Genomic DNA, 57671 nt, shown 5'->3' with positions numbered 1-57671 from the left:
GAAATCGCTATCGATCTGCACTCAACCGAGGCCACGATCATCTGGGTAACCAATGCCTATCAGATTGCGATGATTGCAGCACTGTTGCCATGTGCTGCACTTGGAGAATCCATAGGTTATCGAAGGGTGTTTATCGGCGGACTGGCGCTTTTCGGTGTCGCGTCGGCGATCTGCGGCGCTTCTTCGACCCTCGCATTACTTGTCGTCGGGCGCGCGATGCAGGGTGTGGGCGCGGCCGCAATCATGAGTGTCATCGCCGCATTTATTCGACACATCCATCCTCCAACGATGCTGGGGCGAGGCCTGAGTACGAATGCTCTGGTCGTCGCCATTGGATTTACGCTTGGCCCAGTCGCCGCATCGACCGTCCTCACGTTCGCGAGCTGGCATTGGCTGTTTCGCGTCAACGTGCCAGTGGCTGCGACGGCAATAGTTCTTGCTGTCCTTTATCTTCCGGATGTCGCGGGCGGAAGGCATCGATTTGAATCTGCATCTGCAGCATTGTGCACGGCATTCTTTGGGCTTTTGATGTTCGGCATCTGCACGATGGAGAATGGAGGCGGAAGCGTCCTTGCGATTGTCTGCATGCTGGCGTCCATAGCCTGTGCCATTGTCCTGATGCGAAAGCAACGCGGACATCCCGCGCCAATGCTTGCGGTCGATCTCATGGCGATTCGGACAGTGAGACTGTCGTCGCTAACTTCTATTTGCGCTTTCGCAACCCAATCGCTGGCGCTTGTTTCGCTACCGTTTCTCCTTCAGGGCGCCTTCGGCATGCCGGTCGCCCGAACCGGTTTCGTGATTGCAGCGTGGCCTCTGCTGGTGGCCGTCATGGCGGTGGTCGTCGCTCCGCTTAGCGATAGATATCCATCCGGTGTGCTCTGCAGTGTGGGACTCGTCCTTCTGGCGCTTGGGATGGCCTTGCTGGCGACGATGAGCGGTAGTGTTTCGAGCTTGGGTATAGCCGCTCGTCTTGGCGTTTGCGGGATCGGTTTCGGACTGTTTCAGTCGCCGAACATGCGCGAAATCATGAGTGGTGCGACTGCCGCGCGCAGCGGTGGCGCAAGTGCCATTGTGGCAATCTCACGGCTGATGGGACAGACCCTTGGGGCTGGACTGGTTGCCCAATGTTTTCATTGGTGGCCCGCTTCGGGCTCCCGGATGGCGGTGTGCCTCGGCGGCGCCTGCGCACTGTTGGGGTGCCTCTTTAGCGCGATGCGGTTGAAGAGGCTAGCCAGTATCTAGCGTATCCAGGTCGGGAACGTCTCCTGCCGTTCGCGAACGACCGGTGAGCACCAACAGGAACCGACGTTGCGAACGCTTCAATAAAATGCAGAGGCTTCGGGCGGGCCTTTCGTGATCGATACCCCCGGTCTAGTTCGCATTGTTATGTGCTTTTCCTATGCCATGCGCGACAGAGCGATCATTACCGCGATCGCTGCGAAGACTGCGACCTCGGTCCCCGCGCCCTTTAGACCGAGGCCCAAGTAGACCGCTACGACCGACACCACCTACTTCTGCGTGGCGAAGTTCACGAATGGGATAGCCGCTCCCGACCACTGAGTCGGAAGATGTCCGTCCCATTTCTTCACGGCTTCAAGGGCGACGTACTCCGTTCCGCCTTGCTGTTGGATCGCTTGGGCCTGGATGGCAATCGCCTTGGCTTGGCCTTCAGCCTCGACGATCTTCTGCTGCGCCGTGACTCGTGCCGTCTCAAGGTTTTGCTCGGCGGTGAGACGCAACTGCCCGGCCACCACCTTTTGGCGCACTGCCTCTGCGAATTGCGAATCGAAGTGGAAGTTCTGAACGTTGATATCGCTAACGATAATCTGGTATTTGGCTAGTTTTGCCTGAAGCTTCTGGACGATCGCCTGCGAAACCTGCGCGCGTTGCGTCACAAGTTGCTCTGCCGTGTATTGTGACGTGACTGCCTTGAAGGACTCATAGAGCGCTGGAACGATGAACTTGGCTTCGATGTCTGCGTCGTCGCCAAAGTTGTTGTACACGTAGGGCGCATGCGCAGGGTCGTATTCATAGTTCACGGTGATGTCTTCGAACACCTCCTGCAGATCCGAGGTGCCGCCTTCCGCCTTCGCCGCCGTCGCGCTCTGGAAGCGCACGTTGAAGTCGACCACGCGCGCAACCGGGTTCAGGAAGTGAATACCCTCGGCCAGTGGGATGTCCTGGACGTCGCCAAAGACCTTGATGACGCCGCGGTGGCCCGCTGGCACAACGTGGACGCTTGAGATCCCGACAATGAGTGCTGCGAAAGCCGCGCACGCGGGGACCAAAAACTTCGCCCGCGCGTCTTTGCGCAACCGGTTCTCTACCATGTTTTCTGCCATATTTTTCTACCTCAGGTTTTTGGTCTGACTGCTTTTTCGACTTGTCTAATTGAGCTTGCTTTCACGTTCACTAAGGTTGAACGTTTTGGGAACACTTCCCCGTGTTGCCCGCACCCTGCTGTGAAGGAACAATAGAGTTTGACACATGATGCCCTATGAAATCAGAGACCTAGCGACAAACATGCACTCACTCGACAGAAATAGAGTTCGACACAAATGCACCTCAGCGTCATTCGGGCAGAAATCTTGCAACAAGAGAGTTTGAGACAACCTGCTAACGGCAGGTCGACATCGAATGCGCTGGCTTGCATCGAACGTACAGTCGCCTGACGCGATCTGCCGTGCCCGATCCAAAGCGGAAATTGCCAGCCTGGAAGAGCGGACGGTCAGGGGCGTCGGGTGGACCGGTTACTGCTTCTTTTGTGCCTCTGTGGCCTTCTTTCGAAGCTTCACCAACAGGGATGTCAAATCATTTGCACCAAGCTCTTGGACGGTTTTCTGCAGGTCGTTGCTGGCTTGCACCTTGATCTTTGCCTCCTCTGATTGGTTTTTGCAGTTTGTGAGCCACACCTCCTTTGCCTTAGCCAGGTCGGAGGCTGCTCCTGCTTCTTCCAGCACTTCGCGTGTCTTCTTATACGGAGGTGTTGGATTAGATACGTAATAAGCTTGTGTTACAAACAACGGCACAAACTTGAAAGGATTGTCGAATACGGCAGGATTGCATGCCCACAAACTCTGTCTCATAGAAAAATTCGCGGCAATCCAAGGTGTCAGCCCCATCTCATCGGCGTCATTGATGTGGGCTCTTACAAGATTGGATGTGAGCAGCGCCGCAACAACGTTCGGGTAGCCCATGTAGGCAGCAGTCTGCAGAGGAGACTGCTTGCCCTTTTCCTGCGCAAGAAGTCCGTCGGTCGCACCACTCGCCACATATTGGCGGACTTCATCGGCAGCCTTTGCTTCGGCGGTGATCATATCGTCGACGTTGCCGCTCGTTTCTCCCAAAACGTATATACGATCGACCAGGGAGTTGAGCACGGCGATAGGATCGCGTTGCGAATCGGCTGCGGACGTGCCGCATGTAAATAATATTGGAACCAGAAAAGCGGTAGCGCGCACGACTGTATTTTTGGCAAGGGTATTCATGATTTTTATTGACCCGACCTTTAACAGCTTGTTGATAAACGACAGCTGATCGTTTAGTTGCCTGTAATTTTCACCCTCAGTATAACAATGCCTTGAAGGGCAGGGTCATCGCGAATGGCTGTTTTGGAGATGCACTATTGCCCAATGCAATCGGCATGATTGCCTCCGAACGTATCAATCTGCGATCGGCCCCGCTACCCCGAACAGATCTTTGAGGCTTCTAACAAGAGACGCTCAGGTCTCACGTGACGTCATCGGCTTATTTTCGTCAGAATGCGTGAGGAGTTAGTCATTGAAGATGAAAAGTCGCGGCTATTTGATGCCGCCGGGAATAGACGAACTCGCCGAAAGCACCAGTTCCATGCACGTTCCACAGAGCCGACGTTGGAGTCTTCAACGGCGGCTTTCCGGCAAGGTGGGTGAACTCGTACTGCCGGCCAAAAGCGGTCCTTCAACATTGCCGCTCAGATCGTCAACACCCCATGGCAAGCGTAATGTTGGCGCGCCCCTTTTATGACCGATTCACGTTTGGGGGGAAGTCAGCGAAGCAGAATTATGACGATGGCCAAGGCGGAGAGTACAGCCAGAAGCCCTATTACGACGTTGTGCCAGAACGAGTCGCCGCCTGTTTCATCCGTATCGGACGCGTTGTTGACGTGGCCCGCGTGGTAGAAGTGTGATGGACGACCTGGCGGCTGTGGTTCTTCTTCATGCCAGCCGGGCGACCCATGCCCCCCTTCACTGCCGTGGCTGCTGCCATGGCCTCCGCCGTGACCTCCGCCGCCGCCCCCCCGGGCGAATGCGAAAGTCGACAATAGTACGAGCAGGAAAACCAGCAACTTCCTTTTCATTATTCTTGAGCTCTGTTGGAATTTTGTCGTTTAACGGCTGCTTTTGATTAAGCTGAAGGGCGGCTTAGGATCGACTTATGCCTTCCGCATATTCGCTGCAATCAGCGATTGATCGAGGCCTGCGTCGGACCGGGGTCGGCCATGAAGAGCCGTTCAATGGAAATTCGCGACTGGCCGCTCGCGGACTCACATGAGACGCTCCCCCGATGATGATTCGACTTTCCAGTCCGATGGCCCTTAGCGCACCTGGCACCTCGCCGATAGCGCTCATTCGCTAATGTCCGCTCGCTCTTGACGAGATAACGCATATTGCACGACAGAGGAAAGTCACCAGGCGGCAAACACACCCAGCCTCACTTATCCTTGTACGCCTTCGTCATGGCAATGATCTTGGCCTGACTGAAGTCGTTGATCTCATCGATAAGGTCATTCGTGATGAGCTCGTTCGCCGGAACCTTCACCTTGGTGATACCCCACTTCTGCATGAAGTCGGTGTACGCCGAGTAGTTCTTCTCGGAACTCTCCCCCCATTTAGACACACCGGACTTCTCGAGCTTCAAATTCGTGATGCGTGCTTCAAGCGTCTTCATCCCATCGCGAAGCGCCGTCGCCTCGTCAATACCAGTCGGCTTGGTCTCAGGATAGATTTCCCAGAGAATACGAATCGCCGCCTCGGGGTTGGCAATGGTGAACACGGTACCCTTGGCGTAGCCTTGAGCGAGTGCAACCGCCTGTTGGCGGTTGGTTCGTAAAGTCTCTTCGAGAGCAAGGAAGCCGTTTGATGGAAACCGCTCGATCTCGCTGGTGGAAAGACGCCGAAGCTTGACCCCGGCATTTTCGACCAGCGCATACTGCGTATCGAACTGGCTCAAGGCATCGATCTGGCCTGCGCGAAGCAGCGCTGCCGTTTGCGCCCCCTCGCCAGCTACGACAATGTGGATGTCGAGATCTGGATTGAGCCCTGCGCTGGTAGCCAGAGCCCGCGCGATGAGAGTTCCGACCGAACTCATTGCGGTGACGCCGATGGTCTTCCCCTTCAAGTCAGCGATTTTCTTGATGGAGCTACTCTGAGGAACAGCAATACCGAAAATGTTTCCCTGGTAGGCGGTGTAGAAAATCTTTGCCTTCACGCCTTGCGAACGGAGAATGGCGAGCGGTTCGACAGAAGCGAGTGCGTAAGGAATTATCTTTGTCGCGACGAGCTTGACGCAGTCGGTCCCGGCCACCGGAACCAGTTCGACCGAGATTCCGTCGTGCGCATACCAGCCCATCTTCATGGCAACGGCGAACGGGGCTGCGGCAGTGGTGATAGTGCGCGCGCACCAGCCAACCCGTACGGTGGTCTGAGCCGCAGCGTCAAATCCGGCAATGCCCAGTAAAAATGCGGTTGCAGCAAGCAAGTAGAAGCGCTTCATCAGATTTCTCCCTCGACCGGCACATCGGGAATCCTGTCCTGCGACCTGTCCCAGAAAAGCAGCCGTTTGCGGATGATGACGATGATGGTGTGCAGTACCAGCCCCAGCAGGGAAAGAACGAAGAGAACCGAAAACTGTCCGGCGGCGTCCATCGTGAACGTCATGCTCATGAGTAGGACGCCAAGTCCTTTTTGCGCGCCGACGAACTCCGCGACAATTGCACCGATGAGCGATAGCATCATGGCAATCTCGAAGCCCGCAAAAATGTACGGCAGTGCACCCGGCATGCGCAGCATCCTGAATATCTGCATTTCCGAAGCGTCGAGCGAGCGCATTAGTGCAACACGATCCTCGTCGGCAGACCGGAGGCCAGCAATGGTGTTGACCATGAGCGGAAAGAAGGCAGTCAGGGAGGCTTGGGTGACCTTCGAACTGAGTCCCAGACCGAACCAGATAATGATGAGAGGAGCTAACGCCACCTTTGGCATTGCCTGGAACATGAGAATGAAGGGATAGAGAAAGTACTCGCAGCGCCGGCTCAACGCAATGAGCGTCCCGAGGACGAGCGCCACGACGGAACCGGCAACGAAGCCGAGAAGCGTCTCGATGAGGGTTATCCAAAGGTGGCGAACGTAGAGCATTGATGCAATGCCGTGGTATAGGGCGACGAAGACTTTCGACGGCGCCGGCACGATATAGGCAGAAATTTCGAAGAGGCGAACCGTACCCTCCCAAGCGGCGAGCACAGCGAGCACGAGGAGCAGCCGCAGCAGCGATTTGGGCGGGCGACTCATACTGCGAGGTCGCCTGTGGTTTTGAAATGGTCTCGGATCCGTTTCACATGCCGACCAAAATCAGGCGTCGTCATCACATCGAGGCAGCGTGGCCGCGCGAGGTCGACGACGACGTCATCTACGATATGTCCGGGGCGCGGCGTCATCACCAGCACGCGGTCTGCAAGGAAGACCGCCTCGGGGATCGAGTGCGTGATAAAAAGTACGGTCTCCTTCCGCTCGAGCCAGATATGCTGCAACTGCAGGTTCATCTGCTCCCGAGTCATCGCATCCAGTGCACCAAACGGCTCATCCATAAACAGGATGGTGGGTTCATGAATAAGCGCTCGCACCATGGCCGCACGCTGCTGCATGCCGCCAGACAGCTCCTGCGGATAGCGTTTCTCGAAACCCTGGAGACCGACGAGGGAGAGCAGGTTCATCGCGCGCGCCCTGAGCTTGTCGCGGCCAAGGCGCTGCACGTCGACGGGAAGCAGGACATTGTCGAGCACCGTACGCCAGGGAAACAGCACCGGTGATTGAAAGACGACGCCAATGTCCCGGCGTGGTCCAGCGATCGCAGTACCGCTGAGTCGCGCCTCGCCCTGTGAAGCTGGAATTAGGCCGATCAGGATCTTGAGGAGTGTGGACTTCCCGCAACCCGACGGGCCGACGATGGCAACGAATTGCCCCTTTTCGATCGCGAAGCGAATGTCCTGCAATGCGATCACCGGACCGTCTCGCGTCCCGTAGACCTTCTTGAGGCTATTCACCGCGATGAGTTCCATGACGGTACAAGGTGTGATCAGGCACGCTTCGCCCCATTTTCATGGGCGTGGTTACCTGCACTTCGCTTCGGGTCACGAGTTTGCGATACCAACGCATCGGTCCGCCGCTTGTCATCTAGCGGAGGGGCCGACCCTTACGAACCGGAACCTAATAGATTCTAGGCGATATAAGCGGCCCCGATAGCAGCCGGTCCGCCTTTGGGAGGCAAAGCACCGAGCACTCAGGGGTTCCCATCCATACATGCTCTGTTAAGTAAGCGGCTGCCCAATTCAAGGATCTATGGTTTGCACAGGCACGGGTGTCCTGAGTGCCCGGCGGTAGGACGAAGCACCACCAGCGATCGTCCCTTGTCGAGATGAGACCAGCCGGTCGGGAGCGTTCTCTGACTGACTTAAATGGGTCGACCACGGCCGACCGCGTCAGGCAGTAGCCGTTAAGGTTTATTCGATGCCTGCCATCGGCCGCAGGAATGTGAATGCTTCCGCGCGTGCCGGCAGGCGTCGAATAAACCCGATGGAGGAAACCGCGGAGTGCTCCGATGTGGTCGGAACTCGCCGCTATGGCGATTGATAGGTCAGGATGCTCAGCGATGTCGGATGCGGTGCGGCCAGGCGGGATGCTGGACAGGCGCGGAAGCCGTAGCGAAGCGGCGCTGTCGGGCAATCACGATGGTGAAGCAGACGAGGGAGGCGCTTTGCGAAGCGCCAGGCGCAAACGTCCGCTCGTGGGCCGCGTTGCCGCAAAGCCGACGGTCGGTTCAGATATCGGGGAACCGTTGCGCTCATGTCTGACCCCGGCACATCGGTGGTGCGCGGATCGGGGCGCTGCGCGCGAGGATATCGACGACGATCATCGGTGCGCCGCAGCGCCGGCAGATGAACACGGTCCGGACTGCGATGACGGTGTCGTGCGGTGACGGGCTGACCCCGGGTGCGACGTGCAGCAGATCGCGCACCTTCGCGAGACTGGCGCGGCGCACCGGGTTGGCGAGCAGCCCGTAGTGACGGATCCGATGGAAACCACCGGGCAGCACATGGAGCAGGAAGCGGCGCATGAATTCGCCGGCCTCCAGCGTCATGGTCTTGTAGCGGGTGCGTCCCTTCGTACGGTAATCCTTCCAGCGGAACGTCACGCCACGCTCATCGAAGGCGATCAGGCGCTGGTTGGAGATGGCGACGCGGTGCGTGTAGCGGGAGAGGTACTCGAGCACCGCCTTCGGTCCGGCGAACGGGCGCTTGGCGTAGACCACCCATTCGCAGCTACGCAGCGGCGCAAGCCACCGGGCAAAGGAAGCGGGATCAGCGAGCCTGGTGTACTCGCCGAAGAACTGCAGCTGGCCATGCCGGTGGGCCACTTCGAGCGCTTCGAGGAAGCGCCGGCGGAACAGGCGTGAGAGCACGCGCACGGGCAGGAAGAAGCCGGGCCGGCACGCAATCCAGCGCTCACCGTCAGGCGACAGCCCGCCACCGGGGACGATGCCGTGCACATGCGGGTGATGCGTGAGCGCCGAGCCCCAGGTGTGCAGTACGAGGGTGGCGCCAATCTGGGCGCCGAGATGCCTGGGATCGGCGGCGATCGTGCGCAGCGTGTCGGCGGCGATGTCGAGCAGCAGGCCGTAGATGATCCGTTTGTTGTACCAGGCGATCGCACTGACGGGCGCGGGCAGCGTGAAGACGACGTGGAAGTATTCGACGGGTAGCAGGTCGGCCTGGCGTGCCTCCAGCCAGCGGTGTGCGGCGCTGGCCTGGCACTTCGGGCAATGCCGGTTGCGACAGGAGTTGAAGGACACCTCTGACCTTGCGCAGCCTGAACAGCGCAGCACATGTCCGCCCAGTGCCGCCGTGCGGCACCGTTCGATGGCCGACATGACCTTCAGCTGCCCCAGGCTCAGGTGTGCCGTGGCTCGCCACGCTGGCCCGTGGCTGCGGAAGATGTCCGCAACCTCCAGCATGAGGCGTGACAGCGCGCGGGCCTACTCGGAGGGCAGACGGTCCAGCGGACTGGTGACCTCGTGCAGCAGGTCGGTGGCCACCTGGACGTAGAGCGCGGTGTTCTCGAGCTTCGCATGGCCGAGCAGCACCTGGATCACGCGGATGTCCACCTTCTGTTCGAGCAGGTGTGTCGCGAAGCTATGGCGCAGCGTGTGCATGGACACGCGCTTGTCGATGTTCGCAGCCTCGGCGGCGGCATGAATGGCACGGTTCAGCTGTCGCGTGCTTAATGGATCGAGCGGGTCGAGCCCGGGAAACAGCCACCCACCATCGAGCATCCTGCCCTGCGTACGGGCCACGCGCCACCACACACGCAGACGCTCAAGCAGCACCGGCGAGAGCATGGCGTAGCGGTCACGGCGGCCCTTGCCCTGCTCGATACGCAGTGTCATGCGTTCGCTGTCAACGTCGGTGACCTTCAGCGCGACCACTTCGCTGGCACGTAGCCCCGCGCCGTACGCGACCGACAGCGCGGTCTGGTGCTTCAGGTTGCCGGCGGCCTCGATGAGCCGCCGCACTTCATCGGGGCTGAGCACGACGGGTAATACGCGGGGCACGCGCACGGGTTGCATCCTGACCATCAGCTCGGGCCGGTCGAGCGTGACTGTGAAGAAGAACTTCAGGCCGGTGATCGCATGGTTCAGGGACACGGCCGAGGTGCCGTGGTCGACCAGATAGAGCTGGTAGCGCCGCAGGTCCTCGACGGTGGCCGTGTCAGGTGAGCGCCCGAGAAACCGGGCGAACTCACGCACAATGTGCAGATAGATGTCCTGCGTCTTGGGGGCAAGCTGGCGCATGCGCATGTCGTCGATCATGCGCTGGCGCAGCGGACTGACGTTTGACTGTGAGGAGGTCATGATTCGGCTCCTGCTGGAGAACGAGGCGGATTGCCTCATTCGCCAACATACGGAACCGCGATGCCGGCCTCTCCCTGACCACCGGCGTCTGACCGTAGCCCCTACCGCGCGAGCGGTTTAGTCCTTCGGCCATGAACGGACGGTCGACACAGCGGCCAGGATTGGCGACAATTTTCACAATGGTTCCACCTCATGGCCGGTCGCGGATACCGGCCTAACGACATATAGAGCTCCCATCTAACAAGCATGAGCAATACCTTGCCAGTCGTCTTCATTCATGGCTTCATCGGCACACTGGATGTCGCCAGCTACGAGTCTCCGCACGTGGCCCCCGATCTGCTCGGCTACGGCGAGCACCAATCCGCGTCCCTGGATGCCATATCGCTACCCGGCCAGGTCGAACACCTGCGAGCCTTTGTTGACACCCGCTTCGGGAGCAAGCCCGTCGACGTAGTTGGTCATTCCGTTGGCGGTGCGATCGCCATGCTGTTCGCCCATACGTACCCCGAGTACGTCCGCAGGATTGTCAATGTCGAAGGGAACTTCACATTGGACGATGCGTTCTGGTCGGCGTCGGTCGGACGGATGAGTTCGAATGAGGCCGACGCCATGATGAACGAGTTCCGCTCTGACCCGTTAGCCTGGATCAGTGGTTCGGTTACCGCACCTGCGCCGCATCTGATTGAGGTCGCGCTCCGCTGGCTTGCTCACCAGCCAGCGTCCACGCTTCGCGCGATGGGGCGGTCGGTTATCACCACAACGGGCGACGATAACTACCTTGCCGTACTCGAACAGGTCTTCGATCGGCACCCGGTGTATTTGCTTTCCGGTGAGCATTCTCGCAAAGGGTGGAACGTCCCAGACTGGGCACTGGAAAAATGCGCTGGCGATCACACACTAGCCGACAGCGGCCATCTAATGATGCTCGACAACGACGTCGCTTTTTCAGCAGCGATCAAGCGATTTTTGACCGAATAGGTCGGCTGCAGCGAATCACGTGGGGCGACGGTCGGCCAGTCCCGAAAGTTCGTCCCACTGACTCAGATTGTTGACCATCCGGCAAGCTTCGCGGATCACCAGAATGGAGAGTCGCCAGTGTCTATCAATGCAAGCGGTACGGAGGGCTACGCAGAGGCCGCTCAATCACTGATCAGTCAATGGCAGAACATCTCGTCTGATGAACTCCACGCGGCCGTTTTGCATCTGATCCCCACCCGCCCGTCCAGTGTGCTCGACGTTGGAGCAGGTATAGGAACTGACGCGGCAGCGCTTGCGGCGATGGGGCATAAAGTAGTTGCCGTCGAGCCGGTCGACGAGTTCCGGGCGGCTGGCGTCAAGCTGCATCCGTCATCGCGGATCGAATGGCTCGACGATAGCCTTCCGGAACTGGCCGCCTTGCGCGCGACGACGGGACATTTCGACATCGTGATGCTGACGGCCGTTTGGATGCATCTCGACGAGGAAGAGCGTCGTCGCGCGATGCCGAACGTAGCTCGTCTGCTGTCTAACGGCGCATTGCTGATCATGTCTTTGCGACATGGCCGGATCCCAGAGGGACGGCGAATGTTTGACGTCTCGCCCGACGAGACCATCCAACTGGCGAACGTTCAAGGTTTGCAACCGAAGCTCGTCGTTCGATCGGAATCCGTCCAACGAGTGAACCGGCGCATGAACGTGACTTGGACTCGACTCGTATTTGCCAAAGGCTGTGGAGCGAGTTGACTTTCACCAATTGCCGAAGAGAGAACTTGTCGAACTCGCGACTTCGATTGCCCGATGAGTGTCCGACCGCGGTGGAATCGGATGACCGCAACGGATCGACTTCTGCCGAATGCAGTCGTGTCGGCGATGGCACCAACGTCGGTTCAGCATCGGACCGGGTTCGGTCAAGTGACCATTTGAAAACTATACTGGGACACTTGGAGATTTCAATGGCAAATCACGACAGGCTGCATCCACTACGTCCGCTCCTGAAGAATTGGGTTTGGGAGCATGGCCGAGTCGGTACTCGCTATTTGGACTGCATCAATGGCGAAATCAAGTTTGACGAAGGCAAGAAGTCGCACTTCGCGAACGAAGAATACGTTTACGTTCCGCTCGATAAGGATGGTGAGGACGATGTGTCCGCCGGTGGTCCTGCGATCCAGGAGGCGGGACTTGGTCGGTTTTTGAGGGCCGCGCAGTTGGGCAAGCCGGAAGAAGCCGGCTCTGTGGTGGAGGTCCAGCGCGCAGTGGCGGACTGCGTGGAACTCGGCCTGTTCAGCGCATATCAGAGGGACGCCCAGGAGGCCTTCACACGCTATGCGCAGGAGCCCATGTTCGAAGAGGAAATCCGTGCGGCGGTTTTCGATGATATCCGGCGCGTCTACGCGCGTGTACGGGAGCAACTGGCGCTGTACGATTTCAGTGTGCTTTACGGGTTGCCCATACCGCTGCTCATCAGCGAGGCGCCCTTCATCGACTGGCGCGTGCGCGCCAGTCCGGCCCTTCCGTTCGTATCGCTTCCTCTTGGACCTTACTGCCTGCTGGTGGGCGCGCCCTCGGGCAGGAAAAGCCGAATCGGCCCGGTGGTCTGGAAGGCTGCCGCCACTATGGGCCCGCTGAAGGACCACAACCGCCACATGGTGGAGCAAGCACGTTTGTGGCTGGTAGCGACCACTGATGACCAACTCGTCGCTGTGCAAAACCGCTTCGCTGCGGCCAGGAGCACCACGCCGGACAATGCGAAGCCCTGACCGAAGTCGGCCGGGAAACGCGTAGTCGGCCGCGCGGGCGAAGATCGCGGTACGTTTCGCCCCAGGCGCAATCAGCGCCGAGTGCGTTAAGGTTTATTCGATGCCTGCCATCGGCCGCAGGAATGTGAATGCTTCCGCGCGTGCCGGCAGGCGTCGAATAAACCCGATGGAGGAAACCGCGGAGTGCTCCGATGTGGTCGGAACTCGCCGCTATGGCGATTGATAGGTCAGGATGCTCAGCGATGTCGGATGCGGTGCGGCCAGGCGGGATGCTGGACAGGCGCGGAAGCCGTAGCGAAGCGGCGCTGTCGGGCAATCACGATGGTGAAGCAGACGAGGGAGGCGCTTTGCGAAGCGCCAGGCGCAAACGTCCGCTCGTGGGCCGCGTTGCCGCAAAGCCGACGGTCGGTTCAGATATCGGGGAACCGTTGCGCTCATGTCTGACCCCGGCACATCGGTGGTGCGCGGATCGGGGCGCTGCGCGCGAGGATATCGACGACGATCATCGGTGCGCCGCAGCGCCGGCAGATGAACACGGTCCGGACTGCGATGACGGTGTCGTGCGGTGACGGGCTGACCCCGGGTGCGACGTGCAGCAGATCGCGCACCTTCGCGAGACTGGCGCGGCGCACCGGGTTGGCGAGCAGCCCGTAGTGACGGATCCGATGGAAACCACCGGGCAGCACATGGAGCAGGAAGCGGCGCATGAATTCGCCGGCCTCCAGCGTCATGGTCTTGTAGCGGGTGCGTCCCTTCGTACGGTAATCCTTCCAGCGGAACGTCACGCCACGCTCATCGAAGGCGATCAGGCGCTGGTTGGAGATGGCGACGCGGTGCGTGTAGCGGGAGAGGTACTCGAGCACCGCCTTCGGTCCGGCGAACGGGCGCTTGGCGTAGACCACCCATTCGCAGCTACGCAGCGGCGCAAGCCACCGGGCAAAGGAAGCGGGATCAGCGAGCCTGGTGTACTCGCCGAAGAACTGCAGCTGGCCATGCCGGTGGGCCACTTCGAGCGCTTCGAGGAAGCGCCGGCGGAACAGGCGTGAGAGCACGCGCACGGGCAGGAAGAAGCCGGGCCGGCACGCAATCCAGCGCTCACCGTCAGGCGACAGCCCGCCACCGGGGACGATGCCGTGCACATGCGGGTGATGCGTGAGCGCCGAGCCCCAGGTGTGCAGTACGAGGGTGGCGCCAATCTGGGCGCCGAGATGCCTGGGATCGGCGGCGATCGTGCGCAGCGTGTCGGCGGCGATGTCGAGCAGCAGGCCGTAGATGATCCGTTTGTTGTACCAGGCGATCGCACTGACGGGCGCGGGCAGCGTGAAGACGACGTGGAAGTATTCGACGGGTAGCAGGTCGGCCTGGCGTGCCTCCAGCCAGCGGTGTGCGGCGCTGGCCTGGCACTTCGGGCAATGCCGGTTGCGACAGGAGTTGAAGGACACCTCTGACCTTGCGCAGCCTGAACAGCGCAGCACATGTCCGCCCAGTGCCGCCGTGCGGCACCGTTCGATGGCCGACATGACCTTCAGCTGCCCCAGGCTCAGGTGTGCCGTGGCTCGCCACGCTGGCCCGTGGCTGCGGAAGATGTCCGCAACCTCCAGCATGAGGCGTGACAGCGCGCGGGCCTACTCGGAGGGCAGACGGTCCAGCGGACTGGTGACCTCGTGCAGCAGGTCGGTGGCCACCTGGACGTAGAGCGCGGTGTTCTCGAGCTTCGCATGGCCGAGCAGCACCTGGATCACGCGGATGTCCACCTTCTGTTCGAGCAGGTGTGTCGCGAAGCTATGGCGCAGCGTGTGCATGGACACGCGCTTGTCGATGTTCGCAGCCTCGGCGGCGGCATGAATGGCACGGTTCAGCTGTCGCGTGCTTAATGGATCGAGCGGGTCGAGCCCGGGAAACAGCCACCCACCATCGAGCATCCTGCCCTGCGTACGGGCCACGCGCCACCACACACGCAGACGCTCAAGCAGCACCGGCGAGAGCATGGCGTAGCGGTCACGGCGGCCCTTGCCCTGCTCGATACGCAGTGTCATGCGTTCGCTGTCAACGTCGGTGACCTTCAGCGCGACCACTTCGCTGGCACGTAGCCCCGCGCCGTACGCGACCGACAGCGCGGTCTGGTGCTTCAGGTTGCCGGCGGCCTCGATGAGCCGCCGCACTTCATCGGGGCTGAGCACGACGGGTAATACGCGGGGCACGCGCACGGGTTGCATCCTGACCATCAGCTCGGGCCGGTCGAGCGTGACTGTGAAGAAGAACTTCAGGCCGGTGATCGCATGGTTCAGGGACACGGCCGAGGTGCCGTGGTCGACCAGATAGAGCTGGTAGCGCCGCAGGTCCTCGACGGTGGCCGTGTCAGGTGAGCGCCCGAGAAACCGGGCGAACTCACGCACAATGTGCAGATAGATGTCCTGCGTCTTGGGGGCAAGCTGGCGCATGCGCATGTCGTCGATCATGCGCTGGCGCAGCGGACTGACGTTTGACTGTGAGGAGGTCATGATTCGGCTCCTGCTGGAGAACGAGGCGGATTGCCTCATTCGCCAACATACGGAACCGCGATGCCGGCCTCTCCCTGACCACCGGCGTCTGACCGTAGCCCCTACCGCGCGAGCGGTTTAGTCCTGCGGCCAGGAACGGTCATTCGAGCACGCGATCGCTGGGACATTCAGGCGTCCCTTCCACTCAAATAACAGACCTTCGTGCTCGGATCGAGCGATGAACCAACCGAGCATACGGAACCGAGTGCTGCCCGCTTGAAGTGTGCTCTGGCGTCGGCGCGCAGCGGCGCAGAGCCTGCGTTTGCGTCACAGCGAAGATCCCCCGTTTTTTGCACGGCAACGGCTCGCTGTCAATGGCGGCTTGGCCGATCCGGTTGTAGCCGGCCAAATCGCATCAGAACCTGAAGATCACATTCAGGCTCGGACCGTTGAAACGCAGCGTGCTCACGAGTTGATCACCCGAGCCGTAGAAGGCGAGATACCGGTAGGTCAGGCTCACGTCGCCCCACTTCATCGCGTAGCCGATGCCTGTCATCGCCTGCCACGTGAACTTCGACGTGCCTGTGCCGGCGTCGAGATAGAACGGCACGTACCAGCGGCCGTCGCCCGTGATCAACAGGCGTCCGCGCATGCCCGCGATGCCGTCGAAAATGTTCTCGATCGTCGAAACATTCAACTGGGGGCTCACGCCCGCACCCGACCCAAGCGACGCAACGAGCGATGCGTCGAGAGTCGCCTTCACGCCGAGATAACGTATCCCCGCGATCAAATCGATGTTTCCCCACGACTGTCGCGTGACCGTGCGCCCGCCGCCTATCTGGATCAGCGTGCCGCGAAAACTCGTCTCGACACTCTGCGCCGTTTCGCCCGGGCCGAACTGGCCGTTTGTCGCATTGACCGAACTCTCATGTCGCCCGAAGTTCAGGTAGATCGTGTCCGCGAAGACGCTCCAGTCGCCCTTGCGCGCCTCGCCTTGCAGCATGACGGCAAATTTGAGGTTCTGAAGATAGTTGTACGGTCCGGTGGATGCATCGGCGCCCCCGCCCGGCAGCGAGAAACGCAGCGTCCCGGATACAGACGGTAGCCACAGATACGGAGCGACGGCAAATTGCCACTGCGCATTGGCGTCGGCATGAGCCGGCTCGGTGTCCGATGCCTGCGCGCTGGTCGCGGCGATCATCATTGCGGCGACGCATCCAGGGTACCAGCGCATCAAGCGGCCGTGATTTCGTTCTACTGGCATATCGCACCCGGAACGCGTGTTCAACGCTTTTGCAGCGCCCAGTCGGTCTTCCCCGTGCCGCAAAAGACAGGATGCGGGTTCATCGACTGTCCTTTCGCCGAAAGCGCGACGGCAACGTGACAGCATGTCTTCTTGCCGTCATGGCTTGTGTCGGACGGCGTCAACATTGCGTCGATCTTCACGCTATTGCCCGTGTCCGAGTTGGTCCATTGACTGGACTCGCCATCGCTCTTCGTGTTGAGGACGTCGGTCAGCGCGCGCTTGATCGAACCCATATCGCGCGGCTTCGCGTATGACAAGGGCGCATCGTTTAGGAGGTTGGGATTGCTGGCGTGTGCGGCAACGACGTTGAACCGGAGTGCCGCGGCAGACGTGGCACGCGCGCAACGCGTCCGAAGCAGACGTTCCGTGCCGAGAAATTGCATGCCAGCCTCCAATAGCTATTTCGCAAAGCCATACTTGCAATTTGGTGACACGGGGCGTGATGGTGATGGCGACGGCTTGATGCGGGAGACATGATGCGCGTGCCGACGGCTTTCCTCCTCCGGGCGCGTAATTCCGATGCCTCACGCTCCGTGCCGACCAGTTTAGTTGCTGCGTCTTGCCGCCGGTATTGGACTTTGGTCCGATGCAACGTGCCCCCTATGTGATTCGTCAAGCGTTAAGGGCTGGTTTTGGTCGGTCGAGTTCGCGCGCAAATCGGGCTGGCAGGGCTCGAAGCAGCAGCGCTGAAAGCTGCGCAGCCACCAATATCACGCCGCCTGCTCTGCCGGCACCGCCGCCGTACGGCCCACGCTCCATGTGACTGCTGCTGATCCTGCGTCGGCAATCGTATGCGTCATTCAGCAAACAGATCCGGGCCGAACACCTCGTAGTGGATCTTCGATTCGTGAATGTCCATGTTTTTCAGTGCATCGTGCTGCAGCCGCATGAAAGGAATCGGGCCGCAAATGTAATAGTCGGCATCGGAGAGCAAAATATCGGCGCGCAGCTTGCCGAGGTCGATGAAGCCTGCGTAGTCGTAGTCGCGGCCCTGCACGTCGGTGTCGAGCGGCGCGTCGTAGAACACGATCGCGCGGAAATTCGGTTGGGTGGCGGCGGTCTGGTGCAGGCGGTCGCGCATCGCGTGCACCGCACCGTTGCGCGCACCATGAATGAACACCACGCGCCGCTGTGGGTCCTGAATCGCGCGCTTCAGCATGCTGACCATCGGCGTCAGACCGACGCCGCCGCTGATCAGCACGATCGGCGTCTTCGCATGGACATCGATGCAGAACGTGCCGTAGGGCGCCGCCAGTTTCACTTCGTCGCCGACGTTCACGTGATCGTGCAGCAGCGACGACACGTAGCCCGGCGGCCGCCCGGCCTCGCCGCTCTCACGCTTGACGGAGATCCGGTAGCTGCGGCCATTCGGAGCGTCGGACAAACTGTATTGCCGGATCTGCTGCAAGCCGAGCGCGGGCACATCGACCGCAATGCCGATGTACTGGCCCGGCTCGAAGTTGGCGACCGGCTGTCCGTCCTTCGGTTCGAGAATGAACGACGTGATGACGCTGCTCTCGGGCCGCTTCTCCTTGACGACGAACGTGCGCCATCCGGTCCAGCCGCCGAGTTGCGCCGCGCGCGTTTCGCGCAATTCGCTTTCCATGCCCATCAGCACGTCCGCGAGATTGCCGTATGCCTGCGCCCACGCCGAGATGATGTCGTCGGTCGCAGCCTCGCCGAGCACGTCCTTGATCGCGCCAAGCAGATGTTCGCCGACGATCGGATAGTGCTCCGCCCTTACGTCGAGGCTCGCATGCTTGTTGGCGATATTGCGCAGCACCGCGTCGAGACTACCCGGATCCTCGATGTTCTCCGCGTACGCATACACAGCGCGGGCGAGCGCTTCCTGCTGCTGCCCCTGCTGCTGGTGCGCCATATTGAACACGTTCTTCAGCTCGGGATGCGCCTCGAAGAGTCGCCTGTAGAAACGTTGAATGATCGTATTGCCGTGCAAGGCCAGAACCGGGGCCGTGGCTTTTACGATGTCCTTCGTCTTCTGCGTCAGCATTTCGTTTCTCCTGCACTAGAACGACTTGTTGCCCTCGCCCACCTTTTCAGGCCTATCCGGCAGATCATGCTCCTCCAACCGATGCCCGCTGTCCAGAAGCCGAAGGGGCCATGGACAACTGCGTACCGGCGCGTCTGATTGCTCGATCTTCAACGACCTGCCCGTGGCGTACCAGGGCAACGTGGATGAAGAGGCGCCGATGGGGACCGGCATCGGCGGCTCGAATACGCTGGGCAGCGGCACGCAGCCGCGTGCGGTCCATTCAGCCACGGCGATGACCGAGCAGGATATTCAGGATCTGGCCTGCTTCCTGAACGTGCTGACCGACGGCTACCAGCCGCCCGCAATGCAACCGGCGAGCGGTACCTGTGTGAACTGACACCGAGACGCTCGGCCCCGCTAGAAACTCATCGCGAATCCGAATGACACGCCGTGCACGTTGCGTCCGAACACATATCGGACCAACGCGCGCGTGCGAGTGACGATGATGGGATACCTGCTGCTATCGAGTTCGAGGCCAACGCCCAACGACGTGAGGTCGTTGAAACCCAGCACCCCGGCACTGTCGCCGAAATAGTGCGAGTAAGCGGCTTCGAGCACATAGCGAACTGGCCGGTCCAGCGCGTGCCAGCCGGTGGGCGCGCGCCAGCGTGTCCATAGGCTCACTTGCTGGGCCGTGGCCGAGCCCTGAACGGCCTCCGAAGAGCTGCCGAAACTGCGCAGGTAAATATCGGTCGCCCGCAATTCAGCGTCGATTTCGTAGTTTTCGCGGTAGTGCTCATAGTCGAGCATCAGGGAGCCGCCATAGCCGTAGGCATTGAGCGAGCCGTCCTCGAGGAACTGGAGGTTACTGTCCGTGACGCGATTGAAGAGCGTCTGCCCCACCTTCAGGTCACTCGAGACCCGCCCAATCGTACCGTTCAGGATCGGACGGAATGCCAGTTCGTCCGTGATGCGGAAATCCCACCCGAGGCCGACCGTGCCGCTGAAGGTGTTCCACTTCGTCGGCACCGCGCGCTGCTGGGCGCCATCCGTGGCGATGAAGACCGGATCGTAGCGGCTGTAGGCAAGCGTGCCCTCCATGTACAGGGGAAACGACCTGCTGAGCGTGAAGCCGCCGCCAAATTGCGTCTGCCCGAACCCAGGATTACCCGTCGGGCCGTTATTCACCGACAGGTTACTGGTCGTAACGTCAGGGACTGTCGTGTAGGTCATGATGGCGAGCACGGCGTCGGCATGCCGCTTTACATTGCCGCCAATCACGGTATTGCTCGACAATTGCCCCGGCACGACCTGCGCGTGCAAAGGGCATTGCAGCAAGGTCAAAAGCAGAGCAGCACACGCCCGCAAGGCACGTTGTGAGCAACGCTTCCGGAGCGCAAGCATGGTCAATCAACCTCGCTATCTGTCGACGAGATTGGAGGCTGATACACAGCGTAACGAACGACCATGGCGCACTCCTGTCAGTCGGCTGACCTGTTCGTCTTCGGCAAACTCGCCACACCGTTGTAGAAAAGCACGTCCAAGCGGCTGATGCAACTCCGGCAGGCGTTCCGCCGCCCGCAACGCATGGAAGGTCTGCTGCTACTATGTGATAGAAATACCCGAAGTGAAGTAGTACAGCAATACGTACATATCTTCAATCGCCTGGCGATGCGTGCATCAACTCGCCAGCGTCGCGCTCGGGCGATGGACTTCGCAATCGGCAAACGAAACCTCGCAGCCCCACTCACTCAAGGAGCGTCGTTATGTCCACCCATTCGGTCCCGAACGACAAACCCGTCAAGATTCCCGGCCCCGACCATCCGATCACGATCGAGCGCCACCACGCGCGCGTGATCGTCACGGCGGGCGGCCACGTGATCGCCGATACGCACGACGCGTTGACACTGCGCGAAGCCCGCTACCCGGCCGTGCTCTACATCCCGCGCAAGGACGTCGACATGACGCGACTCGAACGCACGGCGCATGCGACGTACTGTCCGTACAAGGGCGAATGCGCATACTTCTCGATTCCGTCGGCCGGCGAGCGCGGCACGAATGCGGTGTGGACATACGAGCACCCATACGACGCCGTCGCGCCGATCCGCGAGCACCTCGCGTTCTATCCGGATCGCGTAGATTCCATCACGGAGCAGCCGACTGCTCACTAATCCGGGCCACCCGAAATACCGACCGACGAAACGGCACGGGCTGCGATAGCCCGTGCCGTTTTTTATGCGTGACGAATCGCGGCGATCACGCGTGGAAACGATCCAGGTTCACGGCGAATGCGCTTCGAATGGATCACTGTATTCCTTAACAAATCCTTAAGGTCTAAGCATTGCAAAATAAAAAAATCCACGTCACGTAAATGACTTTTTTTACGGTTCAAATTTGTCCCGCTCTACCTAAATTCAATTTCAAACAAAAGGACGAGACATGAAACCGATCACAAAATGGAAGCGTAAGCAAAGCGCAATGTGCGCAGCCGTCGCACTGCTCGCTGGGCTGTATTCGGCAGTTGCAGCAGCCGACGACGATCACGACCACGGCCGCGATCACGATCGCGCGTCGGTCAAGCATGTGCTGCTGATCAGCTTCGACGGTCTGCATGAGCAGGACGTTGCGCGTTGCATCGGCGCGAACACGTGCCGCAATCTTGCACTGCTCGCGAAGTCGGGCACGACCTATACGAACGCGCACACGCCGGGCCTGTCGGATTCGTTTCCGGGCCTCGCCGCGCTCGTGACCGGCGGCTCGCCGAAGTCCGCGGGCCTCTTCTACGACGTCTCCTACGACCGCACGCTCTATGCGCCGTCGGATAGCAATTGCACGGGCCCGACCGGCTGGAATGTCGTCTTCGATGAAACGACCGGTATCGACGGCGAGAACGGCGGCGCGCTCATCCACCTCAACGGCGGCGGCGCGTTCAATCCGCAGGCGATTCCGCATGCGCTCGTCAATGGCGTCTGCACGCCCGTCTATCCGCACAATTACATAAAGACCAACACGGTCTTCGAAGTGATCAAGGGCAACGTGAACGGCGCGCGCACCGCGTGGGCCGATAAGCACGCGTGGGGCTACGACTGGCTCAACGGACCGTCCGGCACGGGCGTCGACGATCTTGCGCGCACCGAAATCAACTCGATCGATCCGGATACCAAGACGTACTACCTCGACACGTACACGCACACGCAGAAGTTCGACAACTACCACGTGCAGTCGCTGATCAATGAAATCGACGGCAAGGATTCCACCGGGCAAACGAGCGCCCCTGTCCCGACCGTGTTCGGCGCCAACTTCCAGACGTTGAGCGTCGCGCAGAAAGCCACAGTCGCGAATGGCGGCGGCTATCTGGACGCGAGCTTCACGCCGGGTCCGCAGGTCACCGGCGCGATCGCGTATATCGACGACGCGTTGGGACGCATCGTGTCCGAACTGAAGCAGCGCGGTCTTTATTCGTCGACGGCGATCATCGTCACCGCGAAGCATGGCCAGTCGCCGACCGATCATTCGAAGCTCGTGAAGAACGGCGATACGCTGACCAAATTGCTCGAAACCAGCAACTACCTTGATTCGGGCGGCGCTTTTGGGCAGAACGCTACGACGAGCGGCAACCTCAACGACGGCACCGGACTCGCCGGTACCGGCTTCGTGCAGACCGACGACGTCGGTCTGATCTGGCTGCGCGATCAAAGCCAGGTGTCCTCGGTCGTGAAGACACTGAAAGCCAATCTGAGCTGCAACGCGCCGGGCATTTGCGCGGACGGCCCGCAGGCGTACATCCTGTCTGGCCCGCAACTCGCGGACCGGTTTGGCGATCCGTCGCATGGCCGCACGCCTGACATCATCGTTCAGCCGAACCCGGGCGTCATCTATACGTCGAGCATGTCGAAGGACGAAGAGCATGGCGGCAATGCCCCCGACGACAGCCATCTCGGCCTCGTGGTGTATGTGCCCCATGCGCATCACGCCGGGCAGGTCAACGACGAGCGTGTGCTGACCACGCAGGTAGCGCCGACGATTTTGCGTCTGCTCGATCTGAAGCCTGAGCTGCTGCATTCGGTCGCGATTGAAGGAACGCGTCCGCTGCCGCAGTCCGATCGCGACGACTGAATGTCGAAGTAGTCGACGTAATTGAGTAGTGAGCAGCGCCGCGATCTATGTTGCAACGATCGCGGCGTTGCCGTTTTGAAGAGGTCCAATCGCGCAGCCTGCGCATGCCGGCCCGTGCGAGAATGGGAGCCGCTGATTCGCCAAACCGGTGTGCGTCGATTGCCTGGCAAGGAGGCACGTTCTTATGAACAACATCGCTCTCGCATGCGTCGCGGTTTTAGGGTTGCTGTTATTCGGGCTCGGCTTGTCAGTGTCGATGATGCGATTTCGGGAACGCACCATGTCGGGCTGTGCCGACGATCCGGATGACCTGCTGCACAAGCTGGTTCGGGCGCATGGCAACACCGCGGAGTATGCGCCGTTCCTTGCGGTGCTATTTCTCTTTCTGGGCGCGCGCTCGCCGTCCACGTTGACGGTTTCGCTGATCGTCGTGGCTACCGTGTGCCGATGTTTGCACGTCGTGGGACTGGTTGCATTTCCGACGATGGCGAAGCCCAATCCTTTGCGTTTCGTGGGTGGACTTGGGACTTATGGGGCGGGGATTGCGTTGTGTCTGACGCTAATGCGCTAGAGCAACGTCAGGACCGATGCGCAGAGCGCACCCGAAACGAAAAAAGCCCCACAGTCACCCGTGGGGCTTCAAAAAGACCCGCAGCCTGACACCGCGAGTCCTGGTCTCTCAAACAACCACGCTTACTTCACGTTCGGGAAGACCGGCCAGGACGAAGCCTGATCGCACAGCTGCAGCTTCGCATTCTGCGAGACGATCGTCGCCGCCGGATTCGTGTCGCTTGCCGCGCCAGCGTCATCGCTGCCGTTGACGGTCAGGTTGAGCGTGTTGGTCGGGGTCGTGTAGTAGCCCGCGCCGGTCTTCGACGACGTGTTTGTCAGGACCCCGCCCGTGCCGTGAGCGAACGACTGACCGATCAGACTCACGTTCGCGCCGAGGTTCAGCGTGGCGTTGGCCGCCTTCGATTGTGTCGAGCCATCGGTCGAGCCGATGTTCACGACAGACTTGCTCAGGTTCGCAATAGCCATCACGACGTCGTTGTCCGCGACCACGTTATCCATGTTCAGCTGGATCACGCTCTGCGTATTGGCGTATTGCGTGTCGGCATGGAGGCCACGGAAGGTCAGGTTGCCGCCGCCGTTTTTGCCCGCCGCCTTATTGGCCGGGATGTTCAGGAAGCGGACGTTGCTGACGGTGATGTCGTGGAAGTTCGGGATCAGGTAGCCGAGACCCGTGTACGAAGTCGGATCGGCTGCCGGGCCCGTGTAGTACATGTCGAACACGAGGAAGTCCTTCACGCCACGCATACATGCGCCGTCATAGTAGATGTTGCTGACATCGCCACCGCGCGACTGACCGCTCTTGATGCGCAGGCCCACCACGCCCATATCATTCGAGGTACCGTCGTAGACACTGTCGAAGTAGTTGTCGTAGAAGTGAATATTCCGCACGCCCACATTGGTCGGGCTGCCGACCGACAGACCATGACCGTTGTAGTTGTGATTGTGCGCAACCGTAATGCCGTACGTGCGGTTCGACGAAACGTCGCGGTTACCGTCGATGCCCCACTGCATGTTGGCCGGGTCCTGCTTGCTCGGCGCGCCTTGTGCCGCGAGCGGACGCGGATCCTGCAAACCACCCTTGAATGCGACGTTGTCGTCGGACGGGCTCAGGAAGTTGTACACGATCGCGACGTTCTTCACGTAGCCATCGAAGTACACCTCGCCTGCGGACGCCGTCTTGCTGCCCGTGCCGAGGACTGCGTGCTCCGGACCTGCCGCAACGCTCGGGTCGATACCGTCGGTGTTCTTTACCCCGGTCGAGCTGGCATCGATCGTCGCGCCCGTATAGAGGTGCGAGTACGAACCGCTGACGCCATCGAAGCCGTCGTTGTTCATGCCGACGCTCGCCTGGTTCGCTGCATCCGGCAGCAACGGCGTGATGATCTTGACGCCCCACGCCGTCAGGCCGTCGACGCCGTCTGCTTCGACGGTGAAGAACGTGCTGTTGCGGATCGTGATCTGATACAGCGACAGATTCTTCGACTGCTGCATCCACACCATGCCCGGGTTGGCCTGGAAGCTGTACGGGCCGCCACCGATGTCCTTGTTGCCGTGGTAAGCAATATCCCACCAGCTTGCCTGCACCCAGCGTGCGCAACCGCTCGTGCTGGCGTTACAGCCAGCGCTCGCGACCGTGAAACCCTGCGGCACGCTGGTGGCCTGGCGATTCACCACATACCTGAGGGCCGGCGAGGTCAGCGTCGTGGATCCCATCGCGGTGACCACATCGCACGCGGTGCCTTCAGGCGCCAGCGTGCCCGCACGGTAAGCCGCGATCGTGTTGGTGCAGCTGAACTTCGGCGTCGAGGCGCTGTCGGTGGCGCCGGTCGCCCAACGGATCGTCGGATACAGCGACGACGAGCTGATGAGCGGCATGTAGCCCCGGCCGTCGATCGAGCCCGTGCCCATGATCGACGCGTTGACCGTATGCGTGCCGCGGATCAGCGGATAGCAGTTCTGCATGCCGCTCGTGCCCGAGATGGTCGCCGTGCCCGCGTTGACGGTGCCGGTCGGCGCGGGGAGCCCGGACGGGTTGTTGATCGCGGCGCCGCAGGTGATCGCGTTGGGCCGATCCTGCACGGACTTGTCGTAGACAGCGACGTCGCGGCTCGCGAAGAGCGTGACACCGTCATCGATCCACAGCGTGACGCCCGACGGCAGGACCAGCGGACCGCTCAGGAACGCGTTACCGGCGCCGCTGCTGTTCTTGACGAGACGCACCGCGAACTTGGTGGCCTTGTAGGTCGGGTTCGACAGCGTTTCGCTCGATGCGCCCGCGATGTTGACGAGCGGGTTGTTGGCCGCTTGCTGAGTCGCGGCTGCCTGCTGATCGGCCTGCGTGATCTTCGCGCCGACTTCCGCGTCCACGGCGGCGCCGCACGCGTCGAGCGCGGCCTGGATGCGCGCCTGGTCGGGGTTGTTCAGGGCCGTGGTCGCGCCGCCGTAGGCGACGGGCGTCGGGTCCGCGCTGACCGGCAGCGAGCCGTCCGCGTTCTTCACCAGGATGTTGCTCGCCTGGAGCGTCGAGCAGACCTGCGTGTCCGCAGGCAAGGACGGCGAATCCGGCAGGTTTGCGTCGGCGGCGTAGCGGCCGGGCGTCCAGACCGCGGTACTTGGCGTGGTCGGGTTGGATGACGCGGTCGAACTGCTACTGGAGCCTGAAAGGTTGCTACCTTCACCGCAACCGGCGACGGTCAGGACAAACAGGCCGAGTACGACAAGCTCTCGGGCTGAGCGCATCTTCATTAGTAATCTCCTTGGGACTAGATCCAGTGTGTGGTCCTGGCAGCCCTCGCTCTCGTCGCACAGCTGCGGCGGGAAAGCGTCCGGGCATACGGAACATCAACGTTTGTTATAAGACATCGTATAAGTTACAACCAAAAAATCCGGAGCTTCCACTCGACGCGCGACAGCCTAAGCGACGTATCGTTCTCCTTGTGTCGACAAGCCGATCCAGCCCCGGGCGGGTCCATCAAGACCGCAGGGCAATAGGAATGCGTCGTCCAGCAAGGGACTGCGTCTCAAGAGTTATTTTGGTTGCGAGCCGGCCGCCCCGACCAGCTCGCCAACAACCAGCTCCGCTATCTCGCGGGCCACGTTGTCGGGCAACGACATAATTCATCATACAACGTACGACGGATCATGCGTCATAAAGGTGCACTCTTTCAATTACAGTAAACCCGACCCTCCCGGATCAGGGGTACGCCAGGCGGCAATCATCCGGTTTGCGGCACCCAGCCACACATTTCACCCAGTGGATTCATGGGTCGGCAGCCTTCCCCCAGAGCAACGCCTCGGGGTGCCGTTCGAGATAATCGGAGAGTGTGTTCAAACCGGCCAGCGTGCGTCGCAACTCGGTCAGCGCCTGGTGAACGTCGCCCTGCAATGGCGAGCTCTGTTCGAGAATCGCGCTCGCCGAGCGAAACGCTAGCTGGGCGGAACCAAGCGTCGAATGCGCACCCGGCACGAGTTCCGTATCGAGCCGCTCAAAGAGGGCATTAGACCGCCGCAGCATGGCATCAAGATTGCCCCCGATCTCTTGAAGCGGCATTCGGTCGAGTCCACGGACGATGTTCGACAGCTGATCCTGAAGCTCATCCAGTGAATTGGGCACCGTCGGCAGCTCGACCGGCGTGCGATTCGTATCGACGTAGGCCACGGGTGCATGCGGGAACACGTCGAGCGCGATGTATTTCTGACCGGTCAAAAGACTTCCCGTGCGCACCTGACCGCGCAATCCCTGGACGACGAGCTGGCGCAGCAGCGCCCTGCCCGCCATTCCCGCGCCATCTCCGAGCGAGTCGCGATAGTTCCGCCCGAGCCGGGAGGGATAAAGGCTCAGCGTCACCAGCATGTCAAAACGACCTCGCTCGGGATTGAGGTCAATGTCGACCGCCGTGACTGTACCCAGCCCGACACCGCGGAATTCGACAGGCGCGCCCACCGACAATCCACGCACCGATTGCGCGAAGCGCATGCGCACCACGGCAGGGGGCGCCTCGTTCGCGCGCATGGCGTCAGTGCGGTTATCCGCAAGATGAAAGCCCGCCACGTTCGGGACGTTCGCGTCGGACGCTGCACTGACGCTCCCACGCGGTGTGTCAAATGCCACCCCGCCTGCGAGCAGCGCCGCGGCCGGCGGGATGTCCAGCCTTGTGCCGCTGGAATCGAGCTTGAGCTCGACACCACTCGCGTGCCACCATCGAGTGCCGGAGGTGACCAGCCGATCAAAAGGCTTGCGTATGAAAACGTCGATGCGCACGATACCTCCGGTGCGCCCCAGCGAATAGCCGAAAACCTGCCCGACCTGCGCGCCGCGATAGTAAACGGGGGATCCAGCGTTCAAGGAACCGAGTGAAGTCGCGCCAAGTACAAAACGCGCGCCCTCCTCGTCGCTGGTAGTCGCCGGCGGCGAGTCGAAGCCGGCAAACACATGGCAGGCTCGAATCGAGTGACTATCGATATCGACATCGATCCAGGTTCCGGAGACGGCGGTCATGAGCCCCGAGATGTTCTTCACGTCAATGCGCGGACGTACGACCCAGAACTTCGTACCGCAGGTCGCGATGCGTTGACCGGCGGCATCGAGCCGCAACTCGGCGTAGACCCGTTGACCGTCGTCGGACAGACGTAGATGTTCGAGCCGGCCTATTTTCACGCCGCGATAACGGACGGGCGTTTCTCCGGCGACAAGACCGGCACCAGACAGAAAGCTCACCGTTACGCGAGGATCGCGTTGTGCCAGCGCATAGGCGAGCATCAGACCGCTAATCAGGATCGCAACAAGTAAAACGGTCCAGATTGTTGAGAGCCAGCGCTGCCGGTCGTTCACAACTTCCCCACGAAGACATCCCATATGCTCCTGGCACATCGGCATGCAAAGGCGACAGCCCGACCGGGCGGGCCGCAACGAGGCGCGGTGCGCCTTCCTCCGTCACGGATTCGGCGCATGGTGTGCGTGTGCGGTGTCGTCGCTCTCGTTCGATTTTCTTTGCTGGGTGCTTCAAGGTACGCAGACAATTCAACGAGAAACGTGATGAAGCTCGGACCGGTAGCCGACCGCGAACGCGATATAGACCAGGGCAGCCAGCACGCCTGCCATCGTCCCGAAACCGTCTCTCGCACCGAGACCATGAGTCATGTGAAAAGGAATACCGACCAGCAAATAGGCAAGGGCGAAAACGATCGACACCATCAGCGGCGGGGAAATCGACATAGCGAGTTCAACGAGATCGTGCATGATCGACACATTCAGAGTCCGTCATCAAACGCATTTCACGGCAACCGATCGACGCAAGAAAACACACCGACTCCCCTCGCACGCGAGCAACTTCACGGTCAGCGTAACTGCGCGACGAGTGCATCGGCGCCTTTATCGATGCCAGTCCTGGCCGCACTCAGAGAACCGAATGCCGCCGGCAGGTTCATCGCATTCGGGTATTGCTTCGTCACATAGGCGCGAAGGAGGCGCCCCGTCGAACTGTCATAGACCTCCACGGCATACGACACGGAGCCGCTGAACGCGCCCTTGCCTCCCCGGACCGCCTGAACGCCGTTATAGAGATTTCCGGCTAGATCGAAGTGCATGACCTGGCCGACCACGGCAGTCGTTTTCTCGGCGCCGGTCAAGGTGAGCTTTACGCACAGCGCTGCGGGAGACGGCTGGGTTGCCGGATCGAAACGCTTCGACAGCTTTTCAGAGAACGTCTTCTTCATGTAGTCGGCAAGCACTGCCTTGTCTTCATCCGACAAGTCGCCGAACTGGTTGTCGCTACCGCGATACACCACGATCGGATCGACTATGACCTGCGAATAGCGGGACCAGATCACAGGCGCTGCATACCTGAATGGTGTTTGAGCAGCATCGTTATCCCGGTTCTCCTTCAGCTGGGAAGACGAAGCGAGGCTGGTATAGGCGACAGGCTGTACGCCAGCGCACGCAGACAACATTAGGACTGCCACGCAAATGGATAGCTTGAAACCGACCTGGTTCGTGTGCACAGGACTTTCCTTTTCAATTAGGGTCAAACGTCGCCACGATGGGTGGAGCGGAGCGGCAACGTGAACGAAGCGTAGCATCGAGTTGGATGAGTGTAAACCGTCTATCCGGTTTGTTTGTATTGGTATGCTGACGTACAATCGGGCCTTTCGGAATCAAGCTTGGCGCTCCCGGGCAGTTCCACGGGTTGCCGAACCGCCCTGCGGGGACCTGCCCGCAGCACCTGGGCGCGCGTGGATGACCATGCGCGCGTGCCGGGGAAGCGCTGCTCAGCCCATCGACAATGGATAACCAGACACGTTCGGAGATTTCCCGCAAGAAGGCGATTGACGCCGCGCTATCGATTCTGACCCGCGAGGGAATCGGCGGACTGACGTTCGACTCGCTTTCGCGCGAGAGCGGTATCAGCAAAGGCGGGCTGCTTCACCAGTTTCGCAACAAGCACGGGGTGTTGCGGGCACTCCTGGAGCGTCACCGGGAGCAATTCGAGCAGATCGCGCGCGAGCACCTGGCGGCTGGCGGCGCGGCGCGGGTCGAGCCCGTTCTTTCCGCGCAGATTGCCATCTTCAGGGAGTCCATCAACCAGCCGCATTCCGTCGCCCGCGCGGTGCTTGCGGCTATGGTCGAAAGCCCTGCCCTGCTCGATGATCTCAAGACCGAGGACGCAGCAAAGATGGAGCAGATGCAGGCGGAGGCGAAGGATCTCGAGCTCTCGTTGCTGCGTTACTTCGCGGCCAGCGGCATCGCCTTCAACTCGCTGCTCGGGCTGTCCGCCATGCCCGACACCTTGCGCGACAGGCTTTTCGACCGGCTGCTTGACGACGAAAAGTGGTGACCCTGGTGCTTCGTGGCAATCGTTCCGGTTGATGGGCGACGCGGAAGTCACGAAGCTCTATGGTTCGCGCACGGAAACGTTCACGCTGCATCGGGGTCACGCACGGTAAGCTATCTGCGCACATCAAAGTCTGCGACAAAAATTCCCGCTGAAGCCCATTCCACCGTCGCACGACGCGCTACCAAATATCACAAAGTCTGATGCAACCGGTTGTCGCCGCAAATCCAATCGATTTTCGGAAACACAATGTCTGCGTGAGACCCGCAGCTCAATGGTCCGCAGACCAAATTAAAAAGGGGAGCACATTAAATATATGTTGCACCGCAACCAAATAGGAATCGAACATCAAGTTCGGGCGTCGCAGCGAATGGCAATTCCAGAAGTTGGGGGGTGGATCGAGCGAACCGAATGGTCCATCTGCAATAACGAAAGGTCTTGGTAGTCGGGTCCGAATAATTCGTTTTGGACGAACCTTGCCCTCACGTCTGGCATTCGACAGCGATTGAGCGGTTGCGGTTCCTGACGGGCGCTCGTCTTGCGAAGCCGTTGACCGAATGGCTCAGGGCGTGTTGCTGACGTTCAGGTGTCGCCGTTCGGATGGCAGCTTCAGGTCGATCTTCAGCGATTCAAACTTGCTCAGCCACGAATGTCAGCTCTCGCAGCCGTCGAAGAATCTTCACGATCCGTTTGAGTCACTCACGGCAGCATTGGCGAAGGTCAGTTGTCTCGCCCATATGAGACATGGTCACGCGGCGCTGCAGTCGTAAGCGCAAGGACGCCTCGCGCAGCGGAATGACGCGGCCAGGCTAGTCCGTCGGCCTGAGCGTAGTGCGATCGCGCTGCCACGCGTGAGACTCCTCAGTTCGCCGTGCGGCATTGCACCACCTTCTACAATCGTTCGCCCGGCCCGATAATTACACAATGCTTACGATTGGGGTGGCTGCCATGCAAACCATCGCCGACGTGAAACCCGCGAGAGTTGACCGGTCCGCAGCGGCACGCAAGGCATGGGAAACCCGCCGCGCAGCCGCGATTCAGATTGGCCGGTCTGCAGCCGCAAGCAAGGCGTGGGCAACTCGCCGCGCGGTAGCCGCACCGGTGAACGAACGCGCGACGTACATCCGCCACCTTCGCGTCAGTATGCGCGGTGCGATCGGTCTGGCGCGTGCGCGTCAAGCAAAGCGTGCTGCCGAAGGCAAGCGCGCCGTCGCCGTCACAGTCACGGTTACCGAGTTGATGACGAAGCTCGCTGCACAGGACTACCGTTGCGCGATCAGCGGACTGCCCTTTTATGTCGACGACGCTGACCGCTTCGGTCCCGCATGCCCGAGCCTCGACCGCATCGATCAGGACGGCGACTACAGCGACGCCAATCTGCGCATAGTCTATTTAGGCATCAATAGCCTGCGCGGGCGCGGTTCGGATGCGGACGTATTGCGCATCGCGCGCGCAATCGTCGGCAAGGCTCGCTCGGCCGCGTAGCGGCCCGAGCGCTGCGCGTGACGTCCGGCGGATAATTAGGTCATGCCGGCTGCTATCGGGCACAAAGTGTCATCAGCCAACATTGTCGTTCGCTCACCCCGACTCGGCCCTGTGACGGTCATTCGCCAATTATGCATTCCGGGAAATGCACACCTCCCGCCATCCATTCACGAGATGACAGGTGGTATTTTATCGAAGGAGTGACCTCCGTAACGGATGGCAGACCATGATAACGCTCGACGACAAGCAGAAAGCGCGCGCCATTAGGGAGCTTGAGAATTATCTTTCTGGCGCCCCAAATCCTCAGACCGGCAAGACACCTGTTGCGGAGTGTCTGGAGTTGGATGAAAACCGGAAAGAAATCATCGCAGCATTATTGCTACCAGTACTCGAGAAATTCTTAGACGGCTCTATGCCGCTCGCCAGTTTTAAGACGGAAATCGACCGTACCAACAAGCGGAATATATTCTGGGGCTTCAAGGGTATAAAGGGACAGATGTTCTTCAATCTGCTCTATAACACATGTGTCGACGAGGCCGAACTCACGGCTGAATTAAAGTCAGCCCTTCCGGTGCCAACCGACGAAACCGTAGCAAAAAGTCGCATACGAAACTTTGCGAGCTACGTGCGACGAATCGGAGACGACTTCGTCACCAATGGCGGTAGCAAGCACGGTCGCCCCAAGGTCTCGAGCATTCCGTTCTTTTTGAGCTATTTCTGGCAGATTTTAGCCCCCGACAGGTGGCCGATCTACTATACAAATAGCGTTCAAGTGCTTTCCGACCTCAATCTCTATCGACCGTCCGATGACTTGGGGGATGCGTACGTTGACTACGTTGAACTGCACGTTGAATTTCGCGATCTTTTCCAGCTCCAGACTGGGACACCGTTCACCTTTTACGATGTTGAACATGTGTGGTGGTATGCGAAGAAGCCCGGCGACACGCCGGCAACCACCATAGCGACCGGCGACGGTATCGAACAAAAGCACAGCGCAACGCCAGTTGTGGAAGACGACAGAACCCTTTCATTACAACTGCCGGACAGCTACGTCCCGCCGATTATTAGCATAATCCCTCGGCTTGCCTTGAACGATCCATTGCTTGAACGAGCAGCCGCAGACTCTGGCACCAGCATCGCCCGCGCTCTCGAAAAAAGCGTTCATGCGGCCTTCACTGTCCTTGGCTATGACACGCAGCTTCTGGGACAGGGACAGGGGCGAATTCAGGATGGTTTGGCAGTCTCTGCAGATCACTCGTACGCGATTCTATGGGACGCGAAAGCGCGGCAAAACGGATACACAATGGGGACGGACGATCGCTCCATCCGCGAGTACATCACCACACAAAGCAGACAGTTAAAGCGGCATCGACATTTACGTAATCTCTACTATGTCTTGATATCAAGTTTCTTCCAGGATGATTTCGATGATCTCATCCGCGGTTTAAAGATGGAGACCGATATCAGTGAAGTCCGCTTGGTAAATGCCGAAGCAATTGTTGCCATGATTGACGCAAAGCTTCGCGACCCGAACCAGCTAAGTTTGGGGCCCGACGGAATGCAACGCCTGTTTTGTAAGAGTGGAATATTGACAGCAGACGATGTAAGAGAAGAGCTACAGTGATCGACTGTTACTTGGAATGGGCCCGAAGTAAGTGCGTAGCGGTCATTGAATGGGCATATGATTGGGTGTCGGAATGGGTTGGGTTCAATGTCCTCCCGAAAATTCCGAGTAGGACTCAAAGTCCGCGCACGGAGCGGATGAGAGGCGCGGTACTGCGAAAGTGAGCATCCGGATCGCATACCAGCGCGGCGCGACTCCACGTTGCGTATCGATGGCGATAGCCTCTACTTCATGGCGTGATGGCGCGAACGGTGCATCGCCCAAGTCCGTCGCAATTTTCCAGCAATTCCTTCTTCGGTGCACCGCGGGCTTGTGTATAAAGGCTCCGGTATATTTTGTCGCGTGTGACACCTGATAGTCCCCGTTGCCGGCGTATGAGTGCTTGAGCCGGCCCGCAATCTAATCCGCCCCCCCACCAGCCGAATGGCTGATTCTCATCCAAGACGTGACTGGTAGCCTACGCGCAGAATTCGGCCTGAGCCGACGTTCGTGAATTTACGCTGATATGCCAGTTCACTGCTGCAAACCAGTCGTTCGGAGAGGCCAACGACGAACGACTTCCGTCGGCCCAAGTAGACGTTCCTGTGCCGACGCTGGAATGCCCTCACTCCTGCACACAGGTCATTCGATAAAGACGATCGCGACTAGCAACCGCGAGCGTCTGTGAGCGGTCCCACGCGAGAACGTCAAGGCAGTGCGTCATCGACCTATTTCGTGGACTAGCGACCATCCAACGGGAACATCGCCTTGATTTGACGTGGTCCAGACACGGCACAGCCTCATTCCCGGGAAAGCTGTATCCGCATGTACGTATAAGCAGTCACGCCGGCATCGTGGGACGGTGGTTCGAATTTGCCACCTCCTTTACGCCCAATCTGTCCGTTGTCCCAAGGGTACCAGTCAACGCTCGATGAAACGGCGCCGACGAATCCCTTGACCCAAGTTCGATCTAGATAGTCAAAATATTCCAGATATCCATAGATCCACATGGGAGTGCCATTATTCACGTCCGCGACTTGCGTTTCCGTCAGTCCCATTGAAGATCCAATGGGGAGCGCGATCGTCCAAGCAGCGCTAGGCCTCACAACATTGCTAAAACTTGAGGACTCGATCTTACGTGCTGTCGAATAATCTGGCGTCGATGGCAACTGACCGAACCCGACAGCAATGGCTGCACCTGTTACGCTTGCGTCAGACTTGCCGATGTTCGTGAGAGTAACGCGTGCGACGGCATTCCATTGGGGATTCGTTGTTTTAATTGGCTCAAGTGTGATCTGCATATCGCTGACAAGCCATCGCGGCTGCCTTTCAGCAATCATCGCGTTGACAGTGGTCGTTGCCGCATCGGCGCTCGCTAGCGCGGCGTTAGCAGATTTCTCCGCGGTTTCGCCAGCAGTTCTCGCCTCTTGCCAAAGTAGATGAGTAGACTTCCACAAACGAAATGTGAACAGCGCCAGTAGCGCTGTGAAGAATACCAGTGCGGCGTCGCTGACCTTGATATAAAGGCCAAATAAGGTAAAGCCTTCCATCCGCTCGGCCTCCGCATCACCATGAGGCTTCTCGTACCCTGGCTTTGCACCCTCACTGGAGGCAGGTTTAATTTCGGCCGGTGCCGTCGCATTTGCCGACGAACTTATTGAAGAGGCGCTAGCACTCAACTGAGATGCTGGGGCTGAGACAGTTGCAGGCGCGGAAGCTGAGGACGCGCCCCGAAATCCTTGCTCTGACTCGACTGCTTGCTTGGCCATCGGTCCTGCTGTACTCCTCGTAGCTCCCCCCGTTGCAAAAGCGGAAGGAAGAGCGAATGCTGCAAGTGCAAAGACAATGGCGCGGAGTGTAACCATGACTAGAGGCTAGTTGGAAATGGACGATCCTGATAAAGGACCTCGCTTTTGAACGGATACAGCGTACTGCAGTGGCTCGGCTGATACGCCAATGCGGATTGGCGACGATATCAGCGCAAACGCCCTCACCGACGAACTGCGATAAGACAGATTTATGCATGATCCATTCTATTGTTTTTGAACCAATCGGATTCCCATGCAGGAAGCTTCAAACAAATGGACCCTAGTAGTGCACTCTCTGCATCCAGTCCTGATCCGGTGCAACCGAATAGTTCTCACGACGTTTCCTGCGAGCATAATAGACTAGAGCACCTTTTGCCGTAACGGAAAATACGTCGCGGCTCAGTCCATCGGCGTCACTGTCGGACAGGTCCTCGTTAAGGTCTTTGGAGATTAATTCGAGTTTTAGCAGTTCTCTTAGCCATTTTAAAAAAGTGCTTCTTTCAATTTTAATCGTGCTGTTTTGATTAAATGAGGTGTAATCAGCTGTTCCGAAAGTCCCGCGAAAAATCTTACTCATCGCGATATCGAGTACCGCCCACGCATTTTGCGAGATTCGGCTGGAGAGCGCGTCGTAGCGATCGCTCGTTTCTTTCGCCAGCCATTCGATGTATTTGTCGTGCTTTTTGCTACGAATTCGAATCGGCTTACCCGAGCGAGCACATGATTCACAAAAATCGTCAGCGAGTCCTAAAAGATCCCGAAGATTAGTATTGACGATTCGATATAAAGACTCCAAATCCTCGAGATCGATCGGCAATTCCTCCTCAACCTTGTGCGGGTCGGTCGAAAATTCAGCGAGGCGCGCGCGGATCAGAGGAATAATCGACGCCGATTTAACGTTTTCGACATTTATTATTGGCGAGCTAAGGAATGCAGTTAATCTCGGTGATGCGGCCAAGCTGTGAATCACGCCGTTGGCGCCACAAAATACCCATCTCAGCCCGTTGACATTGAACAACTTATCTCTCAGAGCCTCAAGCGTCTTTCTTGCAGCGTCACCGCTCTCAAGCAGTTCGATATTGTCGATGACGCAAACGACGCCGCCTTCATTGCCAGCAGTAAATATGCGGTCTAACGTATTTCTTACGGCGACCTCAAATCCACTTCGCTCAAATCCTGCAGATTGGTTGATCTGTCTCGAAGCCGATACGCTGTTCGCATCCGACGCGAGCCCCATGGTCGCAACACCACCGTTTGGGTCAATCCTCGAGGCAGCACTTAGTTGTTCGATGAGCGGAGCGTTCAGCCAAGCGTGGATGTGTGGTAGTTGAGACTTTTCGGGATCACGATCTTTGAGGTATTCCTGATGAGAAAGCAGCGTTTGCGCCACACCACGAAAAACCTCGTAGCAGAATTCATCTACATCGCCTCGCGGTTTCAACTGAAACGACACCACAGACGGTATCAGCAACTGCGAGGTCTCACCAGCAAAGTAATCGCGGAAACATTCAAACGCTGCGACGTTTACCAAGCTGGTCTTTCCAACGCCCACATGTCCGTCCAAACACGTGATTTTCCCTTTTTTGTGCAGGCGACGAGCAACTTCCATGATCTCGTCATCCCTTCCGACAAGCAAACGCCTTCCCTGCTCGTCGGCACGGAGAGCCTGCACTACGAAAGGGTTCTCTGTCAGCCCAATTGTTGCGTAAGGATCTGAACCATATTTAGACATTGTTTGGGCGCCTTTACTGGAGATTCACACAATTATAATGCACTACGGCTTCGCCGGAATCGATCTGATTCCACGCACAAGGCTCTCAGAAAAGATCTGCGATTTTCACGCTTAACGCCGTTGCGCGAGCTTCTCAATATTGTGGAGGGGAGCTTTTTCTCGCTGATCCCTCTTTTTCGCAATGAATGATCGTCACGGCCAGTTTTATGCCACCGTACTTCTATGGCCGCTGTTTGCCGAGGGCGTCTGGTCGGGTTGAGAATCGCGCCACGCGGCACGCCCGCTCCTCGCGTGTCGTCGCCACCTGATCCGGCCGCGGGACTGCCGGCCGCGTCTGGGGCACGGCGTGCCCACTGGGGTCGTGTAAGGGAGCGAACCAGGGTTCATTCTAGATTCGTCTCCTCCCTGTCTCCACAGGGATTCCGGACCGCGCGGTGCGGGCCTTTTGTTTTCCGGGCGTCGGCGCGTGGAGGCGACGCCGGTATTCGTCTCCACTTCGTACTCGTTGGGCGGTTGTGGGGCCATTCGCTGCTGGACGACTAATGGGCGTGTCTAGGCCATTGCGGCCGTTGGCGTGCGCTGAGTACTACGTTAGCAACGCGCAGATTGCTGACGGTGGCCGCGTCGAGCAGCCGGAAGGCGGCTTCCTAAATCAGCGAACTGACACCCCCGACCCAGAAGCGATGGTCGAGTTTTCCGAAAGCGGACGTTAGATTGACGTGCCCGCACGAACCACCTCTGCATTCTGACTCGACTGCAACGAGACAGGCAGTTTCGCCCCAAGTGTAGGTGCTGCAACCGGAGGATTAGGAGTTAAGCGGCCATTGGCGACACATTGAAGCATACAAAATTCTTACAATATTGCGTATAGTCAGCATGTCAACTTGATGCGTTTGAGGCGTCTCATGGACTCCTGATAGGACTCGATTCACGAGCTCGTATGCAAATGTCAAACGCTCACGAAAAATCGTTTTTAGTTTTGAGCCGGCAGCCGCTGCTGCAGCGAATGATTCCAACTTGGGAAAAGGTGTCGAAAATGATCTTTTTTGAAAAACTTCAAAATCTTGCTGCCAAAATAAAACAACAGGGCTCGTCTATACAAACAGAGGAAGCCACGAAGAACGCATTCGTTATGCCATTTATCAATCAAATCCTCGGATATGATGTATTTGATCCAAATGAGGTTATTCCAGAATTCACTGCAGATGTAGGGATAAAGAAGGGAGAAAAAGTCGATTACGCGATCAAAAACGGTGGCGAGATTCGGATTTTGATTGAATGCAAAAAATATGGAGAGGACCTCGCTGTTACTCACGCCTCTCAATTATATCGATATTTTTCTACAACGAGTGCGCGAATCGCCATTCTCACAAATGGACAGTGTTATCGTTTTTTTACGGATCTGGACGCTCCGAATAAAATGGACGAGAAGCCATTTTTGGAGTTGGATCTTCTTGATATTGACGAGTACAACATCCCCGAACTTTCCAAGCTGACGAAATCAGATTTCAATGTCGAGTCTGTCATTAATGCGGCTGGAGAACTAAAATATCTGAGCCAGATAAAGAAATTTCTTCAGGCTCAGTTTGCGAATCCAGATGAGGCGTTCGTGAAATTTATCGCATCGCAAATTTATGAGGGAAGCGTCACGCAGAAAATCAGGGATCAATTCATGGATCTGACGCAGAAGGCCGCCGGCCAATTCTTGAATGACCAGGTGAACGAGAGATTGAAATCTGCAATTAATCGAAGCGAAAAATCGGCAGGCGCGGAAGATAGGTCTGCGGATGAAAATACCAATTTGAACGAAGGTGAACCTGAGGACGAACGCCGCCCGGTTTCCCCAGAAGAATTGGACGCGTACAATATTATACGGGCTATCGCTTGGTCTGTAATGGACATTAATCGACTCGCGCAACGCAACGCTCAAAGCTATTCGGCCATTTTGTCCGATGATAACAATCGCAAACCAATCTGTCGACTTTACTTTAATCGATCTCACAAATACATTGGAGTTTTCGATGGAAATAAAAAAGAGACACGTTTCCCGCTTGCGAATGTCAATGAAATATTTGGTTGGTCCGAAAAGATAAAGGAAGTTTGCGAATTCTATGCATCGCAAGGTGCAAAGGAGAAATATTCTGAACTAGACGCTATCGCGGCATAGCGCGATCTTGAGCGACGGCTAACCATGAGTGCGCGACGGCTCCTGCTAGCCGCCGCCATTGGCCCAGGCGTCTGGGGCGGCGCGCAAGCGAATCAATACCGTGCAGGTGTGACGGTTCGTGATGGTGTTATTCAATCACACTCTACGAACTCAACCAACGTCTTCCATCGCCTCTGAAGCCAGCTGTTCTGAAGCCGAGTTCATCAGTTATTACGACTGCGTTGGACCGCCGAGCGGCTACAACACGATACGTTATGGGAATAGATTCGATGACTAACGCGACGATACGTGCGCGTCATAAAATTCCATGCAAAAACCCAACCAGCCGGTTGGCCACCGTCGCGCGCGCACTCCTAATGAGCACACGTATTCCAATCGTTCGCATCGCCGAAGATTGTGAACTAAGCTATCCGTGGCTTATGCGTTACAAGAGCCACTATGGCGCGACGGAAATGCCAAGCGTCGACAAGATCGAACGGCTCTATGAGTATTTATCTGGGAAGCGGATGGACTTATAAATGCCGCAGCGCTTCTGGAGTTTGGACTATTGATGTCGCGGCCCGGATTTATCTGGACACAGATTTGCTGTAGCAACTTGGTTGGCCATCCGCTCCCCGCCTTCACTACCCTCCGCAAAGTCTTCGACGACTGTGTCCTAACGTTCGCTGCACTCCAGAAGATCACCGACTTCCACAAGATCGAAGGAATCGATCCGATCAACACGGACAAGCCCATTGATCTAGTGGCCGTCGAGAAGGCTCGGAAGAATAATGAGTTTGACGTGGGCAAGTTGATGACGAGGAGCGGCAGCGATCTAGGAACAGACGTCACCGGCGCGCTGGCGATGATCGATGCGCTCTACGATTTCGAAGTTCATGGCAGTCGCCTATCGCTGACGCACGCCGCGGACTACATGAAGGGAAAGGGGGCATCGCCAGTGCTGCCCACCTTCGAGGAACGCGATTTTGCGCTGTTGATGAATCGCTACAACGAAGTGGCGTGGTCGCTGCACCGCCTCGTGCCAGCAATGCAACCACCCGACGCGCCGATGCCAACGGACTGGGCCGATCTATGGACGCTCGTCGATGAGTCATTCGACATTGTTGTCCGCTCACTGACCGAGCAGCTCGGTAAGAAGGTTGGTGATGCCTACGCCGACTTCATGAAGGTGAAGTTCCCCTTTACCGTCAAGTCGACCTTCCCCCTCTAGCTAGGCTGACTTTCAGCGGAAAATAGGGCATCGAGCAGGAGTCTGGCGCGACACCCATCAAAGTGGGGCTCCGCCACTACGCGCCGTGGAGTGTGGGTGCATCGCGATCCCGCACGCAATCGTCCGCTTCCGATCGACCCCAATGTAGACAAAAGTGGACCCAAAGCATACAAGCTATGGCTCACCACTATTTTCGGCATATCGATTCTCATTGGGAACAGAGCCACTCCGGTTCAGAAATCACTACTGGCTAGTGAACAATGGCTCGCGATGACCTTAGCGACACTGAACTCCCAACTTCTTTGCCTGGCAAGTCGTTAACGCGCAAGTGCCTGGTGCCGTCGTCGACTTCGCAGCCGGAGGCGTGGCTTGGGGGCACCGACAGGCATCGCGAGGCAAACCGGAAGGTCGCCAATTCGAGGTTGAAGGTGGATCGAACAACGTCTATAACGATCTGGCGTTAACACGCAATCGCATGAAAGAGTCCGGTCTTGATGCGCAACCACGCAAAGCGAAGTTCTCAATCCTGCGATGTTGCCCGACAAACGTTTGCGAATCGCACAAGGGGACGCCAAGTGACGGAGACCATAGAGGTCCGCGCATTTCGCGGATCGGATAGCGTATTTCTTGCATGGTGGCATCCGACAAAAATCAACGGATGCTTGGGGTACTCGGTTTCCCGCCGCGTGAATGGCGGTGCAGCGACCCCGCTTGAAGCGTATGTCGGCTTTTCCACCGGAAGACCTGTAACACCGAACCCAGATGGGCAGCCGTCGACGTTGTGGCCGTACCAGCGTTTCACCTGGACGGATTTCAATCCGCCTGCTAACGGTACGGTTGAATACTTGGTCGTGGCGATAGGGGGCTCACCGAAAGCCCCGGCGGCTACCGACATCGCATCGGATTGGGTCTCGACCGTTACACCTAAATCAGATACCTTCACCCCATTCTTCAATGTCGGCATCGTCGCGGCTCGATGGTTCGCGGAAATGGCCAAAGACTATCCGGCTGAATTCGACAAACTTCAAAAGGCCCTCGCGCCATCGCATGATAAGAGCGACGCCGATGCGGGCTCAGCGAACGAAGCGTTGGAGGAGGTGCTCCGCAAGCCGATGGTCAAGAACGGCTCTGCGACACCGACCATAGGCGATGAGTTAGGCGGCGCGTTGGCAAAACAGGTTAAGTCGCTGCTCGACGACGCGTTCGCCGATGCGGATATGCACGTCTATCTTGCGCTCTTTGAGCTTTCAGACGGCGACGTGATTGATCGGCTGCTGAAGTTGAAGAAGCGGTGCCATCTCATACTGGCAAACGGAACGCATACGGGCGGGCGTGACGAGAATGCCGAAGCTGCGCAGGCGCTGGACGCGCAAGTGGATATCTACCGTCGGATGCTCAAGCCGGCCGGCACATACGCGCACAACAAGTTCGCAGTCTTCGTGAAGAAAGACAGGCCTGTTAAGGTCTTCACGGGCAGTACAAACTTAACGCCCCACGGCCTTTACACCCAGGTCAACAATGGGCTTTTGGTCAATGTCCCCGACATCGCCCAAGCCTATTACGACGAATGGAATCGTTTGAAGGCGGCGGGCAACGAGACGCCGCCGCCTCCACTGCCGCCAGCAAAAGAGCAATACCACTTCAATGGCAACGGTGTCTCGACGTCACTATTTTTCAGTCCACATCATCTTCCAAAGTCGCAAGGCGCCGATTCTCCTGACCTCAAATACGCAGCCTCACTTATTCGCGGTGCCCGTCAGGGCATTCTGACACTCATGTTGGATCCTGGCTGGCAAGGTAGCCTTCTTCAGGATATCCGCGAACAGGCGGACGCCGATTCGTCACTTTACATCCGAGGTGTGGTGAATTCCGACCCTACGATCCATAGCCGTGGTGACGACCCGACAGCCATTGGCTTTCTCCATGGTACCGAGGCTGTGCCCTCGAACTATGACATCGTGGTGCCTGCCGCCCAGCGGGCATCGGGGAAACCAATCCTGGACGCTCTCAGTCGAGTGGGTATCGTTGTGGTGCACAGCAAGGTGATCGTGATTGATCCGCTGGGTGATCACCCGGTTGTCATGACAGGTTCGCATAACGATGGGCCAAAGGCGGCCGTGATCAATGACGACAACCTCATCATCATTGAGAACGATAGGGAACTGGCACTCGCCTACGCGATCAACGTTATTTCCACGTTCAATCACTTCTGGTGGCGACACAATATGGCGCCGCCTAGCGCACGCAAGAACGCCAAAGGCAATGGATCGCCGGTAGGCGGTCCGGCGCATCTGACGTCTGCACACGAGTGGACTGGTCTTGACCCAACAGATGCGTGGCAAAACAAGTTCTTTGCCAGCGGGAGTGAAGCAAATGAAGTGCGCTTTTGGGGAATTTCGACCCGAGGCCTTGAATAACTCGTCTTTTACCGCTTCTTAGTCCGTGGTCGTCGCTACAGACGAACCATCGCAACGCAGGGGAGACAAATGACTACGACGACAATCATGGTTATCCGCCACGCGGAGAAGCCGGATCACCAGGCTGCTGGGGTCGATGCCAATGGACGACCGGACAGCAAATCACTGACACCACAGGGTTGGCAGCGCGCCGGCGCACTGGTCCAGTTTATGGCGCCAGGGAGCAACGGTGAGCCGCGTTCACCGCTCGCGCGTCCGAAGTACCTGCTTGCCGCTTACGCTGATCCGGCGACAGACGATGACAGCAAGCGTCCACAGCAGACGATCACCCCTCTAGCGGCACACCTCGGTACCGCGATTCCGTTTGACTGTTCTATCGGCAAGGATCAACTGCAGAAGCTGGTCGAGAAGGCCACTGGCGCAGGCGGCACGGTGCTCATTGCCTGGGAGCACAAGAGAATTCCGGAGATGGCGCGAATGCTGGTTGCACGAGGCGAGACGGTACCAGACTGGCCCGACGACCGATTTGACATGGTTTGGGTCCTCAGCCGGGCAGGCGCAGAGTGGAGCTTAACCCAAGTGCCACAAATGCTGCTCGCCAGCGATCAGTCCGACACTTTTACCTCATCAAATGCGATGATCTGAATGGGAAGGAGTCCGACAATGGGACAAATCAACTACAGTCACCTGAAAGGGAAGATTGATCGGTTCAAGCCAGCGCCGTCGGGTAATCCTCATCTCTGGATGCTCGTTGACGGGGGTTCGGATTCATTCTTCGCGACGGTCAACGTGCAATCGTCGAAGGACGCCCCGGGTTCGCCCGTTGCCGAGACATACCTCTACTTTCTAGTCGATGAAGATTTTCGTCACCCGATTGTTGCCGACCTTAAGGAGCTTCGTCCGGGGCTAGATAGACTGGAGCGTAGTTGCGCGGAAGGCGCTCTCGACTACATCAAAGGGAACCTGTTTGATCCTCGCAGGATGCGTGTTTTGCCGAGCCAAAGTGCCGGCGGAGATGACTTGATTCACCGTCTAGAGGCGCTGCTTGGTCTCGCCCGGGAACAGAACGATGACATCGTCATCATCGGCAGTCAGTTTCGCACGTCAAGGGGGCAGACAGATGCGGTCTTCGGTGAGACTCCCGAGTACGGCATCGACAACACACACATGGCGCAGGGCGACCCTCCAGAAATCGACGCACACCTCCATGAGAATGGCGCATGGCATGATGGCGCAATCTTCCTGCTTAGCACGACCACGGACCGTGTCACTGCTATCTTTCTCGCTTTCCAGACTCAGGCGTGGCAGACCGACGCGCATGGCCAACCGGTAGATGGCACAACGGGCTTCGAGGCGCCGCGATATGACTTCTCTGGTGGCGAATTGGGCAACCTTTTGCCCGCGCCAGCGCCGGTTGCTGAGCTTACTTCGCTCAATCGGCTCGCCGACGGCAGCGGACTGCTCGTAATCGCCAATATGTCGAGGAGGCCGCTGGATCTTTCCGGCTGGTCCGTCACGACGGCGGACACCTCGCTTGATCTTCCGAATACGACCATCGAGCCGGGGCAGCCGTTGTCGGTCGAATTGACGTCGAGCTTTGTTGTCGATACGGGCGGCATCCTCTCGTTGCTCGACGCACGCAGCCTGAAGGTCGACGGAGTTGCTTATCTTGGCGGTCCGGCGAGCGGATGGAGCACGAGCTTCGAAACGTGAAGTCGTTGCGAGCGACAACGGTTTTTGCGGTGACGGCCGGTAGTCCGAAATGAAGTGCGGAACAAGGGGGCGTCAACAATGCCATCTAGCCGCCTTTTTCTAGGACGTTGGCGGAGACCATCATGTCGCATGCCGGGATGGGTTGCATCGGCGCTCATCCCTAAAGCAATCAGATCTGGTGTCACTATTAGGCGAGGGTATGCACCGAAACCGGTCTGAGGACATCAGCGTTCCGGTTCGAACGAAAGATTGACGTAGATGGCACAGGAGGGATCTTGTCAATTTCCCAGGGAAGGGGTGCGTATGCTGAGGAACCGCCACGACACATGGACATCACTACTCGCGTCCGGCGCTTCAGGCCGAAAGCATTGCAATCTGACAGTAGGAGTCAGCGGGCGGATTCAACCGGTGGATGCAACACTCGCGCCGCTCACGCAGCTTCTTGTGTGTTGCATCCACCGGTTAAATCCGCCGTGGTATTTCGGTCATTCCGTGGACAAACGGCGAGAAACCGATTTTGGCCGAGAGCACCAGTTCAATGAACGTTGTGCAGATCTGTCGTTGAAATCTTCAACGGTATTTTTGGGCAGTTTCTGTGAATGAGTACAGTCATACAAGAAGCGACAATCCCCCATTTCATCGGTCGGACGTCTTGACGCTGGCTGCGTCCCGTGAACGGCCATTCGAATTGCACTCTGGGTGCCGGACGCGCTCCGGCTTTTCGTGGCATCCTTTTAGGTATTCGGAATGAATTCCACCGCCATTGGCTTCTGCTGGCATTCGGTTGCATTCCGGCGCGCCGTTTCCTGACATATGGTGTCTCGCTTTCTACGGTTATCGCACTGCCACGGACCGCAGAAGGGTCGGCATGCTCCAGATTCGATCTCTAGCACCCGGGCAACTGCCACTCGATACCGCATGAGGTGCTGAATGGTAGCGGTTCATGAACTCATCTTATTGATCCCAGGCATGGCCAGAAAGGAGCGTGAGCACTACGCAACTCGCCTTTCCGATGGCATCGATGGTTTCCTGGAGAAGCGCGGCGAAACTGTCGAATCGTTTCATCGAGCTGAATCCGACGGTGACAACCGCACACGGTTCGATATCCGGCTCAAAAACGGTCAGCACAGGATCGTCGACATAGTCGAAATCTTCTGGAACGATCTAAGACCACAACTCGACAAATCCTTGATCCCGTTTTTGGGCTACCTGCTTGTCCGCTATTGGTTGAGGCTTCGAGATTGGAATGCGATACCGCCAACGTCCAGGTCACTGCGTCGTGCGTTCTGCTTTGGGGCAGTGTTCCTGCTCGGCTGGTACGTCTTGACATTGCTCGCATTTCTTCAAATCACCCAACTTTTCGCCTTGATGCTGCCATCGCAAATCCAAAGCCTGGTGGGTTGGTTATGGGTAGGCGTCACGACTCTTCTCGCGACAGGGTTCGTTACGTCGAACATTGATGCGTCCTATGCCACGTTTTGCTATCTCAAAAATCGCGATGGACTCAGTGATCGAGTTCGTCGACGTGTCATCAACGCCTTCTGGGAAATCACTCCGCAGTTGCGCAGTTATCAACGCATTACTTTGCTAGCGCATAGCTTCGGCAGTGCTGTCGCAGTCGATGCGATTGCCCGGATGGTGGAGGACACAAACCGTCCGCAACCGCTACAGACGATTGATTTCGTCACCGCAGGCAGTCCGTTGGAGTTTCTGATCAGCCGCGAGCCCGAATATGAACAGAAAATTCGGCGCTGCGTGACCTCCGAACTGGTCGACTGTTGGATCGACTTCTACGCGGTGACCGACTCGCTATGCAGCAAGGTACCTTTCGAGGCAGAACCGAAGTGTTCAAATGTGGGCGTTGAATTGGGATATTCGGAATTCGAAGCCCTTCTCGGTCTCGCACACGACGCCTATTTCGAGCATCAGCAGGTACTCGAGGTCGTGCTGGCATTATGATCGATCGCGATCCATCGTCGCGCCGATGTTATCCATCAATTCAGCTGAACCTTTTTTGGAGAGTCCTGCAGTGGCGAAAATTTGCCGGACGCACCTGCATTCGGGCTTGTCTCGCGGGCTGGCCTTCCTTAACGGGCGGCGACATTCGCCGGCACCTGCTTGCAAATGTCGGCGAAGCGACGGGCAACTGCCGCACGTCGTCAGATCGGCGACCGTCGGCATTGGCCGACAACTTGCCCTCCGAGACTCCGCGCAAATGGCCGTTCCAGGTTTGCGACCTGCCGTCGCCCTCGCATTGAGTCGCCAGGCGCCCTCATTCGTTATCCTGTTCTTCAGAAGAGACGCCTCTCGGCGTCAGCATCAAGAAATAGCTATGTCTGTTAAAGAAAGCGACGAATTCGACTCATTTGCTCCTTCGTAAAGCTTCTACGGTGCAGGCCGGCAAGGTGAACAGCGTCTTCCCAATCGCCCAGCCTTCGGCTCGCGGCCAGCGTCTCAAGCCACAAAATAACCCTTTCGAGATAGTCCTGACGCGGCTCTGTCAATGTCCGTAACAGAATCGAAGTAGACTTTCTCGAGTTGGCCTCACTAAGTGTCAACCCTGCAGTCTCGAAAATCTTGGCACGCGTTGCCCGAACGGGAGGATCCATCTGCATGACCGCAGCCATAGCCTCACGAACCCGGTTGCAAGTTGATTCTTTCCCTGCGGCGTTATAAGACGCACCGGGACGCCATGATCGATGCTCATGGTTAAACGAGAGCAGCCACGCCCGGTCCCTCCGATGCAAGGCTTTGTACACGCCCGGATTGATTTGGCAAGCCGAGGTTATGCGACTCTCCAACGGAGCACTCTCCACCGTACGGCGCCACGTTGCGCGTAGTTTCCTTGTGTCTGCCGGCGGCATCGTCTCAACACGACGGACGTATCCCTCCTCACGCGCCCACGCTAAGGCAGTCGATTTAGGCATATTCAACTTGCGTCCTGCCCTTATGTAGTTGTCACCTTTCGCCATAAAGGCACAAAATCGACGCCTGTATCGTGGTCCATAAGCGAACGCCTTCAGGCACATTGAACCACGTTTCGACTCGTCTTTAGCTCGATAAGACATACCGCAGGAACATACAACCTTCCATCCACCTGATCTCCTTAGGCGGCCAGCAAAGTGTAAGCTATCGCCGATTCTATGCAGAACACCATTGCATTCTGGTAGTTCAACATCGGGGCGTATTGTATCTTCCCCCTCGGGGCTGTGCACCTCCTGGTTTGTTCCAGCGCTATGAAGCGCCGGAACAAACGAACCCGGAAATTTGCAGCAGTGGTCCAGAAATGAGTGCGCCGCGACAAATATAAATGGCTGAGGAAATTGGCGAGCACTCGCACATCGCGAAATATTCCGCGACCAACCGCCAATTTTCTGCTCATCCATGCCGGTCAGGTGACAATACTCCGGGCCGAAATAACCTAACCAGTTTCTAATCAGCGCCGTCCTACTTATTGTGCCGTCCGGACGTGCAAACCCCGCATTTACCAACAATTCACGATATGTTTTTGGCCGTCGGCACGAGTCGCCGTCGATCCTTTGTCGCACGCTCCTTATAGTCACGTCCATGATCGCGTCTCTTTCCACCGATGATACCCGCTTCAGCACTGCCTCATCGGAATCGCGCCTCAAACTCAATACTGTAGGATCCAAAACATTTTTTGCAAACTGCTGGCCTGTCATTTTCAATACGCACGAATGCAGATGACAGTAATAAGCTCCCGGCAACTGGTGATCAATTTTCCAAAATGGCATTATATTTTTGCTGCGCCATTCACTCAAACATTCTTCGCAGTATCGCAGTTTCTTAACGACCTCACGCTTCAAACCGCCGCCAAATCTCATTATCGTCCTCCTGCTATCGCGAGAATCCAGCAAATGCAGCAGCAGCCTATCTCTCAATGCGTTTGGCGCCATCATAGTTACGTATTGGAACTCCGTATGGCGTCTGATTATCGCCTCCCCGCTCATATTCCAGTAGTCACGTGTTTGTTCAGCGAAATAAGACATGGCGCTGGGAAGCCGGGTGCCTGGCGAACAGGTATAGCCGAAAAGCAGTCGCCTTAGAACTACAGTAGAATTGAGACCCATATACTGCGCGTAGCGTCCAATGCAGCTTCCCAAAGTCTCGCCTTCATTAGGTGGAAACAGTGCTATAGCCATTGCATCTCTCCCTACCAGCACCATTCAATACAGGGACATCACGCCCGCAGGACGCTGACCCACGTTACCCCGCTCTCGAAGCTCCTGTCGGGTCTCGACAACTTCCCTCATCAGCGCTCCGCCTGCCGGGAATTCTTCGAATCTGTACCGATTTGCCTTTCAGCGTGTCGCCACAATTCGTCTTCGTGCGGCTGTCACATCCTCGAGGCCATAGGTGCACCGATAAGGCAGTGAGTATTCGGGCTTGTGACAGCTGGTTCCATCACTGACATACAGGTTATGAGATGATCTTCTCCCTGGATTTCGGTGTGGACTTCCTTAGCGTTTCTGCTGGTTCTTTCTTTAGAAAGTAACGGCGCGCTGCCTCGTTACTCAGATCCTGCGATGATGCCGCCGGGTACTCCTTCTGGACTGTAGAAACGAGCGACGACGCCAACTCCTGCGGTACGCCCAGCAGCAACAGTCTGGATACGGCACTGATCGCTGACTCGTTTTTGTCATGTTCCATCGCCACTTCATGGTAGCCGTGGCGCTTCGCCTCCGCCTCCATCGACTCAACGATGTCGTCCAGCGTGTCGCCCAACAGGTCATCGTATTCGACCATCCTTGCCTTATTCCCGGAGCGCACCGCATTCATCATCGGCCTCAATGAAGCCATCTTTTCATCGAATACATCCCTGACAATTTTTCGAGACAATCTCTCCGCTCCCGAAACGATTGCCGCGTACTGTGCCAGCTGAAAAAGGGGAATCGCAATCCCCGGCAGCCCTTGGGTCAAGAAATACAGGTACTTCCGCAAACTCTCCGACAGCGGTATCGGGTCCGCAAGCCACTGGTACTTCTGCAGTTGATTACAGAACCGCTTCCAGTCGTCCTCATTCCGCATCCCGTTCCAAGTAGTAACGCCCTGACTGCTAATACGACGCGCGGACCGCAATGTCTTCCGGAACAGCTGCGCCGCCTTTGGCGTGCCGCTTACGACCACCGGAATTCCAACCACGTTAGTAAGATTGACAAAGAAGTCAAAGAGCGGGTCGTTCCTTGCCACCGCCTGCAACGCGTTCTGCATCTCGTCAATAACAATGAGGCCCGTTTGATGCCGTTGACAGATACGGTGGAGCTTGTTGGCGTAGTCGGCCAACGTGGCCCTCAACCCAACCTCCTTCGTGTAGTCGGTTCCGAGCAGCTCGTCGAATTTCAATATGAGAAGCTTGAGTGTGTCTTTGAGACTGGCACTCTTGGGACAGTCAACCTTGATCCAAACAACCTGACTGAGCCCGTATTCCCTGTGAAGGATCACCTTGGGCAACAGGCGTAGCGCAGATTCCAGCGCTGTGCTTTTTCCGCCTCCCGATAGCCCGAAGATACCGGCACAATATGCATGTGAACGCTGGTGCGGGTAGACCGGAGTAAGCTGCCCGTCCTGGCTCGCCCTGTAACGGTCCTTGAGGCCTTGTGCGTAATCGTCTCGCAGTTCGCTTCCAATGTAATGCTGACGAACGATGAGCTGAATCGTGCTGACAACGTCAAGATGAGCGGGAAGGGCAACGACAAGGCGCGACAGTCGCCCGATCGCATGCAGGCGATACTCTTCAGGCTTCGTGCGCTCACTTTCAGAAAAGGCAACAGGCACATCGAGCGCCTTCAAGATCGATTTCTGGTCCCAGACAGGCCCCAACGCGGAGATCAGCGGATTGCTCCGATACTCGGGGAGCAGATCGTCGCCGCTGTAGTACCGTGCCTCCACTGCTTCGATACACTGCCTCACTGGTTCAGCCTGATTGGATTTCCCGCCTGACGCCAGTTTGGCGACGGCTTCTTTGATAGCCATGATGCGCTCCTATTCATCCATTGCGGCGAGCAACTCCCTCGCACGCTTCTCACGAAGTTGCTTTGCGGTCATGCGACCGTCCTCGGCCAAGGTACCGTTGTCTTGACTTATCGACTGTTCATAGGCGTCTCCTTCTTCGTCATACGTCTCCTGCGATACCGCATCGTCCCGGCTCATTCCCTGTTGAACCTTCCTGATGAGCTTCCTGAACGACGTGCCAGGCTTGTTGCGCCGCCGGGGTCTTCTGGCTTTCTTCGGACCCTCCCCTGTCCGCAACGTCGATTCAGCGGACTGCTCGATGTGACGCATTTCGTCCATGTCCCCGATGTCCGGCCGCGTCATACCTGCATCTTCCAACGCTCTTGAAGTTTTGGCGACCGCGTCCCTGGCAATCTTTGCAATGTTGTAGTCGGTCGTTGAGCGATCGGGCTCGCAAGCTTCCTCGCTCATGCCACGGTTGGTCGCATCAAGCTCCGTATACAGCACCTGTTCCTGGTAAGTCAGCCCGCGCAGGTCATCCCTTTCATGATCCGACATCGGACACGATATGGGCTCGCCGAGGCCGTAAAGCTGAATGCTGCTGTTATTCGCGGAGTCGTAACCGATTTCGACCATGGACTCGACTTTCTGACCACGAAACATCGCCTGACGCTCAATGAGCGAAAGCGTCGGACAGGCATAGTGCACCCCGTTGTGAAGGATTCCAGAACCATCTATTGGAACTGTCACTTTAGGCATCGCTTTCGCCCTGAATTCGTCGACATCGACATGTCTTCCGCAACCATTGATTTCAGTGCCATACTTCCAGAGATTGAGTGGCGTTGGGGCAAGCCCGCGCTCCACCATTTCTGGAGGCGTGGGGTAACCGCGGATGAGATGTTGGTTATAGCTTAGGATTGCGTAGCAAACTATCCGGCGGAATTCCTCGATGTCAAGGGCCGCATGATATGCGGGGTGTTCAACGCCACGATCAAACGACCCTTTCTCTACCACCCCAGGTACAAGCGAGTTCCAGATTGCCGGTAGGATCCCGAATCGCCGCTCCATCACGGCTCGCAGGTCGGGACGATAGGCCGGCGCGTTCTGCATTTCAATCCGGAAATGCGTGATCAGGGGATGCGCCTTATGTACACTGCTTACCTCGCCCTGATCCGCGTAAAGGATTTCGCACAGGCGACAGGCACTCCACTGTTCTTCTACGATAACGATGCCCATGGACTTGCAGAACGGGACCTTCGGACTGACGGCGTTCGCAAGCGCCATCATTGCTCCATCCCAGGACGGCGGATCAAATGTCAGATAGAAACCGACTACCATCGCCGTGTAGTCGTCGATAACAAGATAGAGCACCGGTCTGCCGATGACCTTTGTCCGCAAGACCTGGCCGACCAGGTAGATATCAGCGACAGTCGCATCAATGTGAAAGCGCTCACCGGGCCCACGTGACGTTCTGACTCGACCGGTCAAAGGCCGTTCGTGCAGCAGATACTGTTTGAGACCAACCTTGTGGATACGACGCTGCTCGTAGCTGTAGTTCCGATAGATATGGTATTGAAGTTGCCGGGCCGTCAGGACGATGCGGCGACCGAGTTTCAGCTCGATCATTTCTCCATTTTCGTTGTAGACAACCCGGTCGCGCAAAAACGTTACCTCAATCCACCTTATGGCCTGCTTGAAGGTTTTTTGTGCCCTTTTCCCTTTCGAGTATTCGAACGAAAAGTAATAGTCAGCCGCCAGTTGGAGCAGGCGCTGCACCCCCTGGTTGCGAGCTGAACCCTTAAATTTCCTGCGTTTTGGCTTCCTGCCAGGAGCACTTTTCCAGTTCCGCTGCTGGCCTTTTCCGCCGCACCGGTCATAATCATCAGAGGCCGCCGCGGGCGTCATCCCTTGCTGGCAAAAACGCCGGAACGTTCTGTAAACCGTGGACTCTGATATGCGCGAGTACGCGCAATATTTTAAGATCCGCTTCCTGCGGGTTTCCCGATGAAGCAACGACTCAAATTCATCGCCGTAGATCGAAGGTTCTGGTAACTTTCCGTCGGCGTTGGGCAGCAGATCGAAGGTCAAGAGCCCTTCAATAAGTCTCCACCCCTTAGAGTTGGTCGGATCATCCGCGATTTCCTGATACTTTCTGGACCGGCGAGACAGACCGAAAGGTGAAACACGTCTCCGATCTGACACATTGCCCGGCAGCTTTGCAAGTTTTTCGAGAGCAAGCGCAGGCTCCACATTGGTCGAGAGTCGCATCAGCAGATCATCAGTCTTCGTCTTGAACGGTGATGCCGTTCGACAGGATGCGGACTTGGCCTGATGTTCAATATCGATAAGATGGGTCCACCTGGAATTCCTCCCTGTTTTCAGGACAATATAGATGTGCTCACCGTTGCGCTCCTTGAGCACGTCGCCAGTTGCGATTTCGCTTGGACACGTCGATTGCATGAGCATGCGGTCCTCCGATGAGGTAAGTGTCCGACAGTTACCGCCTCTAAAGCTTTGGCCGCCAGATTTCGTCGAGCCGCATGCTGAGCGGGTCGGAAACGTCGAGGTCGAACGCTAACCGTTTGGCACCCGCGAGTTGTCGAAAGGCGCGCATGCCCGAACCCACTGGGAGCCTGAGCGTCCCATCAACCAGTCTGCATGCGTCGATGACCCGCATCTCTTTCTGCTGTCGGACAAGTCGAAGCAACTCGTGCCGAGCCGCCACCTCAGCGTCAGACAGTTTTCGACCGACCGTGTCGTTGTGTGCCCGAAAGATCCAGGCGAGATTTTTCGAACGGCACGCATGCATGCCGTTCGCCCTGACCACGGAGTATGAGGCTCCCTCGTTTTCCCACGCTTTCCGCTCAATGAGCTGCAAACGCGTCAGTTCGCCTTCCTTGCCACTGCGCGTCGACCTGACCGACCTCGCCTCCCGGTTGCGAATCGTCCCTTGCGCCGTGATGTAGACCAGGGCCGTGCTAAGTACCGCGGGCTCGCCGAGGTCCCGATAGAAAGGATGGGCAACATTGATTGACGCTGCCGCTCTCTGGGTTTTGTCGCGGTCGAGGGCGACCTGATCGTAGATGATCTTCACGTCACTCCGATACCACCCTTCCAGGAATTCAGCATGCTCTGCCTCGGACAACAAGTGCAGTTCCTCACCTGCCGCCTTGTCGCAGGCCAGTCGTGTTTTGATGCCGGCGCCTGGCATGTCCCGGGTATGCAGCCAACGCTGATGAGATCCCTCATCCCTGGCGAGCGCCTGTTCCTTCAGCTTGCGCGCCAGCGTTCCCTTTCGAATCCGCAACGTACGTGTCGTCATGTCCCCCTCCAACACCCGGGACCTCCCGAAGCGCCCCCGCAGGCACCTCGAGAGGACATGAGAAAGCGCCCTACCGATCCAACCCATCACGCAAGCGAAGCGGCGCTATATCGTTGCACTCTGTTCTTTTACGGTCGCTCTTCAGATCGGGGGCAACAATGGACGCTGACCGCGAGCGCTCTCGTGAAGGCCGCCATGGACTCGAACTCAGCAATTCGGCGTCGCGATTGTCTTGTGTCTGAAGGCCAATCCACTCGCGCAGAAGGCGGTTGATAGCAAAGCTGTTCCGGTATGCGCGAGCGTATTCGACCCGTTCGGCGTCGGAAATAGCGGAAGGAGTCGCGTGTTCGCTGGTCCGACGATACTTCGACCCCTGTTGGCTCGCTGCGCCATTCCACGTCGTTGGTGCGCCGCGGTCGTGGGATTCAGCCGCGTACGCGCCCAGCGCCGTGGAGCGGACACCGGGGAATCGCCGCGCCGGCGTCCCACGCTCCGCTTCAGGCGAGAGCCGCGGCATCTCAAGCCCAGTAGAGACACGGATGAATCTTTTCGGGACGAGCGGATCGCGGACCACCACGATCCCAAGAATGCGCAGGTGAAACGCGAGTAAACGGGAATCAAGATATCTTGGATCGACAGCGCATGCGACCGCGGCGCCGACGTTGAGGATCGCCTGCAGGTAACGCGCAGCGACACTCGGCGACGTCAGCCATTGGTCGATTCCATCGATCCCGACAACGACCGGCCGCGCGGACCACCGGGCGCATAGTTCTGCCGCCCAGCGCCTGGCGTAACCAAGCTGATTGTCGTGTTCGCCTTGTCGGCACCGAACCAACAGCTTTCGTCCCCGCGTAGCCCCGAGTTGGTTCACACATGTCTGCAATGCCCTTCTCCGCGTGGGCCCGTCCTCCCCATCGACGAATCGGATTATTTGCGGCTCATGATCGCTGCACACAACAGCCTGCGGGAGCGGCGGAAGCCGTCGGTCGCCAGGCGATGCCTGGGCGGTGACCGTCCGTTGTCCGGCCATCACCGCATTCATCCCACTTCCCCACGGCATCCACGAGTGCATTGGGGGCAGATGCAGGCACACCGCATCGGACACCATCTTTGAATTGCTTTCTTGCCCGCTGGCGCAGTACATGACCCGAGCTTTCGGGGGCTTTTGGGATTGCATGAAAACTTCAAACGAGTTCATACCTGCCTCCATTTCAAGGCGCTTGACAGAAGGCCTGATTGGGCAGACTATGACCGTGTCACTTGTCTACTCTGCCAATCGGGCTGGGGAGAACGGGCGCCCGGTCGGCAAACCGGGCGCCCGTTTTTTAATGTTCCACCGATCTTTACGGACCTTGTTTCATAGCGAGGTGCCTCCGGTACTTCAGACGTGAGACGTGATGCAGGACTTCTGACACAGGGCTTCTGACACAGCGCTTCTTGACAGGCAATTCAGATCCACGACCCTTGGCGATCGACCGCTCAACGGTCCATAGTTTTCATCCAACAGTTGTTGCGCCCCCTTTTTCAGACCGAAAACTACTGCATTTCTGAGCATGCGATCGTTTCGCCTGATTTCCCGGGCCCCGGCTTTTGATCCAAGACCACTTGCCTGCCAAGCCGCGTGCTGTGCGGTCAACGTGAAGCGTAGCGACAGAACCCCAGAACACCATGTCGAGACGACTGCTCACTGTCAAATCCGCTCCAGCCAAGCCTCCCAAGGAAATTGAAGGTTTGGACGTGGCAGTGCAATGGTGTATTTGGAGGGCTTTCAGTGCGTGATGACGTTAAGGAACGTGCCGCGTTGGACGTCCGGTACTGGCGCCAGATTGAACCCGCTAGCGCGGACATACAGGACCGAAGGCCGATGTCGCTCTCCCGGCGTCTGCAGGGATTGAGAGGAATGTCGTGGGGAGCAGCCGGCGTTATCCATATTGGCCAGACAGCCTCGCGTCTTAGCCGTTTAGGGCAGCCACTGTCTGTATGCACAGACGACGGTGCACAACGGAGCGGTCGCTCCGCCCTGAACAGTAAAATCATGTACCAGTACTTGCGCGGAGATAGGTGTCCAGTGGAAGGGCCACGAGGCAAGTACAACGTTGATCTGACTGGCGCGGTGCATGCATTGCCTGGCGGGGCGACGGCCCGCCTCTGGCTACAATCCCCACTGTGGGAAGTGCTCGACAGCGCTATCACTCCAGATCGCCTGGCGAGCATCCAGCTCACGATGAACCTGGCTTCCCTAAGTAAATTTCTTCGGCAATACATCGAATTATGGATCCGATACCGTTTGCTAACACTTGCGGGTAGCAAGGATATGGATCTGCAGGATCTGGCACATGCAATGGACGCGTGCCACGATAAACTGTGCAAAACCGACGCGGTGTTCAATCATATATATCAGCCGCTGTTGCGCTACCTGGAACTGGCCGAGCCGCGACTGCCATTGGCGCGGAGCCATTCATCTCCATCACGCCCCGAAGCTGCTACTTCGCTTGAGGCACGCATTCGGGCGGGAATGTGGGCGGGAATTCGACGCGTGGACCAGCGGAATCGCCGGTTTTCCAACGGGGTCGAGCGGTATATCCGGTCAGGTCGAGTCCGGATGCCCGATCACCGCTTTCTGGCCACTTTTCGTGACAGGTGGCATCGCTTCCTCGTAATGGACAAGGAAGCGGCTTCGCTGGACTGGTGCTGGAGGGTCCGCCTCGGGTTGCCTGCGCGAGGCAGCCCCTGGGAGGCTCTATGCGAGGCATTTGGCATAAGACACCCCGAGACCGATCCGGAGGGCCGAACAACGCGGCGTCAAACTCCGGCGACGCACCTCCGCAGGCGACACAGTAAGCTGGCCTGTGTCTGACCATCGTGTAACTGAGCGGGCACCCCCACTGCGCGTGGCGGGATGTTGCGAACGGATTTCCGCCGTGCAGGTTGTGCGACGCCGCAGTGGGCGCGGGTCTGCCGGGAAGTTCGGTGAGCAGGGTTCTGCCGTTGGCGTCAGTCTGTCTGACTGGCGGTGATAACGCCGCTTATCGCGGGAACCTGCCACGCCTTGGCAGACCTCAGGTCGCGAAACTAGGTCACCTCGGCCTGGAACATCGCCCTGCCCCGTTCGGCCGTCGGACATCCAGCTTGATGACGCGGTTGTCTGCAACTCTCAAAGTCGAGGAGTCGGCCACAATCTGCCCATCAGCGTGCGGGGAAACCGGCCGCTGCAACGGCCGCAATTCTCCGTGACCTGACGGAGGAGCTACGCACACAAATCGGCCATGTTGCAGACGGTCAGCTACCGACCCTCATCGGGCGGCTGCGTGACGCTAACCGGCCGTTCGTCCAAGCCGGATCCGGGGCTGCGACTCTCACATCTGCGAACGCGTAGTTACGACCCTGAGCCGACTTCGAGTTAAGCGGAATCGAATGACCGCTCTCGGAGAGACAGCGGTAATCAGCCTGCGCGACAGAAACATACGATAAGCCTGTCCGCAGAGTACGGCTGCTTTCTGCAGGGGCAATCCGCTGAGTGGGTAGTGGAAGCGGGTGGCAGACTCGGCACCCTCCCGAGCTAGTCAGATGTTCACTTCCAGGGCTGCGCTGCTCGCACGGCCGCTGGTCAGACGCTTGGCGTTACCGGCGCCGGTACGATCAACATGAGATATGGCACGGGGCAGATCATTTCCACCGGAAGTGTCGCGGGGCCGTCAGACGTGCACGTGGCCTATGCCTAGGTGCAATACTGTTCAGATACGAATCACCGGACTGGGCTGATGCCGTCGGTTCAATTCGGCGCCGCGCCGACGCACGTTGAAGTTGCTCATCTTGTGCTTGACGCCTCGTGGATTGAGGCGGCCGCGGCTGCTGGTGACCTTGCCGGTGGCAATCTCGCCCAGCAGCGCATCGCGCCAGCGCGCCAGACGCTCAGGGGGGAATGGCCGCAGCTTGCGGCATCTTGCGCTTGATCTCACGCACAGCGTGCACGAAGCTCAAGGCGTCGGGGTCCAGGCCGCGCTGCCAGGCCGCCTGGGCCATGAGTTGGCGGATCGCAAA

42 protein-coding genes and 2 pseudogenes (2 of these 44 running past the window's edge) are annotated in these 57671 nt (G+C 58.2%); 19 read left to right on the top strand and 25 right to left on the bottom strand.

The window, feature by feature from the left end; translation table 11 throughout:
• Nucleotides 1-1245, top strand: the 3' portion of a protein-coding gene (locus L0U81_RS29635; protein ID WP_233809068.1) for an MFS transporter. It extends 180 nt beyond the left edge of the window; 1245 of the gene's 1425 nt are visible here — the last part of the coding sequence; its start codon lies beyond the left edge, outside the window; it ends in the stop codon at nucleotides 1243-1245.
• Between the two features lie 266 nt (nucleotides 1246-1511).
• On the opposite strand, the gene L0U81_RS29630 is transcribed toward L0U81_RS29635, so the two are convergent.
• Both L0U81_RS29630 and L0U81_RS29625 read right to left on the bottom strand, forming a co-directional pair.
• Nucleotides 1512-2345: a prohibitin family protein gene (locus L0U81_RS29630; protein WP_233809066.1), complete on the bottom strand. Its 834-nt coding sequence runs from the start codon at nucleotides 2343-2345 to the stop codon at nucleotides 1512-1514.
• A gap of 408 nt (nucleotides 2346-2753) precedes the next feature.
• Nucleotides 2754-3491, bottom strand: a complete 738-nt coding sequence (locus L0U81_RS29625) for a hypothetical protein (protein WP_233809064.1) — start codon at nucleotides 3489-3491, stop codon at nucleotides 2754-2756.
• A gap of 292 nt (nucleotides 3492-3783) precedes the next feature.
• Here L0U81_RS29625 and L0U81_RS29620 point away from each other — a divergent pair, with 292 nt between their 5' ends.
• Entirely contained in the window at nucleotides 3784-4008 is a 225-nt protein-coding gene (locus L0U81_RS29620) for a hypothetical protein (RefSeq protein WP_233809062.1), read from the top strand.
• A gap of 687 nt (nucleotides 4009-4695) precedes the next feature.
• Here the strand turns inward: L0U81_RS29620 and L0U81_RS29615 are convergent.
• The 5 genes from L0U81_RS29615 to L0U81_RS29595 all read right to left on the bottom strand — a co-directional run bounded on the left by L0U81_RS29615 (nucleotide 4696) and on the right by L0U81_RS29595 (nucleotide 10167).
• Nucleotides 4696-5757 carry an ABC transporter substrate-binding protein gene (locus tag L0U81_RS29615; RefSeq protein ID WP_233809060.1) on the bottom strand — a complete coding sequence of 354 codons (1062 nt, stop codon included), beginning with the start codon at nucleotides 5755-5757 and terminating at the stop codon, nucleotides 4696-4698.
• A complete protein-coding gene (locus L0U81_RS29610) occupies nucleotides 5757-6551 on the bottom strand; it encodes an ABC transporter permease (protein ID WP_233809058.1) in 795 nt (264 codons plus the stop codon). The genes L0U81_RS29615 and L0U81_RS29610 overlap by 1 nt, the downstream gene beginning before the upstream one ends.
• Entirely contained in the window at nucleotides 6548-7318 is a 771-nt protein-coding gene (locus L0U81_RS29605) for an ABC transporter ATP-binding protein (protein WP_233809056.1), read from the bottom strand. Before L0U81_RS29605 ends, L0U81_RS29610 begins: the two co-directional genes overlap by 4 nt.
• A 782-nt stretch (nucleotides 7319-8100) precedes the next feature.
• Nucleotides 8101-9270, bottom strand: a complete 1170-nt coding sequence (locus tag L0U81_RS29600) for an IS91 family transposase (RefSeq protein WP_442793451.1) — start codon at nucleotides 9268-9270, stop codon at nucleotides 8101-8103.
• Between the two features lie 21 nt (nucleotides 9271-9291).
• On the bottom strand, nucleotides 9292-10167 hold the full coding sequence (locus tag L0U81_RS29595) for a site-specific integrase (RefSeq protein ID WP_233807405.1): 876 nt from the start codon (nucleotides 10165-10167) through the stop codon (nucleotides 9292-9294).
• Nucleotides 10168-10413: 246 nt separating this feature from the next.
• Here L0U81_RS29595 and L0U81_RS29590 point away from each other — a divergent pair, with 246 nt between their 5' ends.
• The 3 genes from L0U81_RS29590 (at nucleotide 10414) to L0U81_RS29580 (ending at nucleotide 12902) form a co-directional block, all read left to right on the top strand.
• Nucleotides 10414-11145 (top strand): alpha/beta fold hydrolase, encoded by a 732-nt coding sequence (locus tag L0U81_RS29590; RefSeq protein ID WP_233809054.1) that lies wholly within the window; start codon nucleotides 10414-10416, stop codon nucleotides 11143-11145.
• A 117-nt stretch (nucleotides 11146-11262) separates the two neighbouring features.
• Nucleotides 11263-11889 carry a class I SAM-dependent methyltransferase gene (locus tag L0U81_RS29585; protein WP_233809052.1) on the top strand — a complete coding sequence of 209 codons (627 nt, stop codon included), beginning with the start codon at nucleotides 11263-11265 and terminating at the stop codon, nucleotides 11887-11889.
• A 209-nt stretch (nucleotides 11890-12098) separates the two neighbouring features.
• On the top strand, nucleotides 12099-12902 hold the full coding sequence (locus L0U81_RS29580) for a hypothetical protein (protein ID WP_233809050.1): 804 nt from the start codon (nucleotides 12099-12101) through the stop codon (nucleotides 12900-12902).
• A 434-nt stretch (nucleotides 12903-13336) separates the two neighbouring features.
• On the opposite strand, the gene L0U81_RS29575 is transcribed toward L0U81_RS29580, so the two are convergent.
• The 5 genes from L0U81_RS29575 to hmpA form a co-directional block, all read right to left on the bottom strand.
• Nucleotides 13337-14506 (bottom strand): IS91 family transposase, encoded by a 1170-nt coding sequence (locus L0U81_RS29575; protein ID WP_442793451.1) that lies wholly within the window; start codon nucleotides 14504-14506, stop codon nucleotides 13337-13339.
• A 21-nt stretch (nucleotides 14507-14527) separates the two neighbouring features.
• Complete coding sequence (locus L0U81_RS29570; protein WP_233807405.1) at nucleotides 14528-15403, bottom strand: site-specific integrase; 876 nt, start codon at nucleotides 15401-15403, stop codon at nucleotides 14528-14530.
• Nucleotides 15404-15797: 394 nt separating this feature from the next.
• Entirely contained in the window at nucleotides 15798-16586 is a 789-nt protein-coding gene (locus tag L0U81_RS29565) for a hypothetical protein (protein ID WP_233809048.1), read from the bottom strand.
• Between the two features lie 80 nt (nucleotides 16587-16666).
• On the bottom strand, nucleotides 16667-16945 hold the full coding sequence (locus tag L0U81_RS29560; RefSeq protein WP_233809046.1) for a hypothetical protein: 279 nt from the start codon (nucleotides 16943-16945) through the stop codon (nucleotides 16667-16669).
• Nucleotides 16946-17484: 539 nt separating this feature from the next.
• Nucleotides 17485-18699 (bottom strand): NO-inducible flavohemoprotein, encoded by a 1215-nt coding sequence (hmpA, locus tag L0U81_RS29555; RefSeq protein WP_233809044.1) that lies wholly within the window; start codon nucleotides 18697-18699, stop codon nucleotides 17485-17487.
• 163 nt (nucleotides 18700-18862) lie between these two features.
• Between hmpA and L0U81_RS29550 the strand changes: the two genes are divergently transcribed.
• Nucleotides 18863-19078, top strand: a complete 216-nt coding sequence (locus tag L0U81_RS29550; RefSeq protein WP_233809042.1) for a hypothetical protein — start codon at nucleotides 18863-18865, stop codon at nucleotides 19076-19078.
• 20 nt (nucleotides 19079-19098) lie between these two features.
• Here L0U81_RS29550 and L0U81_RS29545 read toward each other — a convergent pair whose 3' ends face one another.
• Nucleotides 19099-20085 (bottom strand): hypothetical protein, encoded by a 987-nt coding sequence (locus tag L0U81_RS29545; RefSeq protein WP_233810045.1) that lies wholly within the window; start codon nucleotides 20083-20085, stop codon nucleotides 19099-19101.
• 362 nt (nucleotides 20086-20447) lie between these two features.
• On the opposite strand from L0U81_RS29545, the gene L0U81_RS29540 reads away from it, so the two are divergent.
• The 3 genes from L0U81_RS29540 to L0U81_RS29530 all read left to right on the top strand — a co-directional run bounded on the left by L0U81_RS29540 (nucleotide 20448) and on the right by L0U81_RS29530 (nucleotide 23368).
• Nucleotides 20448-20852: a DUF427 domain-containing protein gene (locus tag L0U81_RS29540; protein ID WP_233809040.1), complete on the top strand. Its 405-nt coding sequence runs from the start codon at nucleotides 20448-20450 to the stop codon at nucleotides 20850-20852.
• A 268-nt stretch (nucleotides 20853-21120) separates the two neighbouring features.
• Nucleotides 21121-22797, top strand: coding sequence for an alkaline phosphatase family protein (locus L0U81_RS29535; RefSeq protein WP_233809038.1), 1677 nt, complete (start codon nucleotides 21121-21123; stop codon nucleotides 22795-22797).
• 184 nt (nucleotides 22798-22981) lie between these two features.
• A complete protein-coding gene (locus L0U81_RS29530) occupies nucleotides 22982-23368 on the top strand; it encodes an MAPEG family protein (protein ID WP_233809036.1) in 387 nt (128 codons plus the stop codon).
• A 122-nt stretch (nucleotides 23369-23490) separates the two neighbouring features.
• On the opposite strand, the gene L0U81_RS29525 is transcribed toward L0U81_RS29530, so the two are convergent.
• The 4 genes from L0U81_RS29525 to L0U81_RS29510 all read right to left on the bottom strand — a co-directional run bounded on the left by L0U81_RS29525 (nucleotide 23491) and on the right by L0U81_RS29510 (nucleotide 29319).
• The gene (locus tag L0U81_RS29525; RefSeq protein WP_233809034.1) at nucleotides 23491-26115 is read right to left on the bottom strand and encodes a glycosyl hydrolase family 28 protein; all 2625 of its coding nucleotides are present in this window, start codon (nucleotides 26113-26115) and stop codon (nucleotides 23491-23493) included.
• Between the two features lie 514 nt (nucleotides 26116-26629).
• Nucleotides 26630-28201 (bottom strand): PqiB family protein, encoded by a 1572-nt coding sequence (locus tag L0U81_RS29520; RefSeq protein WP_233809032.1) that lies wholly within the window; start codon nucleotides 28199-28201, stop codon nucleotides 26630-26632.
• Between the two features lie 189 nt (nucleotides 28202-28390).
• Nucleotides 28391-28609: a hypothetical protein gene (locus L0U81_RS29515; protein ID WP_233810043.1), complete on the bottom strand. Its 219-nt coding sequence runs from the start codon at nucleotides 28607-28609 to the stop codon at nucleotides 28391-28393.
• A gap of 98 nt (nucleotides 28610-28707) precedes the next feature.
• The gene (locus L0U81_RS29510; RefSeq protein ID WP_233810041.1) at nucleotides 28708-29319 is read right to left on the bottom strand and encodes a DUF3313 domain-containing protein; all 612 of its coding nucleotides are present in this window, start codon (nucleotides 29317-29319) and stop codon (nucleotides 28708-28710) included.
• A 332-nt stretch (nucleotides 29320-29651) separates the two neighbouring features.
• Here L0U81_RS29510 and L0U81_RS29505 point away from each other — a divergent pair, with 332 nt between their 5' ends.
• From L0U81_RS29505 to L0U81_RS29495, 3 genes are all read left to right on the top strand, one after another.
• On the top strand, nucleotides 29652-30203 hold the full coding sequence (locus L0U81_RS29505) for a TetR/AcrR family transcriptional regulator (protein WP_233809016.1): 552 nt from the start codon (nucleotides 29652-29654) through the stop codon (nucleotides 30201-30203).
• A gap of 945 nt (nucleotides 30204-31148) precedes the next feature.
• Nucleotides 31149-31685, top strand: coding sequence for a hypothetical protein (locus L0U81_RS29500; protein WP_233809014.1), 537 nt, complete (start codon nucleotides 31149-31151; stop codon nucleotides 31683-31685).
• 226 nt (nucleotides 31686-31911) lie between these two features.
• Nucleotides 31912-33309 (top strand): hypothetical protein, encoded by a 1398-nt coding sequence (locus L0U81_RS29495; protein WP_233809012.1) that lies wholly within the window; start codon nucleotides 31912-31914, stop codon nucleotides 33307-33309.
• A 227-nt stretch (nucleotides 33310-33536) separates the two neighbouring features.
• On the opposite strand, the pseudogene L0U81_RS33880 reads toward L0U81_RS29495, so the two are convergent.
• The 3 genes and pseudogenes from L0U81_RS33880 to L0U81_RS29485 all read right to left on the bottom strand — a co-directional run.
• Nucleotides 33537-33708 (bottom strand): annotated as a pseudogene (locus tag L0U81_RS33880) (IS30 family transposase); the annotation flags it as partial.
• A 380-nt stretch (nucleotides 33709-34088) separates the two neighbouring features.
• Entirely contained in the window at nucleotides 34089-35057 is a 969-nt protein-coding gene (locus tag L0U81_RS29490) for a hypothetical protein (RefSeq protein ID WP_233809010.1), read from the bottom strand.
• A gap of 319 nt (nucleotides 35058-35376) precedes the next feature.
• The gene (locus L0U81_RS29485) at nucleotides 35377-36828 is read right to left on the bottom strand and encodes a hypothetical protein (RefSeq protein WP_233809008.1); all 1452 of its coding nucleotides are present in this window, start codon (nucleotides 36826-36828) and stop codon (nucleotides 35377-35379) included.
• Nucleotides 36829-37768: 940 nt separating this feature from the next.
• Between L0U81_RS29485 and L0U81_RS29480 the strand changes: the two genes are divergently transcribed.
• The 6 genes from L0U81_RS29480 to L0U81_RS29455 all read left to right on the top strand — a co-directional run bounded on the left by L0U81_RS29480 (nucleotide 37769) and on the right by L0U81_RS29455 (nucleotide 46294).
• Nucleotides 37769-38995, top strand: coding sequence for a type I restriction endonuclease (locus L0U81_RS29480; RefSeq protein WP_233809006.1), 1227 nt, complete (start codon nucleotides 37769-37771; stop codon nucleotides 38993-38995).
• Between the two features lie 550 nt (nucleotides 38996-39545).
• Nucleotides 39546-40205, top strand: coding sequence for a hypothetical protein (locus L0U81_RS29475; RefSeq protein WP_233808999.1), 660 nt, complete (start codon nucleotides 39546-39548; stop codon nucleotides 40203-40205).
• 575 nt (nucleotides 40206-40780) lie between these two features.
• Nucleotides 40781-42622 (top strand): phospholipase D-like domain-containing protein, encoded by a 1842-nt coding sequence (locus tag L0U81_RS29470; protein ID WP_233808997.1) that lies wholly within the window; start codon nucleotides 40781-40783, stop codon nucleotides 42620-42622.
• A gap of 69 nt (nucleotides 42623-42691) precedes the next feature.
• Complete coding sequence (locus L0U81_RS29465; RefSeq protein WP_233808994.1) at nucleotides 42692-43267, top strand: histidine phosphatase family protein; 576 nt, start codon at nucleotides 42692-42694, stop codon at nucleotides 43265-43267.
• A gap of 18 nt (nucleotides 43268-43285) precedes the next feature.
• A complete protein-coding gene (locus tag L0U81_RS29460; RefSeq protein ID WP_233808992.1) occupies nucleotides 43286-44335 on the top strand; it encodes a DUF2278 family protein in 1050 nt (349 codons plus the stop codon).
• Nucleotides 44336-45265: 930 nt separating this feature from the next.
• Nucleotides 45266-46294 carry a hypothetical protein gene (locus L0U81_RS29455; RefSeq protein ID WP_233808990.1) on the top strand — a complete coding sequence of 343 codons (1029 nt, stop codon included), beginning with the start codon at nucleotides 45266-45268 and terminating at the stop codon, nucleotides 46292-46294.
• A gap of 380 nt (nucleotides 46295-46674) precedes the next feature.
• Here the strand turns inward: L0U81_RS29455 and L0U81_RS29450 are convergent, their stop codons facing one another.
• The 4 genes from L0U81_RS29450 to L0U81_RS29435 all read right to left on the bottom strand — a co-directional run bounded on the left by L0U81_RS29450 (nucleotide 46675) and on the right by L0U81_RS29435 (nucleotide 53630).
• On the bottom strand, nucleotides 46675-48498 hold the full coding sequence (locus tag L0U81_RS29450) for a TnsD family transposase (protein WP_233808988.1): 1824 nt from the start codon (nucleotides 48496-48498) through the stop codon (nucleotides 46675-46677).
• A 277-nt stretch (nucleotides 48499-48775) separates the two neighbouring features.
• A complete protein-coding gene (locus L0U81_RS29445) occupies nucleotides 48776-50329 on the bottom strand; it encodes an ATP-binding protein (protein WP_233808986.1) in 1554 nt (517 codons plus the stop codon).
• Between the two features lie 9 nt (nucleotides 50330-50338).
• The gene (locus tag L0U81_RS29440; protein WP_233808984.1) at nucleotides 50339-52774 is read right to left on the bottom strand and encodes an integrase; all 2436 of its coding nucleotides are present in this window, start codon (nucleotides 52772-52774) and stop codon (nucleotides 50339-50341) included.
• A gap of 40 nt (nucleotides 52775-52814) precedes the next feature.
• Nucleotides 52815-53630, bottom strand: a complete 816-nt coding sequence (locus L0U81_RS29435) for a TnsA endonuclease C-terminal domain-containing protein (protein ID WP_233808982.1) — start codon at nucleotides 53628-53630, stop codon at nucleotides 52815-52817.
• Between the two features lie 3578 nt (nucleotides 53631-57208).
• Between L0U81_RS29435 and L0U81_RS33875 the strand changes: the two are divergent.
• Nucleotides 57209-57352: pseudogene (locus L0U81_RS33875) on the top strand (hypothetical protein); the annotation flags it as partial.
• Nucleotides 57353-57542: 190 nt separating this feature from the next.
• Here L0U81_RS33875 and L0U81_RS29430 read toward each other — a convergent pair.
• Nucleotides 57543-57671 carry the 3' portion of an IS4 family transposase gene (locus tag L0U81_RS29430; protein WP_233808973.1) on the bottom strand. It continues 1071 nt past the right edge of the window, so only the last 129 of its 1200 coding nucleotides appear in the window; its start codon lies beyond the right edge, outside the window; the stop codon is at nucleotides 57543-57545.

Source organism: Paraburkholderia sp. HP33-1, from assembly GCF_021390595.1.
In the GTDB taxonomy this organism is placed as follows: domain Bacteria; phylum Pseudomonadota; class Gammaproteobacteria; order Burkholderiales; family Burkholderiaceae; genus Paraburkholderia.
The sequence above is the reverse complement of the archived record's forward strand: the minus strand, read 5'-3'. Positions and strand labels throughout refer to the sequence as shown.

Bases quoted from the DNA above. Each gene is read 5' to 3' on its own strand.
- L0U81_RS29580 (WP_233809050.1), top strand. From the start codon at position 12,099: ATGGCAAATCACGACAGGCTGCATCCACTACGTCCGCTCCTGAAGAAT.
- L0U81_RS29575 (WP_442793451.1), bottom strand. From the start codon at position 14,506: ATGCTGGAGGTTGCGGACATCTTCCGCAGCCACGGGCCAGCGTGGCGA.
- L0U81_RS29440 (WP_233808984.1), bottom strand. From the start codon at position 52,774: ATGCTCATGCAATCGACGTGTCCAAGCGAAATCGCAACTGGCGACGTG.
- L0U81_RS29570 (WP_233807405.1), bottom strand. From the start codon at position 15,403: ATGACCTCCTCACAGTCAAACGTCAGTCCGCTGCGCCAGCGCATGATC.
- L0U81_RS29545 (WP_233810045.1), bottom strand. From the start codon at position 20,085: ATGCTTGCGCTCCGGAAGCGTTGCTCACAACGTGCCTTGCGGGCGTGT.
- L0U81_RS29590 (WP_233809054.1), top strand. From the start codon at position 10,414: ATGAGCAATACCTTGCCAGTCGTCTTCATTCATGGCTTCATCGGCACA.
- L0U81_RS29485 (WP_233809008.1), bottom strand. From the start codon at position 36,828: ATGTCTAAATATGGTTCAGATCCTTACGCAACAATTGGGCTGACAGAG.
- L0U81_RS29615 (WP_233809060.1), bottom strand. From the start codon at position 5,757: ATGAAGCGCTTCTACTTGCTTGCTGCAACCGCATTTTTACTGGGCATT.
- L0U81_RS29455 (WP_233808990.1), top strand. From the start codon at position 45,266: ATGGTAGCGGTTCATGAACTCATCTTATTGATCCCAGGCATGGCCAGA.
- L0U81_RS29465 (WP_233808994.1), top strand. From the start codon at position 42,692: ATGACTACGACGACAATCATGGTTATCCGCCACGCGGAGAAGCCGGAT.
- L0U81_RS29460 (WP_233808992.1), top strand. From the start codon at position 43,286: ATGGGACAAATCAACTACAGTCACCTGAAAGGGAAGATTGATCGGTTC.
- L0U81_RS29625 (WP_233809064.1), bottom strand. From the start codon at position 3,491: ATGAATACCCTTGCCAAAAATACAGTCGTGCGCGCTACCGCTTTTCTG.
- L0U81_RS29540 (WP_233809040.1), top strand. From the start codon at position 20,448: ATGTCCACCCATTCGGTCCCGAACGACAAACCCGTCAAGATTCCCGGC.
- L0U81_RS29510 (WP_233810041.1), bottom strand. From the start codon at position 29,319: ATGTTGTCTGCGTGCGCTGGCGTACAGCCTGTCGCCTATACCAGCCTC.
- L0U81_RS29600 (WP_442793451.1), bottom strand. From the start codon at position 9,270: ATGCTGGAGGTTGCGGACATCTTCCGCAGCCACGGGCCAGCGTGGCGA.
- L0U81_RS29565 (WP_233809048.1), bottom strand. From the start codon at position 16,586: ATGATGATCGCCGCGACCAGCGCGCAGGCATCGGACACCGAGCCGGCT.
- L0U81_RS29530 (WP_233809036.1), top strand. From the start codon at position 22,982: ATGAACAACATCGCTCTCGCATGCGTCGCGGTTTTAGGGTTGCTGTTA.
- hmpA (WP_233809044.1), bottom strand. From the start codon at position 18,699: ATGCTGACGCAGAAGACGAAGGACATCGTAAAAGCCACGGCCCCGGTT.
- L0U81_RS29495 (WP_233809012.1), top strand. From the start codon at position 31,912: ATGATAACGCTCGACGACAAGCAGAAAGCGCGCGCCATTAGGGAGCTT.
- L0U81_RS29610 (WP_233809058.1), bottom strand. From the start codon at position 6,551: ATGAGTCGCCCGCCCAAATCGCTGCTGCGGCTGCTCCTCGTGCTCGCT.
- L0U81_RS29505 (WP_233809016.1), top strand. From the start codon at position 29,652: ATGGATAACCAGACACGTTCGGAGATTTCCCGCAAGAAGGCGATTGAC.
- L0U81_RS29500 (WP_233809014.1), top strand. From the start codon at position 31,149: ATGCAAACCATCGCCGACGTGAAACCCGCGAGAGTTGACCGGTCCGCA.
- L0U81_RS29480 (WP_233809006.1), top strand. From the start codon at position 37,769: ATGCAAATGTCAAACGCTCACGAAAAATCGTTTTTAGTTTTGAGCCGG.
- L0U81_RS29525 (WP_233809034.1), bottom strand. From the start codon at position 26,115: ATGAAGATGCGCTCAGCCCGAGAGCTTGTCGTACTCGGCCTGTTTGTC.
- L0U81_RS29445 (WP_233808986.1), bottom strand. From the start codon at position 50,329: ATGGCTATCAAAGAAGCCGTCGCCAAACTGGCGTCAGGCGGGAAATCC.
- L0U81_RS29475 (WP_233808999.1), top strand. From the start codon at position 39,546: ATGTCGCGGCCCGGATTTATCTGGACACAGATTTGCTGTAGCAACTTG.
- L0U81_RS29515 (WP_233810043.1), bottom strand. From the start codon at position 28,609: ATGCACGATCTCGTTGAACTCGCTATGTCGATTTCCCCGCCGCTGATG.
- L0U81_RS29450 (WP_233808988.1), bottom strand. From the start codon at position 48,498: ATGGCTATAGCACTGTTTCCACCTAATGAAGGCGAGACTTTGGGAAGC.
- L0U81_RS29605 (WP_233809056.1), bottom strand. From the start codon at position 7,318: ATGGAACTCATCGCGGTGAATAGCCTCAAGAAGGTCTACGGGACGCGA.
- L0U81_RS29435 (WP_233808982.1), bottom strand. From the start codon at position 53,630: ATGACGACACGTACGTTGCGGATTCGAAAGGGAACGCTGGCGCGCAAG.
- L0U81_RS29630 (WP_233809066.1), bottom strand. From the start codon at position 2,345: ATGGCAGAAAACATGGTAGAGAACCGGTTGCGCAAAGACGCGCGGGCG.
- L0U81_RS29595 (WP_233807405.1), bottom strand. From the start codon at position 10,167: ATGACCTCCTCACAGTCAAACGTCAGTCCGCTGCGCCAGCGCATGATC.
- L0U81_RS29490 (WP_233809010.1), bottom strand. From the start codon at position 35,057: ATGGCCAAGCAAGCAGTCGAGTCAGAGCAAGGATTTCGGGGCGCGTCC.
- L0U81_RS29535 (WP_233809038.1), top strand. From the start codon at position 21,121: ATGAAACCGATCACAAAATGGAAGCGTAAGCAAAGCGCAATGTGCGCA.